The organism is Nonomuraea rhodomycinica, assembly GCF_013363995.1.
In the GTDB taxonomy this organism is placed as follows: Bacteria; Actinomycetota; Actinomycetes; order Streptosporangiales; family Streptosporangiaceae; genus Nonomuraea; species Nonomuraea rhodomycinica.
Genome location: NZ_JABWGO010000001.1, coordinates 1,242,545 through 1,297,524, shown reverse-complemented (window position 1 = coordinate 1,297,524; position 54,980 = coordinate 1,242,545). Strand labels below are relative to the sequence as shown.

The window sequence follows — 54,980 nt, the reverse complement described above, 5'->3', positions numbered from 1 at the left end:
TGTGCAGGGCCAGCTGGGTGCGCCAGGCACGCTGCTCGGCGGGGGAAAGCCAGCGGGGCGCGCTCATGATCTCCAATCTAGCGCACGCTGAGTGATGCCATCCCGGTGACCGCCGAGGGCCTCCCGGACAACGTTCTCCCGTTCATCGGACGAGGGGCATCCGGCGGCAGGGCGCGTCGGTGACGACGGCCACCACGACGTCCCCCTCGGCCGTCCATTCGAGCACGTGGCGCCCCGTCCAGTCGACGTCGGCGGCGCGCATCCGGTCCAGCGCCAGCTCGCCCCGCTTGATCAGCGCCTCCTTGCGGGCCCACAGGCGGATCAGCGCGTCGTTGCCGGTGACGCGCCGGCGCTCGGCGGGGGTCAGCGCGATCTCCGCCAGCGTCGCGTCGAACGGGCCCGCCGGCACGCGCTCGGCGTCCACGCCGACCCGGCCGTCGCCCGCCGCCGCGCAGACGTAGCCGCGCGTGTGGCTGAGGCTGACGCCGAGCGAGGGCGCCTGCTCGATCGACGGCCGGCCGTGGCCGGGGCCGTGGACGTCGCAGTGCTGCACCAGCGTCAGCTCCTCCGGGCGGGCGCCGAGAGCGGCGGCCGCGCACTGCCGTACGAGGAGATGGGCGGCGACGAACGCGGCGCGGTCGACCTCGAAGGCGAACCGCGCGGCCCGCTCCCTCTCGACGGGGGTGAGCCAGTCCTCGGGGGCGCGCACCTGGTCGGGGCGTCCCCCCATCGCCACGGGGCCGATCGTCACCCTCGCGATCCTACGACCCCCGCGGGAACGGCGGTCCCGCGCGCATGACCAGGATTTCACCGGTGGGCGGCACCCGGCTGATCCCGGGAAAATTAGGATGGGGATGTCCGCCCAGCTCCGGGGGACGGCCGGGGGTGCGCCATGGTTCGGCTGATCAGGCGTGAGCTGGAGGCGTTGCGCGAGCGCTGCGCCGGGCGCGTGATCACGGAGCAGGACGTCCTCTACGACTCCGCCCGCGCCGTCTGGAACGGCGCCGTCGACCGCCGGCCCGCCGCGATCGTCCGCTGCGCCGGCCCCGGCGACGTGTCGGCGGCCGTCAGGTTCGCCCGCGAGGAGGAACTGGAGATCTCGGTACGCGGCGGCGGCCACAACTTCGGCGGCTCCGCCGTGACCTCCGGCGGCCTCATGCTCGACCTCAGCGCGCTGCGCCGCGTCCGCGTCGATCCCGGCACCCGCCGCGCCGTCTGCGAGGGCGGCGCCACCTGGGCCGACCTCGACGCCGCCACGCAGGCGTACGGCCTGGCGACACCCGGCGGCACGGTCAGCCACACCGGCGTCGGCGGGCTGACGCTGGGCGGCGGGTTCGGCTGGCTGACCCGCACGCACGGGCTCACCGCCGACAACCTGATGTCGGCCGACGTGGTGCTGGCGGGAGGGCAGTACGTCCACGCCTCGCCCGGCGACCACCCCGACCTGTTCTGGGCCCTGCGGGGCGGGGGCGGCAACTTCGGCGTGGTCACGGGCTTCACCTTCCGGCTGCACCCGGTGGGGCCGGAGGTCCACGTCGCGCTGCTGTTCTGGGAGATCGAGCGCGGGACGGAGGCGCTGGCGGCGGCCGAGGAGACGATCGCCGGGCTGCCCCGGCGCGCCGGGGTGCTGACGGCGTGCGGCCTGACGGCTCCTCCGCTGCCGTTCGTGCCGCCGGAGCACCGGGGGCGGCTCGGCCACGCCCTGCTGATCGCCGGCTTCGGCTCGGCGGAGGAGCACGCGGCCACCGCCGCGCGGGCGGCTCGGGCGCTGCCGCCGCTGTTCGCGTTCGCCGAGGCCATGCCGTACACGCGGCTGCAGAAGCTCCTGGACGACAGCGCCCCCTGGGGCGTCCACGCCTACGAGAAGGCCCTGGACGTGACCGGGATCGGCCCCGAGGCGGCGGCCACGCTGAACGAGCACGCGGCGCGCAAGACGTCGCCGATGTCGTTCGTCCCGTCGTTCCGGCTCGACGGCGCGTTCTCCGACATGAACGACGGCGCCACCGCCTACGGCGGGTCGCGCGCGCCGCACCACACGCTGTCGTTCATGGCGCTGACGCCGTCGCCCGAGGCGCTGCCGGCCGAGCGGGCGTGGTCGCGGGCCGCCTGGCAGGCGATGCTCCCGCACGCCACGGGCGCCGGGTCGTACGTGAACTTCCAGGTGGAGGCGGACGCGGACCGGGTGCGCCGCGCGTACGGGCGGGACAAGTACGCCCGGCTGGCGGCGGTGAAGGCGGTCTACGACCCCGGCAACGTCTTCCACCTCAACGCCAACATCCGCCCGTCCTGATCCTCGCGCTGCTCAGAGCACCGTGCGGTAGGTCGTCTGGAACGTGCCGTCGTCGCCGAGGATGTGGACGGCCAGGGACGGCGGGACGTCGAGGTCCACCAGGTCCGCCTCCCACGGCAACCGCAGGCTGTTGACCACCCCCGGCGCCGAGCGCAGCGGGCGGCCGCCCAGGGTGGAGGCGACCGCCGCGTGGCAGTGGCCGAACAGGACAGCGGCGACGTTGGGACGCCCGGCCACCAGGGCGGCGAGGCGCTCCGGGGCGCGCTGCCCGATGCCGTCCAGGTACGGGTGGTGCAGGACGATCGGCTGGTGGTGGAAGGCGACGAACACCGGCACGTCGCCGGGCGTCTCGTCCAGCGCGGCGGCCAGCCAGTCGAGGGTCTCGTCGGCCAGGTGGCCGCCGTCCTCGCCGGGGATGGTCGAGTCGCACAGCGCGAACACGGCCCTCGGGGTGCGGTGGAGCTGGTTGACCGGGCCGCCGCTCGGCGCCTCGCCCAGGAGCACGCGCCGGAACTCCGCCCGGTCGTCGTGGTTGCCCGGGCAGAAGAACGTGGGATGGCGCAGGTCGAGCAGCTTGCGCGCCTCCTCGTACTCGTCGGCCCGGCCGTGGTCGGCGACGTCGCCGGTGACCAGGACCGCGTCGAAGTCGTACGGCAGGCCGTCGAGGAACTCCGCGACCTTCCGCGTCCGCAGGCTGCTGCGCGGCTCCCCGTCGATGTGCGTGTCGCTGAGGTGGGCCACCACGATCATGGCTGTCGTCCTTCCGTCGTCTGGACGGGACCCTACCGACACACTGGCCCAGCACTAAGATCCGGTCACATGCCGGAACATTGGGCCAGTTGGGACCTCCACGTCGAGCTGGGAGGGCAGGGCGCGCGGCGGCGGCGCCTGGAGGACGCCCTGCGCGACGCCGTCAGGACGGGCCGGCTGTCCCCGGGCACGCGCCTGCCCTCCACCCGCGGCCTGGCCCACCAGCTCGGCCTGGCCCGGGGCACCGTCAGCGCCGCCTACGACCAGCTCGCCGAGGAGGGCTACCTGACGGTCCGCGCCGGATCGGGCACCACCGTCGCCGACCTCCCGCAGCCGGTCGCGCAGTCCGCGAGCCGGCCCGGCCCGCCCACTGCGCCCCGCCATGACCTGCGTCCCGGGCTGCCCGACGTCAGCGCCTTCCCCGCCCGCGCCTGGCTCGCCGCGACCCGCCGCGTCCTCGCCGCCGCCCGGCCGGACGTCTTCGGCGCCGGCGACCCGCAGGGCCACGTGGAGCTGCGCACCGCGCTCGCCGGCTACCTCGGCCGCACCCGCGGCGTGGTCGCCGGCCCGGACCGCGTCGTGGTCGTCTCCGGCTTCTACCAGGGGCTGAGCCTGCTCAGCGGCGTGCTCGCCGCTTCCGGAATCCGTACGGCCGCCGCGGAGGACCCGGGCCACAACCTCTTCCGCGACGCCGTGCGCCGCGCCGGGCTCACCGTCCTGCCCCTGCCGGTCGACCACCACGGCGCCCGGATCGACGCGCTCGGCCCCGACACGGGGGCGGTGCTCCTCACCCCCACCCACCAGTACCCGACCGGTGTGCCGCTGCACGCCCGGCGCCGCCAGGCGCTGACCGCCTGGGCCAGGGCCACCGGCGCGGTGATCGTCGAGGACGACTACGACGGCGAGTACCGTTACGACCGCCAGCCCGTCGGCGCCCTGCAGGGCACCGCCCCGGACCACGTCGTCTACTGCGGCACCGCCTCCAAGACCCTCGGCCCCGCCCTCCGCCTGGCCTGGATGGTCCTGCCGCCCCACCTCGTGCCGCCGGTGGTGCGCGCCAAGCAGGAGGCCGACCTGTACACCGAGACGCTGGGCCAGCTCGTCCTGGCCGACCTGATCACCGGCCACGCCTACGACCGGCACATCCGGGCCGCCCGGCTGCGCTACCGCAGGCGCCGCCACCTCCTGCTCGACCGCGTCGCGGCGCTCCCGGGCCTCACCGCGCACGGGGTGCCCGCCGGCCTGCACACCCTCGTCACCCTCGACCCGGGCGGCTGCACCGAGGAGGGGCTGCTGGCGGCCTGCGCCCGGCGCGGCGTCGCCCTGCGCGGCCTCACCGAACTCCACCACGACCCCGCGGGCCGCCCCCAGGGCGTCCTGGTCGGCTTCGGCGCCCCGGCCGAACGCGCCTACCCGGCGGCCCTCGACGCCCTGACCGCGGCCTTCGCCCAGACCCTCGGCGGGGCCCGCCCCGCCACGTGAGGCGGACCGGCCCCCGGCTCAGCGCAGCAGCGACGCCATCCAGGACTCGACGTCGTCCGCCCGGCGCGGCAGAGCGTCCGACATCAGGCGGGCGCCGTCCGCCGTGATCACCAGGTCGTCCTCGATGCGGACGCCCAGGCCGCGGAACTCCTCCGGCAGCGTGAGGTCGTCCGGCTGGAGGTACAGGCCCGGCTCGACGGTCAGCACCTGACCCTCCTCCAGCACCCCGTCCAGGTACGTCTCGGCCCGCGCCCGCGCGCAGTCGTGGACGTCCAGGCCCAGCATGTGGCCGCTGCTGCACAGCGTGTACCGCCGGTACAGCCCGGACTCCATGAGCGCGTCCACCGGGTCCTTCAGCAGCCCCCAGTCGCGCAGCCCCTCGGAGATGACGCGCATGGCCGCCAGGTGGAAGTCGCGGAAGCGGGCGCCCGGCCGGAGCGCCGCGATGGCGGCCTGCTGCGCCTCGTACACCAGGTCGTACACCTGCCGCTGGACCGTGCCGAAGCGGCCCGACAGCGGCAGCGTGCGCGTGACGTCGGCCGTGTACAGCGTGTCGGTCTCGACGCCCGCGTCGAGCAGCAGCAGGTCGCCGTCGCGCAGCCGCCCGTCGTTGCGGATCCAGTGGAGCACGCAGGCGTGGGCGCCGGAGGCCACGATGCTCTCGTAGCCCACCGCGTTGCCCTCCAGCCGCGAGCGCAACCCGAACACGCCCTCCAGGTACCGCTCGCCGCGCGGGTGGCCGAGCGCCGCCGGCAGGGCGCGCACCACGTCCTCGAAGCCGCGCGCCGTGGCGTCCACGGCCGCCTGCAGCTCGCCGACCTCCCACTCGTCCTTGACCAGCCGCATCTCGGCCAGGAACGACTCCAGCTCCGCGTCGCCCCCGCCGGACGGCACCAGCGCGTCGACGCGGGCGTCCACGCCGCGCAGCACCCGGGCCGGCCCCTTGAGGTCGAGGTCGCGGATGTGCGCGCACTCCATCTGGTACAGCGCCGACGCCTCCGCGAGGTCGGGCCGCCGTCCCACCCAGAACTCGCCGTAGCGCCGGTCGCGGTAGAACTCCTCGCCCTCCTCGCGCGGCGAGCGCGGCCGGAGGTACAGCGTGGCCTCGCCGGACGGCTCCACGACGAGCACGTCGTCCGGCTCGCCCGCGCCCGTCAGGTACGCGTACGCGCTGTGCGGCCGGAACCGGTGATCGCAGTCGTTGCTGCGCGTCCTGAGCGTCCCGGACGGCACGACCAGCCGCTCGCCCGGGAAGCGGGCCGCCAGCGCGGCGCGGCGCTTGGCCGCCCACGGCGCCACCGGCAGCGGCTCGACGCCGGCGCGCCGGGTGTCGGCCCACCCCGTGCGCATGAACGCGGCCAGCGCCTCGGTGACGGGCAGGTCGTGGCTTCCGGTGTTGAGCTGTTCGGTCATGGGTGAGGGTCCTGACGGCTGGTGCGGGCGGCCCTTCCCGGGCCTCGGTACGCAGGCAGCCTACGGGAACCCTTGACGGTGTCCCCACCGGGTTGCTTGCCTGGTAGACACCCGGCCGGACGGTTGGCAGCGGCGCCCGGCGGGTACCTGAGAGCCGAGGTGGTGCACATGCTCGTCAAGACGATCCTGCGCAACAAGGGCAGCCAGGTGACGACCGTGCCCCCTGAGGCGACGGTCCGCGAGCTCCTGGGGGCGCTGGCCGAGCACAACATCGGCGCCGTGGTGGTCTCCTCCGACGGCGCCACGATCACCGGGATCGTGTCCGAACGCGACATCGTGCGTCACCTGCACGACCGCGGCGCCGCCATCCTGGACCTGCCCGTCTCGTCGATCATGACGTCGGAGGTGCGGACCGTCGGCATGACCGACAACGTCGACGAGCTGCGCAAGACGATGACGACCCACCGCTTCCGGCACGCGCCGGTCCTGGACGAGGGACGGCTCGCGGGCATCGTGAGCATCGGCGACGTGGTCAAGAGCGCGATCGAGGAGCTGGAGACGGAGAAGGCGTCGCTGGTCGACTACCTTCACCGGTGACCGCCCGCCCGGCCGTTGACACGGGTGGGACGCTTGTCCGGTGATGTACGGACCTGACCGCCCGCCGGACTATCCGCGGGCCTCCAGCAGCCCTGTCGTCATCCTGCTGGTGTCGGGGCTGACCGGTCTGGTGGGGTTCCTCATCGGGTTCGTCGCGGGGTTCGGCGCGACGGAGACGGCCGCCGAGCCGCTGCCGCGCATGACGATGCGGATGGATCCGCCCGCCGAGCCGGCGACACCCCCGGCCACGGCCCCGGCGGGGGACGCGGCGCCGTCCATCGGCGCGCCGCCCGGCGGGGGGCCGTCCACCGGCGGGCCGTCCACCGGCGGGCCGCCTGTCGCGCAGTCGCCCGGAGCGCAGCCGCCTTTCGTGGCGTTGCCCTCCGGCCCGTCGACCGCCTTGTCCCCGTCAGGGGCGCCTCTGACCACTGGAGCGCCCGCCGCGCCGACCCCGTCCGGCCCCGTCGTGACCGCGCTCGCCGAGGGCCCCGCGGGCGCGCGCCGCACGCTCCTGGTCGGCGTGGACATCCAGCCGGGCACCTACCGGACCTCCGGCCCCGTCGAGGGCCAGCCCATGTGCTACTGGGCGCGCCTGCGGGGCACCGCGGCGCGGGCCGCCGACGTCATCGCGGCCGACATGCCGCGCGGCCCGGCCACCGTCGTCATCGCCCCGACGGACAAGGCGTTCCAGACCTACGGCTGCACCGGGTGGACCCGCGCCTGAGGCGAACCCGCCGCGCCGCGGCTGCTCGACCCGGGGCGGGGCGGCGTAGGAGGATGCACCCAGGCGACCCCGAGGAGGACGACATGCCGGTGCTGCGGAGTCTCATCGAGAGCGTGCGCGACGGGCGGATCGAGGTGATCGACCTCACCGCGCCCCTGTCCGAGGAGACGCCGATCCTCCGGCTGCCGGAGCCGTTCGGCAACACCATCCCGTTCCGGCTGGAGGAGATCAGCCGCTACGACGACCGCGGCCCCGGCTGGTACTGGAACGACATCCACACCGGCGAGCACACCGGCACACACTTCGACGCGCCGATCCACTGGGCCACGGCCCGCGACGGCGAGGACGTCTCCCAGGTGCCGCCCCGCAGCCTGCTCGCCCCCGCCGTCGTCCTCGACTTCTCCGCCGAGGCGGGCAAGGACCCCGACTTCCTGCTCCAGATCGCCCACGTCAAGGAGTGGGAACGGGCCAACGGCCCGCTGCCCGAGGGCGGCTGGCTGCTCTACCGCACCGGCTGGGACGCCCGCTCGGGCGAGCAGGCCGCGTTCCTCAACGCCGACGAGACCGGCCCCCACACGCCGGGCGTCTCGGTGGAGTGCGCGCGCTGGCTCGCCGAGCAGACCCCGATCCTGGGGATCGGCGTCGAGACCGTCGGCACCGACGCGGGCGCCGCCCACTCCTTCGACCCGGCGTTCCCCTGCCACTCGTTCCTGCTGGGCGCCGGCAAGTACGGGCTGACCCAGCTGCGCAACCTCGACCGGCTGCCGGTGACCGGCGCCGTGGTGATCGCGCCGCCGCTGCCCATCGTCGGCGGCTCCGGCAGCCCCGTCCGCGTCCTCGCCCTCGTCGAACACGAGACCGGGCTGTCCGGATGATCGTCGCCGAGGCGGTCGGGCGGACGCTCGCCACACTCGGCGCCGAGGCCGTCTTCGGCGTCGTCGGAAGCGGCAACTTCCACGTCACCAACGCCCTCGTGGCGCACGGCGCGCGCTTCGTCGCCACGCGGCACGAGGGCGGCGCGGCGACGGCGGCCGACGCCTACGCCCGTACCAGCGGCAAGGTCGGGATCGTGTCGGTCCACCAGGGGCCGGGCCTGACCAACGCGATGACGGGCGTCGCCGAGGCCGCCAAGAGCCGCACCCCGCTGGTCGTGCTCGCGGGCGAGGCCACCGACGCCCGCTCCAACTTCCACATCGACCAGGACGCCCTCGCGCGGGCCGTCGGCGCGGTGCCGCTGCGCGTCTCCGCCGGCGCGGACGCGGTCGAGCAGACGGTCACCGCCTTCCGGACCGCCTGGGACGAGCGGCGCACCGTCCTGCTCAACCTGCCGCTCGCCGCGCAGGCCGACGCCGTGCCGTGGCGGGGACCGCTGGGCGAGTTCCTGGACCAGATCGTCGCCGCCGGCCGGGCCGCGGTCGCGGCGCCGCACCCCGCGCACACCGTGCCCGACCCCCGCGACGTCGCGGAGCTGGCCGGGCTGCTCGCCACGGCGCGGCGGCCCGTGTTCGTCGCCGGGCGCGGCGCCCGGCACGCCCGCCGCGAGCTGGAGGAGCTGGCCGGCCTCACCGGCGCCCTGCTCGCCACCTCCGCGGTCGCGCGCGGCCTGTTCCGGGGCGATCCGTGGGACCTGGACGTCAGCGGCGGGTTCGCCACGCCCGTCGCCGCCGAGCTGATCCGCGGCGCCGACCTCCTCGTCGGCTGGGGCTGCGCCCTGAACATGTGGACCACCCGCCACGGCGCGCTCATCGGGCCGGACACGACGCTCGTCCAGGTCGACCTCGACGACGCCGCGATCGGCCTGCACCGCACCGTACGGCTGGGCGTCATCGGCGACACGGCGGCCACGGCCCGCGCGGTGATCGCCGCCGTCACCGCCGACGGGGCCCGGGAGCCCGACGGCGAGCGCGGCTACCGCTCGCCCGGGACGGCCGCGCGCATCGCGGCCGAGGGCCGCTGGCGCGCCGTGCCGTACACCGACGCGAGCGGCGGCGGCCGCATCGACCCCCGCACGCTCACCATCGCCCTGGACGACCTGCTGCCCGCCGAGCGCACCGTGGCCGTCGACTCGGGCAACTTCATGGGCTATCCGTCGATGTTCCTGGACGTGCCCGACGAGCGGGGCTTCTGCTTCACCCAGGCGTTCCAGTCGGTCGGGCTGGGGCTCGCCACCGCCGTCGGCGCGGCCGTCGCGCGGCCCGACCGGCTGACGGTCGCCGCCCTGGGCGACGGCGGGGCGTTCATGGGCGCGTCCGAGCTGGAGACCGTCGTGCGGCTCGGGCTGCGGATGGTGGTCGTGGTGTACGACGACGAGGCGTACGGGGCGGAGGTCCACCACTTCGGTCCGCACGGGCACCCGCTCGGGCTGGTGACGTTCCCGCCGGCCGACCTGGCGGCGATCGGGCGGGGGTACGGGTTCGACGCGGTCACCGTGACGGCGCCGGGCGACCTGGCGGGCGTCTCGGAATGGCTGGAGGGGGCTCGCGAGCGGCCTCTGCTGGTGCACGCCCTGGTGACCCGGGACCGGGCGTCGTGGTGGCTGGAGGAGGCGTTCAGGGGGCACTGAGGCGAGTCGCGGGCGGCTGCGGCCAGGTGCGGGAAGCCGACGTCAGCTTCCCGCAGCTCGCTCACGTCAGCTTTCTGAAACCGCGGGCCTCCTCGGCCGCCTCCAGGACCGCCTCCAGCGGGAGGTCCGCGCTCGCGGCCACCGCCGCGGCGATCGCCCCCTCCACGAACGGCACGTCGGCCAGCACGACCCGGCCCGGCTCCTCCACCAGGCGGGCCGTCAGCACCGAGCTGCCCAGGTCGGCGATCAGCACCAGGCCGTCGCCCTGGTCGGCGGCGCGCATCGCCCGCTCCACGAGGTCCACGCTGGTGCCCAGGCCGCCGTCCTCGGTGCCCCCGGCCGCCGTCACGGGAACCGTCTCCCCGGCGATGCCCCGCGCCAGCGCGGCCGTCTCCTCCGCCAGCCCGGCGCTGTGCGCCACCAGCACCACCCCGACCATCAGCCGGCCGCCGTCCGTGAGGCGGCGGTGGTCAGGGCGGCCACGATCAGCGCCGACGACGCCGCGCCCGGGTCCTCGTGCCCCACGCTGCGCTCGCCCAGGTAGCTCGCCCGTCCCCGCCGCGCCGTCATCGGCACCGTCGCCCGCGCCCCGTCCGCCGCGGCCCGGGCCGCCCGCGCCAGCGCCTCGCCGGTCCCCAGGCCGTCCCGTACGGTCTGGGCCAGCGCGCGGGCCGCGGGGGCCAGCGCGTCGATCATCGTCTTGTCGCCCGCGGCGGCCTTGCCCAGCCGCTCCACCGCCACGACACCCGCCCCGAACGCCTCGGCGAACGCCGCCGGCGTCACCGCCGTGCCCGGCGCCTCGCCGCTGTCCAAGGCCTTGCCCATCTGCCGGAACGCCGAGCCGTACAGGGGGCCGGATGCGCCGCCCACGCGGCGGATCAGCGTCGCGCCCGCCGCCATGAGCGCCTGCGCGGGTGAGGCCGGCGGCGTCTCCCGCAACGCCCGCAGGACCTCGGAGAAGCCGCGGTCGAGGTTCGTGCCGTGATCGGCGTCGCCGATGGCGGCGTCCAGCTCGGTCAGCCGGTCCCGCTGCCGGGCGATCTCACCGGCCGCCTCCTCCAGCCAGGCCACGAAGAACGCGGTGTCCAGCCCGCCGCCGCCCCCGGCCACCGTCTCCGCGCCCATCGGGCCGTCCGCTCCCGAGCCCATCGGGCCGTCCGCTCCAGCGCCCATCGCGTCGTCCGCTCCTGTGCCCATCGCGTCGTCCGATGCCGCGTTCATCATCGACCCCAGCGCAGCGCCGGAGTCTCGACCGGCGCGTCCCACAGCCGCGTCAGCTCGTCGTCCAGCCGGCACACCGTCACCGAGAAGCCCTGCATGTCCAGACTCGTGACGTAGTTGCCGACCAGCGAGCGCGCCACCCGCGCCCCCTTGCCCCGCGCGTACGCCTCCACCTCGGCGAAGACCACGTACAGCTCCAGCAGCGGCGTGCCGCCCATGCCGTTCACCATGACCAGCAGGTCACCCTCCAGCGGCAGGTCGCCGTGGATGGCGTCCATGGCCACCGCGGCCAGCTCCCTGGCCGGGGCGAACGGCGCCCGGGTGCGGCCCGGCTCGCCGTGGATGCCGATGCCCAGCTCCACCTCGCCCGCCGGCAGGTCGAACGTCGGCCTTCCGGCCGCGGGCGTCGTGCAAGAGGTCAGCGCGATGCCGAACGACCGGCTGCGCCGCCCCGTCTCCTCCGCCACGCGCGCCACCTCGGCCAGCGGCGCGCCCTCCTCGGCCAGCGCCCCCGCGATCTTCTCGACGAACACCGTCGCCCCCGTGCCGCGCCGTCCCGCCGTGTACAGCGAGTCCTGGACGGCCACGTCGTCCTCGACCAGCACGCTCGCCACCGTGACGTCGTCGCACAGCTCGGCGGCCATCTCGAAGTTCAGCACGTCACCGGTGTAGTTCTTCACGACGTGCAGCACACCGGCGCCGCCGTCGACCGCCCGGGTCGCCTCCATGACCTGGTCGGGCACGGGGGAGGTGAACACCTCGCCCGGGCAGGCCGCGTCCAGCATGCCGTACCCGACGAAACCGGCGTGCAGCGGTTCGTGGCCCGAACCGCCGCCGGAGACCAGCCCGACCTTGCCCGGGCGCGGCCCCTCGGCGCGGAGCACCACGCGGTCGCGCACCCGCAGTCCCGGATGCGCCGCGGCCATGCCGGTCAAGGCGTCGTCGACCAGCGACTCGGCGGCGTTGATGAGCTTCTTCATGGTCTCGACTTCTGCCCGTTTTCAGCCCGTCGCAAGCGTCGTAGCGTGGTGTGGCGTGGAGCCTCCCAGCCTCGCCTACGATCCGTACGACCCGGACGTGAACGCCGACCCGTTCCCGGTCTACGCGCGGCTGCGCGCCGAGTCGCCGCTGTACCACAACCCGGAGCGCGGCTTCTGGGCGCTGTCCCGCCACGCCGACGTCTCCGCCGCGCTGGCCGACAGCGCCCGGTACTCCAGCGACCACGGTCCCATGCTCGACCGGGGCGCGTGGGGACCGGGGGCGCGTGCCTACCTGTCGTTCGTGGCCATGGACCCGCCCGACCACACCCGTATGCGGGCGATCGTCGCGCGCGGCTTCACGGCCCGCCGCGTCGCCGCCCTCGAACCGATGATCCGCGACATCGCCCGGGGGCACGTCGCGCGGGCTGTCGAGAAGGGCTCCTTCGACTTCGCGCAGGAGCTGTCGGCCCGGATCCCGCTCGACGTGATCTCCGAGCTGATGGGCGTGCCGCCGTCCGACCGGGCCGGCGTACGCCGCCACTCGGCGCCGCTGACCGGCCGCTCCGAGGACGGTGCACGGCTCACCGCCCGCTCCGGGGACGGAGCTCGGGGGCCGGGGGCGATGACGGAGGAGGCCGTGCGCGACCTGCTCTCCCTGGGCGGCTATTACGCCTCGATCGTGGCCGAGCGCCGGGCCGCGCCGCGCGACGACCTCGTCTCCGTGCTCGTCGCCGACGGCGGGCTGAGCGACGAGGAGATCGTGGCGTTCCTGACCCGCGACACCTCCAGGGCGATCAGCTTCGGCGCGGGCCGCCACCACTGCCTCGGCGCGCCGCTGGCCCGGCTGGAGGCGCGGGTCACGCTGGAGGAGCTCGTCCGGGCCGTGGATCCGGACTACGACGTGGACCCCGGCGGCATCGCCCGCACCGCCCACGCCAACGTCCAGGGGATGGTGCGGCTGCCCACCAGGGTGAAACCTAGGCTACCTTCGGCACATGGCTGAGATCGTGTACCCGCCGGTGATCGCCGCCGCGCGGACCCTCTTTCGCGTGCTCGACTACCGCTTCCACCTCGAGGGGACCGAGCACGTGCCACGGACCGGCGGAGCGGTGCTGGTGAGCAACCACATCAGCTACCTCGACTTCATCTTCGCGGGGTTCGCCGCGCTGCCGTCCAAGCGGCTGGTGCGCTTCATGGCCAAGCAGGACGTGTTCGAGCACCGGATCTCGGGGCCGCTCATGCGCGGCATGCACCACATCCCGGTCGACCGGGGCGCCGGGGCCGGTTCGTACGCGACGGCGCTGCGCAAGCTCAAGGCGGGCGAGGTGGTGGGCGTCTTCGCCGAGGCGACGATCAGCCGGTCGTTCACGGTGAAGGAGATCAAGAACGGGGCCATCCGCATGGCCCAGGCGACCAACGTGCCGCTCATCCCGGTGGCGCTGTGGGGCAGCCAGCGCCTGTGGACCAAGGGCCGGCCCAAGGCGCTGACGCAGCGGCACGTGCCCATCACGATCATCGTGGGGGAGCCGATGCACCCCAAGCGCGGCGAGGACGTCAACGCCCACACGGCCGACCTGCACGGCCGGCTCACGGCCCTGGTGGACCGGGCGCAGCGCACGTACCCGGAGATCCCGCAGGGCGTGTGGTGGCAGCCGGCGCACCTGGGCGGCACGGCGCCGACGCCGGAGGAGGCCGCCGCGATGGACGCCGCCGAGGCCGAGGCCCGCGCGAAGAAGGAGGCCTAGCGCACGCCCCGGCCGATTCAGGGGGCTGGGTTCGGGCGTGTTCAGGCGTGTTCAGGCGTAGAGGTACCAGCGATCGTTCTCGTAGGAGCAGCGGAAGGACGTCCACCAGCCCCACTGGATGCCCAGGTTGCCGCCGTTGTAGCAGTCTGACTGCAGGTAGTAGACGTACCGGATGCTCTCGGCCTGCGCCGGCGCGGCCGTCATGGACAGGAGCACGCCGGTGGCCACGGCGGCGGAGACGAGTAGGGCCCGTACCTTGCGCATCCGATTCCTCCCAGGGGCATCGCACGAGGGACGCGCCGCGGATGTCCGCGGACCGGCTCACGGGGTGGCGAGCGGTGATCGCACTATCGCACCCGCCACCCGCGCGCGACAGGCGCGCGACCCTCCGGGGGAGTGGGGCCGGTCCTGACCAGGGCCGACGGGGGGACGGCGGTGGCGGGGCGTGAAACGTTCATCGCACGATCACGATCGGGGGCCGGTGAGGCTCGCGACGTGCGAACCGTGGGAACCATGCGAACCGTGCGCGTCGGCCGGGGGCCGACCGACGTCCGGGCCGCTCGACGATACGCATCGACCGGCGCGCTCGACGGCCGGACCGCGGCAAGGTCCGCATCGGCCGGCGCCCGGTCTGGGACGCCGTCTATGAACACCGGTCTGGGAACGCTCGCCCGCCTGGATATGTCTGGATCTGCCCGGATCCGCCTGGGGCAGCCTAGATCGCGGCCTGGTAGCTGCTGGCGCGCATGCCCGCCAGCAGGCCCGCCGTCTGCTCCGGAGTGAAGCGGCGTACCGGGTCTGGATGCAGCAGCCCCTCGATGAGCGGCCGCAGGACTCCGGCGCGGCGGGGCGGCGGGTAACCGCCGCTGCGGGCCATGCCGAGCACGGTGGCCGCGTCCTGCCCCGGGTACGGCGGCTGCCCCTCCACCGCGCTGTACAGCGTCGCGCCGAACGACCACATGTCGGCCTCCTTGCTGGCCGGCCCGCCGTGCAGCCGCTCGGGCGCCATGAACGCGGGAGTGCCCCGCAGCCGGCGTGAGGTCGTCATCCGGATGTCGCCCTCCGCGGTGGCGATGCCGAAGTCGGTCAGCACCACGCGGTCGCCCGTCAGCATGACGTTCGCCGGCTTCACGTCACGGTGCAGCACGCCCGCCTGGTGGGCGGTGCGTAACGCGGCGAGCAGGTGCTGGCCGATCGCGGCCACGGACTGGGCGGGCAGCGTGCCGACCTGCGAGAGCAGCTGGTGGAGGGAGAGCCCGTCGAGGTACTCCATCACGATCCAGAGCTTGCCGCCCTCTTCGATGAGGTCGTGAACGGTGATGATGTTCGGGTGTGTGAGGCGGGCGGCCATCCTGGCCTCCCGGAGGACACGCCGGCGGACCATCTCGGCCTCGCCGGTCAGCGTCAGCTCCTTGAGCGCGACCTCACGATGGAGCAGCTGGTCGAATGCCCGCCAGACGACTCCCATACCGCCACGACCGGCCTCCTCGGTCAGGAGGTACCGTCCGCCGATCTCCCGCATGCCATCCCCTCGTTGCCCGAGGTAATCATGTCATCTCGCCACCGGTCATAGTGTGCCTAAACAGACGCGGATGTGCGGCGAACTGAATGATCGCTGGTCAACGGCATGGAAATTGGGCCGCGTGCGACACGCCACACCAGCCCCACGGCGGCCAGGGCGACGCCCGCGGCCCCCAGGAAGACCGCCGGCAGCCCGGCGATCTCGCCCAGCACGCCGCCGAGCGCGGCCCCCACGGGCATCCCGCCCATCCCGACCAACCGGTACGCGGAGTTCACCCGGCCCAGCAGCGTGGACGGGATGACCCGCTGGCGGATGGAGACCACGAGCACGTTCCCCGCGCCGCCGGCGACTCCCCACAGGACAGCAGTCGGGTAGAGCACCCACGCGACGGGCACCAGCACGGGCACCAGATAGAGCAGGGCGGACACCAGCCACGCGACGAGCAGGGTCCGGCCCTCACCGAGCATCCCGGTCAGCCGCTCGGCCACCAGCGACCCGGCCACGGAGCCCACGGCCAGCGCGGACATCATGAGGCCGTAGCCCTCGGGGGCGAGCCCCACCCGGGATCCCGGGCCGACGAGCCAGAGGACGAGGACACCGAAGTAGGCGGCGCTGGCGGTGTTGAGCATGCCGGCGGAGATCGCCAGGGTGCGCAGGAACCGGTGCGCCCAGAGGTAGCGCAGCGCCTCCCGGATGTCCCGCCCGAGGCCACCGGCGCGCGCGGGCTGCGCGCTCTTTCCGGTGCGTTCTCGAGCGCCTCCCCAAGTGTCTTCGGGCGTACCTTCGCGAGAACCTTCCTCGGTACCTTCGTGAGAACCTTCCTCGGTGCCTTCGCGAGAACTTTCCTTGGCGCCTTCCTGCGCACCCGCCTGAGCGCCTTCTCGCGCACCCTGCGAGGTGCCTTCACGGACGTCATCCTGGGCACCCTCCTGGGCACCTTCACGTACACCTTCCCGGGCGCTCTCGATGCTTTCGAGGGCGCCTTCCCGGGCGTAGTCCTCGGTGCTTTCGCGGGCGCCTTCCCTAGGGACGTCCTCAGCGCCTTCCCGGGCGAGTTGCGGAGCGCCGCCCGCGGCACCGTTCTCCGCGCTTTCCTCGGTGCTTGCCCGGGGCCTCGTCGGGCGCGGGGCGTAGTCCCCACGCATGCCGAGCAGCAACACCCCCGCCGCCCCGTACAGCAGCGCGGGCGCGCCCAGTACGGCGACCGGCAGCAGCGTGACCAGGAAGCCCGCCAGCGGCGACCCGAGGAACTCGTTCCCGATCATCTGGGCGCTCACCACGCGGCCGTTGGCGGCCGTGAGCCGGTTCGCCGGCACCGTCATGGGGAGCACCGACTGGGCGGAGGTGTCCGCGAAGACCTCCGACACCCCCGAGATCAGCAGGATCGTCAGCATCCCCCAGAGGTCCAGCGCCCCGGACAGGGCCAGTACCCCGCCCAGCACCAGCACCCCGGCACGGGCGGCGTTGGCGAGCACCATGATCCGCCGCCGGTCCGTGCGGTCGGCGATCGCCCCGGCGTGCAGGGCGAACAGTAACCACGGCAACGTGACCGCGGCTCCCACCAGCGAGACCTGCGTCGGCGATCGGGTCATCGAGACGGCCAGCAGCGGCGCGCCGACCTTCAGCACGCCGTCCGCCACGTTCGACAACGCCGTGGACGACCACAGGAACGTGAACGCGCGCCCGAGACTCGGCATGGTTCGCTCCGATAGTGTGTAAGGGAAAGTGTGCATAGATTTCTTTGCAAAGATAGGTGTGCACAGTGATGCGAAGCAAGAGCTATTCCGCGCGGACCCTCGACGCCAAGGCGCTGAAGTCGTTCGCCCATCCGTTGCGCCTGTGCCTGTACGAGCTGCTCGACGAGCACGGCCCCTCGACGGCGACCCGCCTGGCCGTGCTGCTGGGACAGAACACCGGCGCCACCAGCTACCACCTCAGGGAGCTGGCCAGGCACGGCATGATCGAGACGGCGCCGGAACTGGGCAAGGGCAAGGAGAAGTACTGGCGCATCGTGCCGGGCGGCTTCACGTACGGGGAGCCGTCACGGGACGACCCGGAGGCGGCGAGCGCGTTCTCGTTCCTGCTCGACGACCTGATCCGGCAGCGCGGCGCCGAGCTGGCGCGCTGGCGCGCGGAGGCCACGACGGCGCCCGAGGAATGGGTCCAGGCCAGCGGCTTCGGCCGCCGATCGCTCCGGCTCACGCCGCAGGAGGCGGAGGACATGAGGGACGAGGTCCTGGAGGTGCTGGACAGGTACCGCGTGATGGCGGATCAGAGGCAGGAACGCTCCGGGGGGAGGCCGGATCCGACGCTTGGCCACGTGGTGGTGCACTTCGACACGTTCCCGGTGGGGCTGTCCGATGCCGCGGACGACGACGTGGTGGTGGAGGAAGGCGCTGAAGGACCGGGAGGTTCGGACGAGGGCGCTTGATGGAGAGGGACTCCGTCATGGCACGCGTCGCGGCTCGTGGGCGGGTTCTGGGGGCGTCGTGGCTGGTGAGTGTGCTGCGGCGTATCTCCGATGCGGTGGTGGCTGAGCGCGCGGGATCCCGTTGGTCGCGTTCACTGGGGAAGGATCTCGCTGGTGAACGTGCTCTGCGGCGTGTCCCGCTGATAGGTGGCCTGTGCGGCGTATCCCGATGGGTGGGGCTGGTCCGGGGCTGGCCGATCTCGTTTCTCGTTGGTAGCGCGCCTGGACGGTGGCGCCTGGCATCGCGGTGGGGCGGAAGGTGGGGCGGATCTCGCCGTCGCGCATGCCGTCTGCCCCCCATCCCACCCCGAACGACCTCCGCGCGATGCGGAGGCAGCGGTGGCAGCGGACAGGGGGATGCCGGTCCCTGGAGGTGCTCCCCGTCCACCACGAACGCGACCCGCGGCGGCCACTCATCCATGTAGCTGGGGGTCTGTTGCGGTGTGTTCTGGCTGGTGGGCGGCGCGGGTGAGCATCTCCGGCTGGTGGGACCGCTTGGCGGAGTGTTCCGGCTGATGGGGGTCTGGACGGAATGTCTGTCGGGTTTGTCCGAGAGCTGCATGGGGCATCTCCGCTGAGCGGCGGCGCCGGGGGCTTGGTGTGCCGCGCGGGGGAGGGGGACCCATGCCAGTCGTCAACGTGAAGGTCATCGAGGGCGTGTTCAGTGACGCCCAGAAGGCCGAGATGGTGCAGAAGCTGACCGACGCGATGGTCGAGATCGAGGGCGAGAACATGCGCTCCCTGACCATGGTCATCGTCGAGGAGGTCAAGAGCGGTGACTGGGGCATCGGTGGGAAACCGATGTCGACCGAGGACGTGAAGGCGGCGGCCGCGGGCATGTAGCGCGGCTCATCCGACCCGGCGATCCGGGCGACCCGCCATGCGGGTCGGGCTGACCGGCGATGTCCCGCGCCCGCGCGGCGATGCCAGGAGCAGTAGGACCGGACGGTCGCAGAGATTCGCTGACGCCGCCCATCCGTCAGCGAATCTCGGATGCTCTGTCGGTGCCGGCGCGTACCGTGTGCTGATCAGCAAGGCCTCGACCATCGGAGAGGCGCCTGGTGACCATCCCCCGCCCCTCGGCAAGCACGACGGCAGGAGCATCGGCGCGAGCGGCCTACCGCGCCAGCCTGACCGCCACGCGAACGCGGCGATGGGCAACGCGGGTCACCCTGGCCCTGCTCGCCGGCATCGCGGCAGGGTGGCTGCTCACCCTTGGAGCTGGCCGGCGACACGGTGCTGCACGACCGCGCACTGCCCGGCACCCGGGCTGATGTCGATCATCTGGTGATCGGCCCGGCTGGTGTGTTCGTGATCGACTCCAAGAAGTGGCATCGCCGCACCACCATCAGGCCGTCAGGCGGCAAGTTGTGGGTCGGTCGCACGCCGATCGACAAGATCGTGCGTCCCGTGCTCTTCGAGGCGCGAACGGTGAGCGAGGTTTTACGGCGCGCGACAGGACGGCGCGTTGAGGTCGTCACGGTGATCGCTTGAGGTGGTCGACGGTGCGCCGGTACGCGTCTTGCTCGGCCTGGATGAGGACGACGTCGTCGGCGGGGTCGGCTGCGGCCAGGCGCTCGCGCAGTAACTCGGTGTCGGCGGTGTCGTCCAGGTCCAGCAGTCCGCAGGTCGAACGAGAGGTCAGTAGGCGAGTTCCCCGATGCCGCCGTCGACGCGCAGGACGGTGCCGGCGGTGTAGGCGGACTCGTCCGAGGCGAGGTAGACGGCCGCCTTCGCCAGTTCGGTGGCGGTGCCGATGCGATGCAGGGGGACGGTCTGCCGGAGCTCGTCGTAGATGGCGGCCTGGCGCTCGGGGCCGAGTGAGGCGAACGTGCCGGTGATGGTCGGCCCCGGGCTCAGCCCGTTGACCCGGATGCCCCGGTCCTTCAGCTCATAGGTCAGCCCCCGGGAGAAGGACAGCAGGCCCGCCTTGGCGGCACCGTAGACCGCCGCGTTCTCGTGCCCGATGTAGGCGGAGACGGAGCCGACGACGATGACGGAGGCCTGCCGTGACAAGAGCGGCAGCAATGCTTTGATCAGGAAGAACGGTCCTTTGAGATTGGTGGCGACGAGCCTGTCGAACGCCTCCTCGCTCCATTGCTCGATCGGGAGATGGGTGACGTCGGCGGCGTTGCTCATCACGATGTCGAGCTTCGGCCACTCCCGCTGCAGCCGCGCCGCGAGCGCCGCCTGACCGGGCACGTCCCCGGCGTCGCTGACGATGGGCAGCAGCGGCCCGTCCAGCTGCCGGACGGCCTCGTCCAGCCGTTCCCGCGAGCGGCCAGTGATCGCGACGGCCGCTCCCTCGGCGAGGAACTGCCGGGCAGTCTCCAGCCCGATGCCGCTCGTCCCGCCCGTGATCAGTGCGTGCTTTCCGTTGAGACGACCCATGGGACTCCTTTCCTCACTCGCGCCGAGCGCGAGATGCCGGTGACGATGACGGGCCATCCCCGTCATCACGAGACACCCGGCGGAGGCCGGCTTCCTCACTGCGGACGCGGCCCTGGCCGGGCGTTCGGGGTCAGATGGCGGTACGGCCGCCATCGGCGGCCACGACGGCGCCGGTGACATAGCCGGCCTGGTCACCCGCGATGAAAGCGATCACCTGGGCGACCTCGGCGGGGTCGGCGGCGCGCTTGAGCGCGGTCGTCAGGCCCATGCCGCCGAGGTCCGGTCCCAGGGCCGCCAGCACCTTGGAGGTAGTCATGGGACCGGGCGCCACGGCGTTGACGCGCACGTTCGAGGCGGCGAACTCGGCCGCCCAGGCGCGGGTCAGGGACTCCAGCGCCGCCTTGGTGGCGCCGTAGACCGCCATCGCAGGCATGCCCAGGCCGGCCGCGGTGGAGCTGACGTTGACGATGCTGCCGCCCCCGCCGGCGGCCATCCTCGGCGCGAGCCGGGCGACCAGGATGAACGGCGCGCGCACGTTGACCGCGAAGGCGGCGTCGTAGCCGGCGAGGTCCTGCTCGGCGGTCGCGCCGAGCGGGACGACGGCCGCGTTGTTGACGAGGATGTCCACCGCCCCGGCGTCCTCGGCCAACCGCTGCACCGCCCGCGGGTCGGCCAGGTCGGCGGGGATGAAGCGCACGGTCCTGGCGGTGCCGGCCGCGCTGGTCCGTACGTCGTGGACGACCTGGGCGCCGCGGTCCGGGTCGGTGCCGGTGATGATCACGTTGGCCCCGCCTTTGGCGAGGATCCTCGCCACCGCGTGCCCGAGCCCGCCGATGGCACCCGATCCGGTGATCAGCGCCGTCTTGCCGGTGAAGTCCATGGAGTCCTGCCTCTCGTCCGTCAGGGCGCTCACGCGCCGCCGACTTCTATGCGGCCGTTCAATAAGTCGTTCGGCCGTCACCGTACGGCATTTCGTGCGAGCGGTCAAAAAGTCGTACCCTGGGGACATGGCACGGACAGGACGCCCCCGCGCATTCGACAAGGACCAGGCCCTGGAGCGCGCGCTCCTGCTGTTCTGGTCCCGGGGCTACGGAGAGACCTCCATCCAGGACCTGGTCGACGCGCTGGCCCTGGAGCGGGGCAGCCTGTACGGCGCCTTCGGCGACAAGCGGCAGTTCTACCTGGCCGCCGTCAAGCTGTACTGGGACACCTACGAGCGCGAACTGGTCGCGGCGCTGGAGACCGGGCCGGTGCTGCCGACGTTGCGCGAGGTGCTCGCCAACCCGACCCGGGCACAGGAGCACGCCTCAGACGCCGGCGTCCCGCAAGGGTGCATGATCGGCAACACCACCGCCGAACTGGTCCCGCAGGATGCCGAGGCCCGCGAGATCGTGGCCCGCTCGCACGCCCGCTTCACCCAGATCGTCGCCGACGCCCTGCGGCGCGCGCAGGCCGACGGCGAGGTCACCCGGGCCGCCACCCCCGAGGCCCAGGCGCAGCTCCTGCTGTTCATCGTCCAGGGCCTTTCCCTGGTCTCGCGCGCAGGCCTCGACACCTCCGCCGCACTCGCCGCCGTCGACGCACTGATCGACGCCCTCCACGCCTGATCCGCTCCGGATGGCGGCTGCGTTCCAGGAGCTGTCGCGACGCGCTGCCGCCGTTCACGGGCGGGCGCAGAGTCTCCCTGGGTAGGGGGAGCGGCTGAAGCAGTAGGGGACTCACCAGGGGATGACGTCGTCCAGCGAGACCGGGCCGCGGAAGACGCCTGTGTGTCCGTCGGCGGCGATGGTCGCGAGCAGGGTCGGCGCCCTGTCCGGCCGCGCGCTGCTCGACGTCCGCGACCAGGTCGACCAGGTGGCGGCGGTGCTGGTCGACCTGGCGGCTCAGACCCGTCGCGACGGTCGCGAGCTGAGCGAGGCTGACCTCGCCGAGGTTCTGCACGCGCGATCGCTCAGGTCTGTACGCCGCCCGACCACCGGCCAGCGATCCTCGGGTCCGCGAGGGCAGGGCCATCGTGGAGCAGCTGTACGCGAGCGCCGCCGAGGTCGGGCGGATGTGCTGCGCGCGCGACCTATCGTCGCTACGCGATCACCGGGAACTGGCCCTGCCTCACCGGCACCCTGTGACCTGCCTTGCGGCTCGCCGTAGCTGGGGAGCACTTAAGGTCATCAGCTCTGTCCACGGGTCGTCCGTCCGTTGGGCGCCCCTACGCGTGCAGGCGCGCGGAGCGGACGCGGACGTTGCCTGTGACGGCGCGCACGCCTTCACAGAGCGGGTAGCCGTACAGGCCGACCTCGGTCAGGGTGCGCAGGTCCATGCACACCCGCTGGAAGGCGTTCCCAGCCGAGCGCGACCATGTCGAGGTTGAACGTCGGCCCAGGCGGGCCCTGTTGGGGGGTGGTCGACCTCGACTGGCCCGCTTGGGTGGGCGGGCGGAGGAGCCCAGGGTAATCATCGGGCGGCGCGGTGACTGAAACGGCGCGGTGACCTAGGACGGCGTGGTCCCCGGGACGGCGCGATCACTAGGACGGCGCGGTCGCCGGAATGGCGCGATCACCCCAGGGCGGCGCCTTCACCGGGACAGTGCCGTCTGGGCGGCGACCAGGTGCGCGTACGGGCCGCCCATCGCCATCAGCTCGTCGTGGGTGCCGCGTTGCGCGATCCGCCCCGCCTCCATGACGAGGATCAGGTCGGCGTCCCTGATCGTGCTCAGCCGGTGCGCGATGACGATCCGGGTCTGGACGAGCCGCCCCAGGTTGGCCTCGATCGCGGCCTCCGTGGCGCTGTCGAGGTTGCTCGTGGCCTCGTCGAGCAGCAGCACCTTCGGCTGCGACAGGACGGCGCGGGCCAGGGCGAGTCGCTGTCGCTGGCCGCCGGACAGGCCGAGGCCGTCGGTCAGCATCGTCTCGTACCCCATCGGCATCTCCATGATCTCGTCATGGAGCGCGGCCAGCCGCGCCGCGGCGACCACCCGGTCCAGGGAGGCGCCGGGGTCGTTGAGCGAGATGTTGTCCCTGATCGTCCCGTTGAAGAGGGACGGTTCCTGGGTGACCACGCCGAACTGGCGGCGCAGGGTGCGCAGGTTCAGCTCGCCGGCCGGGACGCCGTCGTAGCGGATCTGCCCCTCCACCGGGCTGTGCAACGCCAGCAGCAGCCGCGCCAGCGTGCTCTTGCCCGACCCGGAGGCGCCGACCAGGGCGACCTTCTGTCCCGGCCGGATGGCGACCGAGACGTCCCGCACGGTCCACGGGCCGCGGGGGTCGTGCCGGAAGCTCACCCCGCGCAGCTCCACCGCGCCGCGCAGCCGCAGCACCTCGATGCCCGTGCTCGGCTCCGGCTCGGAGGCCAGGATGTCCGACAGCCGGTCGAAGTGCGCGCCGGCCTGCTGCAGGCTCTGCAGGCCGGTCATCAGCGAGCTCAGCGGGGTCAGCGCGCCGACCGCGACGGCGTTGAGCGCGATCAGCGTGCCGACCGTGAGCTGCCCGTCCAGTACGCGCCAGGCGCCCAGCCACATGAGTCCCAGCGGCGCCGCCATCCGGATGGCGGACAGCGCCGAGTCCAGGAAGCCTCTCGTCAGGCCGGTGCGCACATCGGCGTTGAGCTGCCGGGCGAAGTGGGCCGACCACTGCTCGACCGCCTGTCTCTCCGCGCCGGACGCCTTCAGCGTCTCGATGCCGGTGATCGTCTGGATCAGGCTGCCCTGCGACGCGGACAGCGCGTTGAGCTCCTGCTGGGTCAGCGCGGCGATCCGGTGGGTGGTCGCCAGCAGCAGGACGCTCTGGAGCAGCGCCACTCCGGTCAGCGCCACGCCGAAGACGGGATCGTACAGGTACACCAGGACGAGGTAGCCGAGGGCGAGCGGGCCGTCCAGCAGCGCCGCCACGATCTGGCCGGTGAGGATGTCGCCGAGCGCCGAGACGCTCGCGGCGCGGGTCATCAGGTCGCCCTTGCCGCGCCGCGTGAAGTACCGGTACGGGAGCGCCACCAGATGGCCGACCAAGCCTTCGGTGAGCTCCTGGTCGGCCCGGGCCCGTACCGCCACCAGCATCGCCGACCTGAGGTAGCCGATGACGAACTGGGCCGCCCCCGCGAGCAGCGCCGCGCCGCCCAGCAGCGACAGCACGCCGGCGGCCCGTGACGGGATGACGGTGTCGATCAGCAGCTCGGACAGCAGCGGCAGGCCCAGCCCCAGCAGTTGCAGCAGCAGCGAGGCGGCGATCACCTGCGCGAGCAGGCCGCGGCGGCGCCGGAAAAGGGTGCGGACGAACTCCCTGCGCCAGGCGCCGGCCATGGAGGACGTGCCGCGGCGGAACCCCGCGTCCGGTTCGAAGACCAGCAGCACGCCGGTGAACCCGGCGCCGAACTCCTCCGCGGTCAGCCGGCGGCGGCCCCGCGCCGGGTCGACGACGTCGACGCGGTCGGGCGCCCAGCGTTCGACCACCAGGAAGTGGCCGAACTCCCAGTGCGCGATCGCGGGCAGCGGAACGCGCGCCAGGTCCTCGGGCGCCAGGGAGAACGCCCGCGCCTTCAGGCCGTGGTCACGGGCGCCCTCCACGATGGCCTTGGCGTTCAGGCCGTCCCGCCCGACCTGGAGCCGTTCGGAGACCTCGTGCAGCGTGGTGCGCATGCCGTGGTGGCACAGCACCATGGCCAGGCAGGCCGCCCCGCACTCCGTGTCGTTGTTCTGCAGCAGGACGGGAGGCCGGCGCGGGATCACGGCGCCGCCTCCAGCGCCAGCGCGGCCAGCACGGCCGCGCCCGCGAGCAGGGCGGCCGCCAGCGTCCACAACACCAGGAACGAGGGGCCGCTGATCACCAGCGGCATCCGGGTACGGCCGGCGCGCGAGCCGGACCGGTGGCGCAGCGCCTCCTCGCGGTAGAGGGGGCGCGCCTGGGGGTCGCGGGGCCGGATGGGGGGCCTTCGGTGGCTCTGGGTCTGATGCCTTTCGGGGCTCAGGGGCTCACGGGGGAGAGATTCCTGGGCGGGGTCGGGCCGGCGGGCCGCGGGTGGGCGGGGGAGAGACCGTGGGTCGTGCCCCGGGGCGGTCATGACCAGTGCCATTCGACGGTGGCCGCGGCGCGGCGCTCGGCCAGCCAGGCGGCGAAGGCCGCACGTCCGGCCGCCTCCAGGGTCGCGGCGTCCGCGACGGCGGGTGTCCGCGACAGGACGGCCCCGGTCAGGAACCCGCCGCCGGGCGCCTTCTCGGGTCCGATCACCTGGCCGGGCGGCGCGCCGCGGAGGGCCTCGGGCAGGTCGCTCTCCCACCGGACGCCGACGGTCACGACGACGTCGCCGACCGGGCCACACCCGCCGACCGAGCCAGGAACATCGGCTGAGCCGAGACCACCGGCCGCGCCAGGACCACCGGCCGAGCCCAGGGCGCCGAACAGCTCCGCCACGTCCCCCACGACCACCTTCTCGCCGCCGGTCACCCAGACCGCCCTGACCCGGGCGAAGTCGCCCGGGTTGGCCGCCAGGTGGCCCGGCGCCAGCTCGGCCTCCTTCTCCTTCCGGAACCGGCGGCGGCGGGCGATCCCCTCGATGTACGCCTCGAACTGCTCCCCCGACATGCCGGCCGCCGCCATCCAGGCCAGGGTCGAGGCGCGGTCGCGCAGCCCCCGCCCGCGACGGAACGCGTCCGCCGTCGCCTGGAGGTCTGCCGCGCCGACCGGCGAGCCGTCGTCGCCCGCCGCGGCCAGGAGGCACTGGTCGACGATCTCCTGGTACGGCGAGGCGTCGCGCCCCGACAGCGAACGCAGCATGGTCAGCGCCTGGGGCACCGACACGTGCACGCCGTCCACGCTCACCAGGTGCCCCGCCGCCCAGTGCGTCGAGTGGTCGATCAGCCACGGCACGCCGTCCTCGGGCGGGGCGCTCAGCGCGATCGTGCCCCCGTCGGGATGGTCGAGGAGCAGGTCGTAGTCCACCACCGGGGATCCCGGGCGCTGGTCCACGACGAGCTGGGCGTGGGCGTCCGGATGCCGCGCGGCCCACGCGTCCGCCGCCCGCCGCGCGCCGGCGACGCCGGAGCGGCGGCGCGGCAGCGAGCGCAGCAGCTCCGCCCCGGACGCCAACGCCGCGCCGAAGGACTCCGGCGGCAGGTCCTCAGCGCGAGGTCGCGGGGTCTCGGGGGAATCGGTCACTGTTCCTCTCCGTCCATGAGCCAGTCGGCGATCGCGTCGCTGACCGGCAGCCCGGCCCACAGCTCGACGAACCCCCACGCGCCGTTGGAGTTCAGCTCCAGGAAGACGTACTCGCCGCCGGGCGTGACGATGAGGTCCAGGGCGGCGTAGGTGAGCCCGACGTCGGCGACGAGGCGCGCGCAGCGCCGCGCCACGTCGGCCGGCAACGCGTGCGGCGCGTACCTGACGCGGTCGTTGTCGTAGTGCCGCCAGTCGTCGCGGGCCGCCCTGGAGCCGGACGCGTCGATCTCCGCCGCCAGCACCCGCTCGCCCACCACGATCACCCGCAGCTCGACGGCCTTCGGGACGTACGGCTGCAGGACGACCGGCTCGTGCCGCACGCGGTGCCGGGAGGTGAGGTGGCGACGGGTGACCACGGTCGTGTACGCGCGGTGCTGGACGCCGTCGACCTCGAAGCGGTCGGAGGCGATCTGCTTGGCGACCAGCCGGCCGTGCGCCGCCTCGTAGGCCTCGGCCAGCGCGGCGGGGTCGTTGGTGTAGGTGGTGTCGGGCACGGTGAAGCCGAGCTCGACCGCCCGCGCCAGGTGGAAGACCTTGTTGTGGGCGCGCAGTTCGTCGGCGCGGCGCCCGGGCAGCCAGCGGGCGTCCAGCAGGCTCCACACGCCGTCCAGCATGACCTCGGCCTGGAGCCTGGCGTGCGCGCGGTGGCTCGGGTCGGTCACGGCGGCGGCGGCCCGCGGGCCGCTCGGCCGGCTGCGCCACACCGCGGTGATCCGCGACAGGTCGACGGTCCGCCCGCCGGTGTCCAGGACCAGGCGGCGCTCGCCGCCGGCGAACGTCGCGGTGACGCGGCTGCGGCCGGGGTAGTCGCCGTTGTCCCACCACAGCACCGGCGTGCCGCCGGCCGCGGGCTCGTCCGCGCCCACCAGGTGGGCGCCGCGCCGGCGCAGCGCGGCCAGCACTCTCTCGGCCGCCCCGTCCCCGCGCGCGCTCATGATCATTATCACTGCTCGGTCCCGTCTCGAACGGCGCGGCGGGACGCTCGTCGCGTCCCGCCGCGCCGTGGTCATCCGATGGCCGTCAGCGGGCTGCCGGCCGGCCGCTGGATCAGACGAGCCACCACTCGTAGGGCACGTCGTCGAGGGTCCAGGCGCTGACCTCCCACTGCGGCTTCGCCCCGCCGGCCACCTGGCCGAGCTCGGCGTCGGTCAGCTCCGCCCCCTCGAAGGGCAGATCGTCAATCGTGATCTTGGACATGTCGTTCCTCTCATCCGGCGGGGGCACACTGTCGCCCCCGGCCGCATGGAGGACCCTAGAAAAGGACACTTGTCGACGACTTGGGATTTACTGGTAGAGGCTTGCGGAAAAGTCCCAACCGAAAACTGGCCGGGCCAGTGGCCGTCAAGAAGGCGAACCAGCACGTTCCGTAATGACAACGCAAAGTGTTTGCTACAGTACGGTGCGTATCCACGCCCTCTCCCGTAAGGAGTCCGCGTGCCCGACGCCCCCGCCTTCCCCGACGCCGACCTGGAGCTCGTGCTCCGGCTCGACCTCGACGTCGTCCAGACCAGCGACATCGCCGCCGCGGTCAGGGCCCAGGAGTGCGCGCTGCCCGATCCGATGCTCGCCGACCCCTACGCGCACCTGTTCGTCGACGAGGCCACCGTGCGCAGGGCGCGGGCGCTCGACCTGATCGGCATGACCCGCGGCGCCGTGGCCATCCGGGGCAGGTTCGGCGACGAGGCACTGGCCGGGGCCGTGGCGCGCGGGGTGCGGCAGGTGGTCGTGCTCGGCGCCGGCTGCGACACCCGCGCCTGGCGCTGCGCCCTGCCCGCCGATCTCGTCCTGTTCGAGGTGGACGGCGACCCCCGGCGGCAGCGGGCCAAGGTGCGCATGCTGGCCGCCGCCGGGGCGCCGGCGCACCGCCACCACCGCGTGGTCACCGCCGACCTGACCCGCCGCTGGTGCGGGCGGCTGCTGGAGGCCGGGTTCGACCCGGGGGCGCCGACCCTGTGGCTGGCCGAGGGTCTGACCTACTTCTTCGGCGGCACGGCCCTGGACCGGTTGGCCGCCGACCTGTCGGCCGTGTCGGCGCCGGGCTCCGCGCTGGCGGCCGACGTCACGGGGCCCGGCTACTACACCGCCGGCTACGGCGACCGGTTCCTCACCTACATGCGTTCCCTCGGGGCGTTCGGCGGCCCCGTCGACCCGCGCGCCTGGCTGGGCCCGTACGGGTGGCGCGTCGAGACCTACGACAGCGGCATGCTGGCCGACGGCCGCTGCCCCTGGCTGCCCGGTCCCGTCCCGGAGCGGCTGCTGAGCTCGCAGCGCGGGTTCCTCTACGTCCACGCCCGCCTGGAGAAGTGACTGCGGGCTTCCCTCAGGAGCCCGGGCGGCCTTCGAGCTCGGCGAACACCGCCAGGGCCTCGGCGTCGGAGTGGACGTTCGTCACGTAGTCGGCCACCCACTCCCGGATCCCGGGGAAGCCGCTGTCCGCGACCAGCCGGCCCGCCGCCGCGCCGGCGTCGAACGGGGTGCGGCGCAGCGTCACCCCGCCGGTCTCGGAGTCCAGCAGCGCCCAGTGCGCCCCCGCCGTGCCGTACGGCATGCCGACCGAACCGGGGTTGACCACGAGCCTGCGGTCCACCAGGCGGAGGAACGGCATGTGGGTGTTGCCCAGCACCACCGTGTCGGCGGTGACCCCGTCCAGGACCTCGGCCCAGCGGCCGAGGGCGCTGTCGACGAGGATCATCTCGTCGTCCCGGCGCGGCGTGGCGTGGACGAACAGCGTCACGCCGAGCCGGCCGAGGTCGAGCACCTGCCGGTCGGGGAGCTCGGCCAGCAGCGCGACCTGGTCCTCGCGCAGCTGCTCGGCGGCCCACTGCGAGACGGGATACGGGCACGGCCCGCCCCGGACCGCCTCGACCAGCTCGCGGTCGGCGTTGCCGTTGAGCCAGAGCGCCCGATCGCCCAGCGACGCCAGCAGGTCAAGGGTCTCGACGGGTTGCGGGCCCGCGGCCAGGTCGCCGGTGAGGACCAGCAGGTCGGCCGCGGCCACGTCGGGCTCGGCGAGCACCGCTTCGAGGGCGGGCAGGACTCCGTGGATGTCGGACAGGACGGCTACGCGCATGCCCCTCACTATGGCCGGGCACCGAGGCCGCCGTGCGCCGCGTTCGCCAGCGGCGATCACCGTGCGCCGCGTTCGGGAGCGGCGATCTCCGTGCGCCGTGTTCGCGTGCGGCGATCAGCGGGGACCGCCCGCGACACACCGCGCCCCGGTGTCCGGCGCCGGTCGGCGCGGTTCCTAGGGTGCTGACATGGCGTTCTTCGTCGTCACCTTCCTCGGCCTCGTCGCCGGCGCGCTGCTGCACAGCCTGCTCGACCGCGCCCCGGCGCGGCGCACCGGGCCCCGCGTGGTCGAGCTGTGGCTGCTGTGGTTCGTGGCCGGCGGCGGGGTGCTGTCGATGCTCGGCGGCCTGTCCCACATCGGCCCGTACGCGCCCGAGGTCGCCGACAGCATCGGGTTCGCGCACAGCGCCTTCCAGTGGGAGGTCGGCTGGGCCGACATCGCCGTCGGCCTCATCGGCTTCCTGAGCATCTGGAACCGGGGGTCGTTCATGAACGCCGCCGTGATCGCCATGGCGGTGCTCTACTGGGGCGACGCCGCCGGCCACGTCATGCAGCTCGTCGCCCACGGCAACACGGCGCCGAACAACGTCTGGACCATCCCCACCGACATCCTGCAGCCGCTGGTCGCCGTCGTGCTGCTCGTCCTGCACCGCGGACACCAGCGGTCAGGACGAGCGGCCGCCGTTCAGTGACGCGCGCAGGCACTCGGCCGTCAGCGAGTTCTCGGCGGCCAGCAGCGCCCGCGGCGTGCCCTCGAACATGATCTGCCCGCCCGAGCTGCCGCCGCGCGGGCCGAGGTCGATGACCCAGTCGGCGTTCTTGACGACGTCGAGGTTGTGCTCGATGACGATGACCGAGTTGCCGGTGTCCACCAGGTGGTTGATCACCGCCATGAGGCTGTCGATGTCTGACATGTGCAGGCCGGTGGTCGGCTCGTCCATGACGTACACGGTGCCCTTCTTGCCCAGCTCGGTGGCCAGCTTGATGCGCTGGCACTCGCCGCCCGACAGGGTGTTGAGCGGCTGGCCGAGCTGCAGGTAGCCGAGCCCGACGTCCACGATCGAGCGCAGCGTCTCGGCGATCCGCGGCTCGCGGGCGAAGAAGTCGGCCGCCTCGGCCGCGCTCAGCCCCAGCACCTCGCTGATGTCGCGTCCGTGCAGCTTGTAGCTCAGGACCTCCTCGGTGAACCGCTTGCCCGAGCACACCTCGCACAGCGTGATCATCGGGTCCATGAACGCGAGGTCGGTGTAGATGACGCCCTCGCCCTGGCAGGCCGGGCACGCCCCGGAGGAGTTGAAGCTGAACAGCGACGCGCTGACCTTGTTGGCCCGGGCGAACAGCCGCCGGATCTCGTCCATGATCCCGGTGTAGGTCGCCGGGTTGGAGCGCCGGTTGGTGGTCACGGCCGACTGGTCGATGATGACCGCCGAGGGGTGCTGCTCGCGGAAGACCTTGTGGATCAGCGTGCTCTTGCCGGAGCCGGCCACGCCGGTGACGACCGTCAGCACGCCGGTCGGGATGTCCACGGTGACGTTCTTGAGGTTGTGCATCGTGGCGTTGGCGACGGTCAGGTGCCCGGTGGGCCGCCGGAAGTCCTCCTTGACGGGCAGCAGCTTGCGCATGCAGGCCCCGGTGAGCGTGTCGGCCCGGTACAGGCCCTCGACGTCGCCCTGGTAGACGATCTCGCCGCCGTGGCGCCCGGCCTTCGGCCCGAGGTCGATCACGTGGTCGGCGATCTCGATGACGTCGCGGTCGTGCTCGACCACCAGCACGGTGTTGCCCTTGTCGCGGAGCTGGCGCATGAGGCTGGTCAGCTTGTAGACGTCGTGCGGGTGCAGGCCGATCGTCGGCTCGTCGAAGATGTACGCGACCTCGACCAGGGAACTGTTGAGGTGGCGGATCATCTTGATGCGCTGCGACTCGCCGCCCGACAGCGTCGAGGTCTCGCGGCTGAGGGTGAGGTAGTCGAGCCCGAGGTCGACCATGTGGCCGAGCCGTTCGAGCAGGTTGTCGCGCAGCGTCGTCACCCGGGTCGAGGTGACCTCCCGGACGGCCTGCATGAGGTCGCCGATCTCCAGGGCGGAGAACTCGGCGATGTTGCGGCCGTTGATCTGGCAGGCCAGCACCTCCTTGTTGAGCCGCTGGCCGTTGCAGGTGCGGCAGGCCGACACCGACACGACGCGCTCCAGCGCGGTGCGGTTCTTGGCGCTCATCTCCTCGGGGCTCTTGCGGATGTAGAGCCGGTCGAACTTGGGGACGAGGCCCTCGTACTTGGAATTGATCTGGCCGCCCTGCCATTCGAGCGGGACGGACCCCTCGGCGCCGTAGAGCAGCGCCTCCCATTCCTGCTTGGTGTAATCCCGGAGTTTCTTGTCGTTGTCGAACAGGCCGGAATTGGCGTACAACTTCCAGAACCATCCGCCGACCGCGAACGCCGGATGGTCGATGGCGCCCTCGTTGAGCGAACGCGACTTGTCGAGGAGTTTGTCCAGGTCGAGCTGGACCCGCCGGCCCAGGCCCTCGCAGTCCATGCACATGCCGGCGGGGTCGTTGAAGGAGAAGGAGTTGGAGTAGCCGACGTAGGGCTCGCCGGCGCGGGAGAACAGCAGCCGCAGCAGTGCGTACAGGTCGGTGATGGTGCCGACCGTGGAGCGGGAGTTCCCGCCGATCCGCTTCTGGTTGATGATGATCGCGGTGGACAGGCCCTCGATGGTGTCCGCGTCCGGCTGCCCGTACTTGGGCAGCCGGTTGCGGACGAACGCGGTGAACGTCTCGTTGAGCTGCCGCTGCGACTCGGCCGCGATGGTGTCGAAGACCAGCGACGATTTCCCGGACCCGGACACACCGGTGAAAACGGTGATCTCGTGTTTCGGCACCTCGACCGACAGGTTCTTCAGGTTGTTCTCGCGGGCTCCGAGAATCGTGATGTACTTCGGCTGCATATCGTTCCCCGCCTTTGGATCCGAGTTATCTGGCCTCCGTGTTCACGCTAGAGGAGAACCCGGTCACTTTCTGACCGCATATTTCACCGGGGCCGTAACCAGGCGGGCAGCTCGGTCAGCCGCGCGGTCTGCGAGCCCTTGCGGCCCCAGCGCAGGTCGTCGAACGGCACGGCCAGCCGCGCGTGCGGGAAGTCGTCCCGCAGCACCTGGATCATGACCCGCGACTCGAGCTGCGCGAGCTGCTCGCCGATGCAGTAGTGGGCCCCGTCGCCGAAGGTCAGCCGGCGGCTCGCCGGGTCCTCGCGGTGCGCGTTGATGCCCTCGATGTCGATGAGCACCGGCGCGCCGGGCGGCAGCACCGCCCCGCCGAGCACCACCTCCTGCGCGGCGAAGCGCCACAGCGTGTACGGCACCGGCGGGTGCTCGCGCAGCATCTCCTCCACGAACTCGCCCGCGTCGGCGTCCGGCGCGAGGTGCCCGGCCAGCGTCTCGGCCAGCAGGAACCCGAGGAACGAGCCCGTCGTGTCGTGCCCGGCGAAGATCAGCCCCATGATCATGTAGACGAGCTTGTCCGGCGGCAGCTCGCCGAACTCGGCCAGGCCCCGCTCGTACAGCACCCTGGTCATGGTGTCGGCCGTGCCCTCCATGGCCGACCCGACCGCCTGGGAGAGCAGCTCCTCCAGCGACGAGGTGTCGTACTCCGCGTCGCTCGCGGTGCCCAGCGCGAGCTGCTTCATCGCGCTGACGGCCTTCCTGGCCATGATCGGGTCGGTCACCGGCACCCCGAGCAGGTCGGAGATCACCAGCAGCGGGAAGTTGTAGGCGAACCCGTCGATCAGCTCGGCCGGCTGCCCGGAGGCGTCCGAGGCGTCGGCCAGGTCGGTGAACAGGTTGCGGGCGATGGTGGTGACGCGGTCCGTGGACGCGGCCAGCCGGCGCGGGTTGAAGGCGGGGGCGTGCACGCGGCGCAGCCGCCGGTGGTCCTCGCCGTCCACCGCGATCAGCGTGTACGGCCGGTACTCGGGCTCGGGGTTGTCGAGCCCGTCCTCGATGCCGTGCCACGCCTCCGGCGCCAGCCCCGGGTCCTTGACGAAGCGCGGGTCGGCCAGCACCGACTTGGCCAGCGTGTAGTCCGTGACCACCCACACCGGGCCGCCCGCGGGCGCCTGCGCCCGCACCAGCGGCCCGCCGGCCCGCAGCTCGTCGTGCACCTGCGGCTTCTCCCGCATCGACTGCATCGGGCACTCGAACGGGTTGACCTCGACCACGGGCTCGGCGCTCATGACACCACCGAGAAGCCCGCGCCGTGCGGGTCGAGCAGGTCGGCCCGGCGTCCCAGCGGCGTGTCGGCGGGCGCGTTCTCCACGGAGCCGCCCAGCTCGACGGCCTTGCGCGCCGTCGCGTCGCAGTCCTCCACGCCGAACGTGACCGCCCAGTACGGCCGCACCGCCCCGGTCTCGCCCAGCTTGCGCACGCCGCCCACGGTCTTCCCGCCGACCTGCCAGACAGGAGTGCCGTCGCCGGGCGCGGTGGTCAGGCCCAGCGTGTCGCGGTAGAACGCGGCCGAGCCCTCCACGTCCGTGGTGACCAGCTCCACCCAGCGCACCGAGCCCGGCTGCCCGATCAGCTCGGCGCCCTTCATGGCCATCGGCTCCCACACGGCGAACGCGGCGCCGGCCGGGTCGGCGTAGACGGCCATCTTGCCCAGGCCCATGACCTCCATCGGGGTCATGATGGTCTCCCCGCCGGCCTTCGGCGCCCGCTCGTTCAGCGCCTCGGCGTCGTCGGTGGTGAAGTAGACGGTCCAGATGGCCGGCATGCCGTGCTGCTGGTCCGGGCCGTACGGGCGGTGGTACGGGGTGTCGATCTGGTGGTAGGCGACCGCCGCGACGAGCTTGCCGTCGCGGTGGAAGGTCGTGTAGCCGCCGGCCTCGGGCTCGCTGATCTCGGTCGCCGTCCAGCCCAGCAGCCCGGTGTAGAAGGCCACCGAGGCCGCCACGTCCGGCGAGCCCAGGTCGAACCAGGACGGCGAGCCGGGAGCGTAAGTGGTCACGTTGATTCCCTTTCACTGATGGCGGCGGCGCTGGCGTCCCAGAGCCGCGCGGCGAGCGCGGGATCGGCCGTCGGCCCCTTGACGGGGTGCGGCCGTCTGTCCATGTAGTAGCCGCCGGGCTCGATCCGCTCGGCCGGGGCCGTGGCCAGCCACAGCAGCGTGTCCGCGGCCCGGTCGGCGGTGCGCAGCAGCGGGTTGAAGCGGAAGTACCAGGACGCGATCGTGCCCCGGCCGATGAGCGTGCGGACCTGCCCCGGATGGAAGCTGGCGGCTAGCACGTCGGGCCAGCGCCGCGCCGCCTCGGCGGCGAACAGGATGCCGGCCTGCTTGGACGTGCCGTACGCCCGTCCCGCGCCGTAGCGGCCGCGCTCGGCCCTGAGGTCGTCCGGGTCCAGCCGGCCCGTGGTGTACGCGTCGGAGGAGGTGACGACGATCCGCCCGCCGGACAGCCGCTCGCGCAGCAGGTGGGCCAGCAGGAAGCCGGACAGGTGGTTGACCTGGATCGTGCTCTCGTACCCGTCGGCGGTGAGCGTGCGCGTCCGGAACATCCCGCCCGCGTTGCTGGCCAGCACGTCCACGTGCTCGAAGCGGCCCCGCAGGTCCTCGCCGGCGGCGCGCACGTCGTCGAAGCGGGCGAAGTCGGCCCCCACCCCGTACGGCTTGGCCTGGCCGACCTCGGTCAGCTCGCTGAGGACGTCCTTGAGCCTGGCCGGGTCGCGGCCGACGGCGACCACCTCGGCGCCGCGCCGGGCGAAGCCGACGGCGGCCGAGCGCCCGATCCCCGAGGTGGCGCCCGTGACCACCACCGTGCGGCCGGCCATGTCCCGGGGGGTCACGCCCGTTCCAGCTCGCCGACGAACTCGACGAGCTCCTTGGGCGTGGTGATGTCGCCGAGCTCGCTGTCGGGCAGCTTGCGCCCGCACGCGCGCTCCACGTGGTGGACGATCTCCAGCAGCGCCAGCGAGTCGTAGCCGAGATCCTCGAAGGTCCTGGTCTCGAAGCCGTCGACCAGCTCGATCGTGTCGTCGTCGCCCGCGACCTGCCGCATGATCTGCTTCAGCTCGCCGAGACTGAACTGGGTCATCTTCCCGCCTCTTCGTCGTCGGCTGTTGCGTTCCGGGTGCTCCGGGGACGGCGCCCCGGTCGCGATCAGCTTGGCGACCCCCCGTGCAGTCGCGCTGGAACGGCGATGGACTATCGCTTGTCAGGCGCCCCTCTAGCCGCGGACGGGATCGTGGGCCCGCACGACCGACTCGCGGAGGGCAGGCCGAGGTGGACGCACAGCACGTTGACGCTCAGTACGCGCAGGCGCAGCACTTCTACGCGCGCCAGATGCAGCTCCTGGACGCGGGATCGACCGACGAGTGGGCCGCCACGTTCACCGAGGACGGCGTCTTCGAGGTCGGCGACAGCGCGGTCCACGGATCGCAGGACATCGCCAGGGCGGCGCGCAAGGTCGCCGACGAGTTCGCCGCCGCCGGCGTCCAGCGCCGGCACTGGATCGGGATGCTGACCGTGACCCCCGGCGACGACGGCGAGCTCACCGCCCGCAGCTACGCCCTGGTCCTGGAGATCCCGACCGGCGGCGAGGTGGTGGTCAGGCGCAGCACCGTGTGCACCGACCGGCTCGTCAGCTCGGACGGGCAGTGGCGGGTCAAGCACCGCAGGGTCACCCGGGACGGGCTGGACCCGGCATGAGCGGCGCCCCGCCCACCTACGCCATCCGGTCGCGGCCCAACGGGCGGCTGACCGCCCGCATCGCGCGCTCCATGCTGGCCGGCGACGGGCTGGAGGCGTTCTGGTCCTGGTACACCGAGCGCGCCGCGCGCAGCGCCCACCGCGTGACGCGCATCCCGCTGGAGGAGCTGACCGGCTGGAGCACCGACCCGGAGACGGGCGACATCGGTCATGACAGCGGCAAGTTCTTCAGCGTCACCGGCATCGACGTGCACATCCCGGGCGCCCCGGTGCCGCGCTGGAGCCAGCCCATCATCGTGCAGCCCGAGGTCGGCATCCTCGGCATCCTCGTCAAGGAGTTCGACGGGGTGCTGCACTGCCTCATGCAGGCCAAGTTCGAGCCGGGCAACGCCAACGGGCTGCAGCTGTCGCCGACGGTCCAGGCCACCAAGAGCAACTTCTCGCGGGTCCACCGCGGCAAGGCGGTGCCGTACCTGGAGTTCTTCCGCGACAGCGCGCGGCACGGGGTGCTGGCCGACGTGCTCCAGTCGGAGCAGGGCGCCTGGTTCTACCAGAAGCGCAACCGCAACATGATCGTCGAGGTGGACGGCGACGTCCCCGTGGGCGAGAACTTCATCTGGCTCACCTTCGGCCAGCTCCACCGGCTGCTGGGCGTGGAGAACCTGGTCAACATGGACACCCGCACGGTCCTGTCGTGCCTGCCGTTCACCAGCCAGGACAGCCATCCGCTGATCGTCGTCCCCCAGGACGACTTCCACCAGGCGCTGGTGCGCTCGTGCAGCGCCGTCGAGGGCAGCCTGCACTCCATGCCCGAGATCCTGAGCTGGATCACCGGCATCAGGGCCCAGTCGGAGGTGGTCACCCGCGTCACGCCGCTGGCCCGGGTGCCCCGCTGGCACCGCGAGGGCGGGGCCATCGCGCACGAGGACGGCCTGTTCTTCCGGGTGATCGGCGTGGACGTGGCCGGCGGCTCGCGCGAGGTGGCCTCGTGGAGCCAGCCCATGATCGAGCCGTCCGGCAACGGCATCGTGGCGTTCGTCGCGCGCCGGATCGACGGCGTCCTGCACGTGCTCGTGCACGCCCGCGTCGAGCCGGGCTACGTCAACGTGATGGAGCTCGCGCCGACCGTGCAGTGCACCCCCGGCAACCTGGGGGCGCTGCCGCCGGAGGCGCGCCCCCGCTACCTCGACGTCGTACTGAACGCCCCGGCGGAGCTGGTCAGGTACTCGGTGGCGCTGTCGGAGGAGGGCGGCCGCTTCTACAACGCGGTCAACACGTACGCGGTGGTCGAGGCCGACGTCGACGTGGAGGACGGCGCCGACTACCGGTGGATGACCCTGCACCAGCTCGCCGAGCTGCTCAAGCACAGCAACTACCTCAACGTGCAGGCCCGCAGCCTGGTGGCCTGCCTGCACAGCCTGTCCTCGTGAAGGTGAGATGCCGATGCGTGTCCTGTTCACCACGTTCGCCGCGCCGTCGCACTTCTACGCCCAGGTCACCGTGGCCTCGGCGCTGCGCACCGCCGGCCACGAGGTCGTCGTCGCCAGCCAGCCGGACCTGGCCGAGACCATCGCGGCGGCCGGCCTGACCGCGGTGCCCGTCGGGCCGCCGCTGGAGATCGAGCCGGAGACGCAGAAGGCCACCTCCAGCTTCGCCGACGACCGCAACCTCGGCGGCCTGGCCATGAGCAACTCCCGCTACGACCCGTTCCCGTGGGAGCACGCGATCGGCATGTTCAGCGCGATGACCGCGTTCGTGTTCCAGAACGTGTGCGCCGAGCCGATGGTGGACGACCTCGTGGCGCTGGCCCGCGACTGGGGGCCGGACCTGGTGATCTGGGACCCGCTGACGCTGGCCGGCCCGGTGGCCGCCCGGGTCGTCGGCGCCGCCCACGCGCGGCTGCTGTTCGGGCCCGACCAGATGGGACGCAACCGGACCCGCTTCCGCGCGATGCTCGACCAGCGGCCCCCCGAGCTGCGCGACGACCCGCTGGCCGAATGGCTCGACTGGACGCTGGGCCGCCACGGCGAGCGGGTCCGCGAGCGCGACGAGGAGCTGGTGCTCGGGCAGTGGACGATCGACCCGACGCCCGTCTCCCTGCGCATCCCGCTCGACCTGCACTACGTGGGCGTGCGCTACGTGCCCTACAACGGCCGCTCGATCCTGCCCGGCTGGCTGCGGGAGCCCGCGCCGTACCCGCGGCGGATCTGCCTGACGCTGGGCGTGTCGCTGGGCGAGGTCGAGGACGGCGGCACGGTCGCCGCCGGCGACCTGATCGCCGCGGTGGACGGGCTGGACGCCGAGGTGGTCGCCCTGCTGCCCGCCGACCTGCGCGCCCGGCTCGGCACGCTGCCGGCCAACGTGCGGGCCGTCGACTTCGTGCCGCTCAACGCGCTGCTGCCGTCGTGCGACGCGATCGTCCACCACGGCGGCTCGGGCACGTTCATGACGGCCCTCGCCCACGGCGTCCCGCAGCTCCTCGTGCCCGACATGATGTGGGACTCCATGGAGAAGGCCACCGGGCTGGCCAGGAACGGCGCCGGCACCTACATCGAGGAGCACGACAAGCTGTCGCCCGACCAGCTGCGCGAGCGCGTCGTCGGCCTGCTCGACGACCCGTCCTACGCCGCCGCGGCGGCGCGGATGCGGGCCGAGGTGGTCGGCATGCCCAGTCCCAACGAGATCGTGCCGGTCCTCGAACGGCTCACCATGCTGCACAAGGAGGGGAAGGCCGGATGACCAGGACGGCGATCGTCACCGGAGGCGGGTCGGGCATCGGCCGGGCCACCGCCCACGCCTACGCCGAGCGGGGCTGGGGGGTGCTCGTCGTGGGCCGCGACGCCGGCGCGCTCAAGGACACCGCGGCCGGCCACGACGGCATCGAGCCGTTCGCCGCGGACCTCACCGAGCACGGCGCGCCCGAGGCCGTGGCCGAGGCCGCGCGCCGGCGTTTCGGCCGCGTGGACGTGCTGGTCAACAACGCCGGGGCGGGCGTCTTCGGCCCGCTCGGCGGGCTCGACCGGGCCCAGGTGGGGGCGCAGGTGGCGATCAACCTGGTCGCGCCGGTCATGCTCACCCAGGCCGTGCTGGACGACCTGGCCGCCGCCGGGGGAGTGGTGGTCAACGTCAGCTCCGCCGGCTCCCTCGGGCTGCGCTCCTGGCCGCACAACGCGGTGTACGGGGCCACGAAGGCGGCCCTGGACCTGCTGACCCGGTCCTGGGCCGTCGAGCTCGGCCCGCGCGGGATCCGCGTGGTCGGCCTGGCGCCCGGCGTCGTCGACACGGCCGCCGGGGTCCGGGCCGGGATGTCCGAGGAGGACTACGCCGGGTTCCTGGAGGCCATGCGCGGGCGGGTGCCCGTGGGCCGGGTCGGGAGGCCCGAGGAGATCGCCTGGTGGATCGTCCAGATCACCTCACCGGAGGCCGCGTACGCCAGCGGCACGGTGTTCGCCGTCGACGGCGCCCTGTCCGTGACGTGACGAAGGGTCCGTGACGTGACGAAGGGTCCGTGACGTGACGAAGGGCCGCGTCCCCTGCGAGGGGACGCGGCCCGCCCGCGTGCCGCTGTCAGACGCGCGCGGAGCGGCGGCCCTCGGCGTACTCCTTGGCCGCCTTCAGCGTCGTCATGCTGTTGCGGCTCAGCGCCTCGCGCGCGAACGCGTGCGCGTCGGCCATCGTGGCGCCCTCGCCCAGCACGCTCGTGATCGCCTCCGGGGCGATCGCCACCGTGTGCCGGGAGGTGACCGCGGCGCCGCCGCCCTCCGGCCGCACCGTCCAGCGGCCCGTGTGCACCGACAGCAGCTTCGGCGTCCGCAGCTGCTTGTAGACGATCAGGTGCTCGGGGAAGCAGACCCGCACCGAGGCCGTGGTGTGCGTCGAACCGTCGGCCGTGCGGGTGTCCATCTCCATGAGCTGCACGTCGGGCGTCTCCGACTCGACCACAATCCGGGCCACGTGCGGCAGCCGCTCCGGCCACAGGTCGGCGCGGAAGAGGAAGTCGTAGACGTCGGCCGCCGCGCCGTCCACCCGTACCGTGTCCTCGAACGTCGCCAGCCGGCTCACCCCGCCGGAGTCCTCGACGGCGGCCCGCAGCGACGCCAGCTCCGCCTCGCTGTTGCGGTCGACGGCCTTGGCGATGAAGTCCACGCCGTCCTCGTCCACCGCGCTGAAGTCGTGCGTCAGCCGGACCCGGGTGGTGGCGGCGTCGACCGGCTCGACGATCCACTCGCCGCCCATGGCGGCCACGGGATGCGCGGGCACCTCCTGCCGGAAGCGGATGCGCAGCCGCTCCGGGTCCAGCTCGCGCCGCGAGGTCCACGTCTTGGGCCTGCCGTTGGCGGTGGCCCAGATGCGGATGCGCTCCTCCCGGCCGTTCTCCTCGATCCGCTCGACGTGGACGGAGGGCGGGAAGACCGCCGGCCACGCGGTCGCGTCGGCGAGGACCGCGTAGACGGCCCGCGGGTCCGCCGACAGGGTGATCTGGTGCTCGGTCTCGTGCGTGGGTGAGGTCGCCACGGGTGCTCCTGTCAGGAAGGGGGCTCAGAAGGTGCCGAGTCCGCCGCAGACGTTGATCGCCTGCGCGGTGATGGACGCCGCCGTGTCCGAGACGAGGTAGCTCACCATCCCGGCGACCTCCTCCGGCGTGGAGTAGCGGCCCAGCGGGATCTTGTCCTGGAACTTGGCCAGCACCTCGTCCTCGGTGACGCCCCAGAAGGCCGCGTACCGCTGCCGCACGCCCTGCGCCATCGGCGTCTCGACGTAGCCCGGGCAGACGGCGTTGACCGTGATGCCGGTCTTGGCCAGCTCCAGGGCCAGCGCCTTGGTCAGGCCGACGACCCCGTGCTTGGAGGCGGAGTACGGCGCGCCGAGCACGACGCCCTGCTTGCCGGCGGTCGAGGCGATGTTGATGATCCGCCCGCGCCCCCGCTCCAGCATCCCGCCCGTCGTCAGCACCGCCTTGATCATCCGGAACGGCGCGGTGAGGTTGGTGTCCAGGATGTCCTGCCACAGCTCGTCGGGGATCTCCGCGGTCACGCCCCCGCCGCCGCGGCCGGCGTTGTTGACCAGCACGTCGATCGGGCCGTACCGGTCGACGGCGGCCCGGACCAGCTCCTGGACCGCGGCGGCGTCGCGCACGTCGCACACCCGCCCGTCGGCCTCGGCCCCGGACTCGCGCAGCCCCTTGACGGTCAGCTCGACGGCGTCCTGCGTGCGCGCGCACAGGAACACGCGCATCCCGGCGCCTCCCAGGGACCGCGCCACGGCCAGCCCGATGCCGCTGGTGCCACCGGTGACGAGGGCGACCCGGCCTTCCTCGGACATGGGGTTCTCCTTTCGGTCGGCGCAAGGGTCACACCGGCGGCTCGAATGGCGCTAGACGACCTGAGTTCGAGCGGGCCGCGAGAACCGTGCCGCAGCGTCGTGCTGAGAGCTGTCGAGCGACTCGGCGGCCTACGACCGAGGAGTACGGATGCCGCACACGGAGTTCGGGGGAGCCGTCACGTTCGTGAACCGGTTCCTCCTGCACGGCCCGGCCGAGGAGTTCGAGCGCGTCTTCGCCGCCACCTCGGAGTTCATGGGATCCAGGCCCGGCTTCCTGTGGCACATGCTGCTGCGTCCGCTGGAGACCGGGCAGGACCGTCACTACGTCAACGTCGCCGCCTGGGAGGACGAGGCCGCCTTCCGCGCCGCCGTCCAGCACCCGGACTTCGCCCCGCACGCCGGCGCGCTGCGGGCGCTCAGCACCAGCGAGCCCACCCTGTACGAGACGCGGCAGACGCGGGCCGCGGAGACGGGACGGTCATGAGCAGGCGGGTGGTCGTCACCGGGCTCGGCGTGATCGCCCCCGGCGGCATCGGGGTCAAGCCGTTCTGGGACCTGCTGATGTCCGGCGCCACCGCCACGCGCCGGATCACCGCGTTCGACCCCGCGCCGTTCCGCTCCCAGATGGCCGCCGAGGCCGACTTCGACCCCGGCCAGGCGGGCCTGCCGGACGGCGCCGCAGAGAGGCTGGACCGGGCGGCCCAGTTCGCGCTGGCCGCCTGCGGCGAGGCCATGGCCGACAGCGGCCTGCGGGTCGAGGAGTCCGCCGCCCACCGGGTCGGCGTGGCCCTCGGCAGCGCCGTCGGCTGCACGCAGAAGCTGGAGGCGGAGTACGTGGCCATCAGCGGCCGGGGCGCCACCTGGGAGGTGGACCACACCCAGGCCTCGCCGTACCTGTACGACTACTTCGTGCCCAGCTCGATGGCGGCCGAGGTGGCCTGGGCGGTCGGCGCGCAGGGCCCGGTGTCGATGGTGTCGGCCGGGTGCACCTCGGGCATCGACGCCATCGGCTACGCCTGCGAGCTGATCCGCGAAGGCAGCGCCGACGTCATGGTCACGGGCGGCACCGACGCGCCGATCGCGCCCATCACCGTGGCCTGCTTCGACGCCATCAAGGCCACCTCCAGCTACAACGACACGCCGGGCAGCGCCTCGCGGCCCTTCGACCGCACCCGCAACGGCTTCGTGCTCGGCGAGGGCGCGGCCGTGCTCGTGCTGGAGGAGGCCGAGGCCGCCCGGCGGCGCGGGGCCCAGGTGTACGCCGAGATCACCGGCTACGCCTCGCGCGGGAACGCGTACCACATGACCGGCCTGCGCTCCGACGGCGCCGAGATGGCTGCGGCGATCACCGCGGCGCTGGACGAGGCGCGCTGCGACCCGTCCGAGATCGGCTACGTCAACGCGCACGGCACGGCCACCAAGCAGAACGACCGGCACGAGACCGCGGCGATCAAGACCGCGCTCGGGGAGCACGCCCACCGGGTGCCCATCAGCTCGATCAAGTCGATGATCGGCCACTCGCTGGGCGCCATCGGCTCCATCGAGGTGGCGGCCGCCGCCCTCGCCGTGACGAGGGGCGCGATCCCGCCCACGGCCAACCTGCACGAGCCCGACCCCGAGCTGGACCTGGACTACGTGCCGCTGGTCGCGCGCGAGCAGCGCGTGGACGTCGCGCTGACCGTGGGCAGCGGCTTCGGCGGCTTCCAGAGCGCCATGCTGCTGCGCCGTTTCGAAGGGTGAACGCATGCATGACACGGACGTCGTGGTCACCGGGGCCGGCGTGGTAGCCCCCGTCGGCCTGACCCCCGAGGAGTACTGGGCGGCGCTGCTGAGCGGGCGCAACGGCATCCGCCCGCTGCGCCGCTTCGACCCCGCCCGGCTGCCCTCGCCGCTGGCCGGCGAGGTCGAGGGCTTCGAGCCCCGCGACCATCTGCCGGCCCGGATCCTGCCGCAGACCGACCTCATGACGCAGTACGCGCTCTACGCCGCGGACCGGGCCATCGCCGAGTCCGGGTTCGAGCCGAGCTCGCCGCTGGACGTGGGCGTGATCACCGCCAGCGCCTCGGGCGGCTTCGACTTCGGGCAGCGGGAGCTGCAGCACCTGTGGCACGACGGGCCCGACCACGTCAGCGCGTTCATGTCGTTCGCGTGGTTCTACGCGGTCAACACCGGCCAGATCTCCATCCGGCACGACCTGCGCGGACCGGTCGGCGTCATGGTGACCGAGCAGGCCGGCGGGCTCGACGCGATCGCGCACGCCCGCCGCAAGGTGGCGCGCGGGACGCCGATGATGGTGACCGGCGGGATGGACTCGTCGCTGTGCCCGTACGGGCTGGCCGCGCTGACCCGCTGGGGGCGGCTCAGCACGGCCCGCGACCCCTCCGCCGCGTACCTGCCCTTCGACCGCCGGGCCGGCGGGCACGTGCCGGGCGAGGGCGGCGCCATCCTCACGCTGGAGGAGGGCGGGGCGGCCCGCGCGCGGGGCGCCCGGGTGTACGGGCGGATCGCCGGCTACGGGGCGAGCTTCGACCCGCCGCCCGGCTCCGGACGGCCGCCGGCGCTGATCAGGGCCGTCGAGGCGGCGCTGGCCGACGCCGGGATCGCCGCCGCGGACGTGGCCCTGGTGATCGCCGACGCCGCCGCCGACCCCGGTCTCGACGCGGAGGAGGCCCGGACGCTCGCGGCCGTCTTCGGGCCGCGCGGGGTGCCGGTGACGGCCCCCAAGACGCTGACCGGCCGGCTCTACTCGGGGGCCGCCCCGCTGGACGTGGTGACGGCGCTGCTGGCGCTGCGCGACGGCGTGGCCCCGGCGACGGCGAACGTCCGCGACGTGGACCCGGAGCTGCCCGTGGACCTCGTGCTCGGCGACCCGCGGCCCATCACCGGGGACGCGGCGCTGGTGGTGGCGCGCGGGGCGGGCGGCTTCAACAGCGCGATGGTCGTGCGCCGATGACGCGCGGCGACTCCGAGCCGCCCGCGCACCCGGCGCGGGAGAGCGGCGGGCCGGTCGCCCGGCATGGCGGCCGGGCGGCGGAGAGCGGCGGGCCGGGCGCGCGGCATGGCGGCCGGGCGGCGGAGAGCGGCGGGCCGGGCGGGCGGCATGGCGGCCGGTCGGTGGAGACCGGTGGGCCGGCCGCGCGGAGTGAGGCGCGGGCGGCGGGGACCGGGGGGCTGTTCATCGCCGGGTGCGCGGCCTGGTTGCCGCCCGCCGTGCCCACGGAGCGGGCGCTGGCGGCGGGCGAGTGCGACCCGCCGCTCGCCGCGGCCACCGGCATGCTCGCGGTGGCCGTCGCCGACAAGGAGAGCGGCCCCGAGATGGCCGCCCGCGCGGCCCGGACGGCCCTGGCCCGCGCCGGCGCCGGCCCGGCGGACATCGACCTGGTCCTGCACGCCGGCCTCTACTTCCAGGGCCACCACCTGTGGGCGCCCGCCTCGTACGTGCAGCGCGCCGCGGTGGGCAACGCCTGCCCCGCCATGGAGGTCCGGCAGGTCTCCAACGGCGGGATGGCCGCGCTCGAACTGGCCACCGCCTACCTGGCCGCCTCCCCGGCCCGTACGGGGGCGCTGATCACGACCGGCGACCGGATGAACCCGCCCGGGTTCGACCGGTGGCGCAGCGACCCGGGCACCGTCTACGCCGACGGCGGCACGGCGCTCGTGCTGTCGCGCACGAGCGGCTTCGCCCGGATCCGCAGCCTCGTGACGGTCTCCGACCCCGAGCTGGAGGGCATGCACCGGGGCGGCGACGCGTTCGGCGCGCCGTCGCTGGAGGAGCTGCCCACGGTGGACCTCGACCTGCACAAGCGCTCCTACGTGCGCGAGGTGGGGCGGGCGGCGACGGCCGCCAAGGTGAGCGCCGGGCAGGAGGCCGCGCTGACCGGGGCCCTGGTGGAGGCGGGCGTGGCCCTGGAGGACGTCAAGGGCTTCGCGCTGCCGCACATGGGCCTGCGCCGGCTCAGGGCGGGCTTCTTCGGCCCGTACGGGATCGACCCGGAGCGCACCACCTGGCCGTGGAGCCGGCACGTCGGCCACCTGGGCGCCGGCGACCCGATCGCCGGGTTCGACCACCTGGTCGCCACCGGCGCGGTCGGGCCGGGCGAGCTGTGCCTGCTCGCCAGCGTGGGCGCGGGCTTCACGTGGTCGTGCGCGGTCGTGGAGCTGCTGAGCCGCCCGGCGTGGGCGGCCGACAAGGGCTGAGCCGCCCGGGCACGGGCGGGGGAGAGGGGCGAGACGTGACCGTCACCATGGTGATGTTCCCGGGGCAGGGGTCGCAGCACCCGCGGATGGCGTGGGGCCTGTACGGCAGCGAGCCGCGCTTCACCGCCGCCCTCGACGAGGTGCTGGCCGCCTTCGACGACGGCGACGCGATGCGCCGCGACTGGCTCAGCGACGACCCGCGGGTCCCGCTCGACCACGTCACCCGGTCGCAGCCGCTGCTGTTCGCGCTGGACTACGCGCTCGGCCGCACGCTGATGGACTACGGGGTGCGGCCGTGGGTCATGCTCGGCCACAGTATCGGCGAGATGGCCGCCTCGGTGCTGGGCGGCGTGTTCACCCTGCGTGACGGCGCGCGCCTGGTGCAGGAGCGGATCCGGCTGCTGGCCGAGGCGCCTCCGGGCGGCATGCTCGCGGTCTCGGCCTCGGCCGCCTCTCTGGAGGAGGCGCTGACCGACGAGGTCGTGGTCGCCGCGGTCAACGCGCCCCGGCAGACGATCCTGGCCGGGCCGTCCGGCCCGCTCGCCGAGGTGGCGGAGCGGCTGCGGCGCGACGGGTTCGTCTGCGCCCCCGTGCCCGCGATGACCGCCTTCCACAGCCCCATGCTGGCGGGCGTGGCCTCCGCCGCCGTCGACGGCTTCGCCGCCACGCCGGTGCGCGCGCCGCGCATCCCGCTGCGCTCCTGCTACACGGCCGCGCCGCTGACCCGGGAGACGGCCGCCGACCCCGACTACTGGGCCGGTCACCCGGTGCGGCCGGTGCTGTTCTGGCCCGCGCTGGACGCGGTCCTGTCCGCCCGTGACGACGTCGTGTGCGTCGAGGCGGGGCCGGGGCAGGGGCTGAGCACCATCGCCCGGCGGCACCGCGCGGTGCGCGCCGGGCGGGGCGAGGTCGTGGCGCTGCTGCCCGCGCGGGCCGGCGGCCCCGAGGCGGACCGCGCCGCCTTCGACGCGGCCCTGGAACGGCTGTCCGCCCTGTCCTCGACCGCCCTGTCCGCGACCGGTCCGACCGCGGGCGGCCCGACCGCGACCGGCCCGACCGCGGGCCGCTCGACCGCGGGCGGGCCGGGCCCGGGTGATCTAGCCGCGGGCGACGCGGGCGGTGACGAAGCGGACCGGGACCTCGATGACCACCGGCCCGCTCCCGCCCCGTAGCCGGTCGAGCCCCTCGATCAGCCGCTCGCGCAGGTCCTCGCGCTGCGGCGCGGGCAGGTTCTGCCACAGCAGCCGCATCCCCTGGGTGTGCGACCACTCCACCCACCGCTCGGGGGACTCGGCGGTCATCCGCACCGGCTCGTCCAGCACCCGCACCTCGCGGTAGCCGGCCCGCTCCAGCGTCGCCGTCAGGTCCCCGGCGTCCTCCAGCCAGCTGTTGAAACGCCGCACCAGCGCCTCCGGCCGCCATTCGGCGGGCAGGTGCTCCAGCAGCGAGGAGGGAATGAGCGGAGTGAACTCCGGCGGCAGGAACGGGAAAGTCCCGGCCCGGAAAACCGGGCTCGTAAATGCGATCCGCCCGCCGTCGGCGAGGAATTCCGTATAGCGGGAAAGTGCTCCCGGGGCGTCCGGCAGAAAAATGATGCTGTAACCGCCGAGCAGCACGTCGAAAGCGCCAGCGGGAAGTTCCGGATTTTCCGCGTCCATCACCCGCGCCTCGACCTGGGAAAGGCCTCGGGCGGCGATCTCCTTGCCGACCTCCTCCACCATGGCCGGGGCCAGGTCGATGCCCAGCGCGCGCCCTCGCGGCCCCACCAGCTCCGCCGCGGGAAAGAGGCTGGCGCCCCGGCCGCAGCCGACATCCAACACCCTCTCACCTGCGGTGGGAGCCGCCAGCTCCACGAGCCGGCGGCCCATCGGGGTGAAGAACTCCACCCCCATCCGGTCGTAGCGCGCGGCGGAGTCGTCGAAGACCCCCGCGACCTGTCGCTTGTACGCCGAGCTGTCCACAAGCCCTCCCTTCTGCGCAATCACCAGTATTCGAGCGCCTCTGGAGAACCGGTCGAGAATCGGTGCACAGCCGCTTTTCCCGCTTGTCCCGCGCGCGTACCGCGGCGAACAATCGACGCGGAGACACACCCATTCAGGGAGCGCCGATGAGCAAGCAGATCGAAATCGTCCGCCGCATGGTGGCGGCGTACAACAGCGGCGAAACCGGAGACGTCGAGGAGTTCATTCATCCGGAATATCTCAACCCCGGCGCGCTGGAGCACAACCCCGACGGGCGCGGCCCCGAGGCGTTCGCGGGCGCGGTCAAGTGGCTGAAGTACGCCTTCTCCGAGGACGCCCACCTGGAGGAGATCGGCTACGAGGAGAACGGCGAGTGGGTGCGCGCCCACCTCGTGCTCTACGGCCGCCACGTCGGCAACCTCGTCGGGATGCCGCCCACCGGCCGCAGGTTCGCCGGTGAGCAGATCCACCTGATCCGGATCGTGGACGGCAAGATCCGCGACCACCGCGACTGGCCCGACTACCTCGGCACCTACCGGCAGCTCGACATGCCGTGGCCCGCGGACGGCGGCTGGCGTCCCTGATGGCCGAATCACGCGACGACGACCCGCTGTGGGGCCTGATCCGGCTCGGCAGCCTGCACACCCCGATGGCGGTGCGCGTGGCGGCCACCCTCCGCCTGGTCGACCACATCAAGGACGGCGCGACCGGCCCCCGCGAGCTGGCGGAGCGTACCGGGACGAACCCGGACGCGCTGGCCCGGCTGATCCGCCACCTCGTCGCGGTGGGCGTGCTGGCCGAGCCGGAGCCCGGCCGCCTGGCGCCGACCGCGATGGGCGAGGTGCTCGCCGACGACCACCCCGCCGCCCAGCGCGCCTGGCACGACCTCGGCGAGATCGTGGCCCGGGCCGACGTCGGCTTCACCCGGCTGCTGGACGCCGTGCGCACCGGCCGGCCCACGTACGCCGACGTCTACGGCCGGCCCTTCTACGACGACCTGGCCGCCGAGCCGCGCCTGCGCGAGTCGTTCGAGTCGCTGATGGCCTGCGACCAGCACGTGGCCTACGACGCGCCCACCGCCGCCTACGACTGGAGCGGCGTGCGCCACGTGTGCGACGTCGGCGGCGGCACGGGCGGCTTCGTCGCGGCCGTCGCGCGGGCCGCGCCGCACGTGACCGCCACGATCCTGGAGCTGCCCGGCACCGCGCGGGTGGCCCGCGAGCACCTGGCGGCCGAGGGCCTGGCCGACCGCTGCGACGTGGTCGAGGGCGACTTCTTCGCGCCGCTGCCGTGCAAGGCCGACGTCATGCTGCTGTCGTTCGTGCTGCTCAACTGGCCGGACGAGGACGCCGCGCGGATCCTCGCCCGCTGCGCCGACTCCCTCGAACCCGGCGGCCGGATCCTCGTCTACGAGCGCGACGACCTGGCCGAGAACGCCGGCAACGAGCGGTTCACCGAGCTGGACCTGCGCATGCTGGTCTTCCTGGGCGGGCGGCTGCGCACCCGTGACGAGTGGGCGGGGCTGGCCGCCCGCGCCGGGCTGGCCGTGGAGTCGGTGCGCCGGCTGCCCAACCCGACGATCCCCTTCGACCTGTCCCTGATCGTGCTCGCCCCGGCCGAGGAGGTCTCGTGACGACCCGTGTCATCGCCAACGGCGAGGTGTCCCTGTGGAGCGAGGACTTCGGCGACCCCGCGGCCCCGCCGCTGCTGCTGATCGCCGGCGGCAACCTGTCGGCCAAGTCGTGGCCCGACGCGTTCGTGGCGCTGCTCGCCGAGAAGGGCCACCACGTCATCCGCTACGACCACCGCGACACCGGCCGCTCGACCGCGACCGGCTTCCAGGCCTTCCAGGAGCGGCCGTACGGCTTCGACGAGCTGGTCTCCGACGCGCTGGCCGTGCTCGACGGCTGGGAGGTGCCGGCCGCGCACGTCGTCGGCATGTCGCTCGGCCACACCATCGGCCAGCTCCTCGCCATCGACCACCCCGACCGGCTGCTGAGCCTGACCCTCATGCTCGGCGGGGCGCTCGACGTCGACTTCGACGCCAACATCGAACGCGCCATGAGCGGCGCGCCCTCCGCCGACGGGCTGCCGCTGCCCACCCGGCGCTTCCTGGACGTCATCACGCTGATGTCGGAGCCGGTGGACGGGCCGGAGGCCGAGCTGGAGCGGCGGGTGGAGAAGTGGCGGCTGCTCAACGGCGAGGACCTGCCGTTCGACGCCGACGAGTTCCGCCGCGGCGAGCTGCGCGCCGTCGCGCACGCGGGCACCTTCCAGGAGCCGATCAACCACCACATGATCCCCCAGCCGCCGGTCTCGCGGGGCGCGGAGCTGGCCGGGGTACGCGTGCCCACGCTGGCGATCCAGGCGATGCGCGACCCCGCCGCGCCGCCGCCGCACGCCCGGCACGTCGCCGACCTCATCCCCGGGGCGCGGGTCGTGGAGCTGGCCGAGATGGGGCACGCGCTCGCCTCGGCCGTCCACGAGCCGCTGGCCGCCGCCATCAGCTCGCACACCCTCCGCACGCCCCACCGCGTCACCACCTGAGGAGCACCACGATGCCGACCACGCCGCAGACCCTGCCGCCCACCTCCGTGACCCCCAGCGAGCTCGGCCGTCACCTGCTCACGATCCGCGGCTTCCACTTCGTCCTGGGCGCGCTCGGCGACCCGTACGCCCGGCTGCTGCGGGGCGAGGGCGACGACAGCGCGGCGCTCGGCGACGAGATCAGGCGGGCGGGCCCCCTGTTCCGCAGCCACCTCGGCACGTGCGTCACGGCGAGCGGTGAGGCGGCCGCCGCGCTGCTGCGCGACCCGCGCCTCGACACCCGCCACCCGGGCGGCGACCGCGCGCACCTGGGCGAGAACCTGTGGGAGACCTGGCGCACCTGCCACGTCACGCCCATGGACGACGCCCTGCTGACGCTGCCGCTGGCCGACTACCGGCGGCTCGACCGGGTCAACCGGCCCGTGCTGGGGCCGGTGACGGCCGGGGCGTGGCGGGACGACGTCCGGCGCGCGGCCGGGCGGGTCGCCGACCGCGCCGGAGAGACGTTCGACCTGGTCGCCGACCTGGTCAGGCCGGCGGTGGCCGCCTCCCTGTCCCGGGTCCTCGGCCTGTCCGGCCCCGCCGGTCCGCACGCGGGCCCACGTGTCTCCGGCCCCTTCGACTTCGACGCGGGCTCGGGCGCGAACGGCCTGAGGAGGCAGGGGCCGCGTACGGAGACGAGCGACCTGAGGACAGAGGGACCGCGTACGCAGGCGAGCGACCTGAGGCGAGAGGAGGGCGAGGGCGTTCTGCTCGGAGAGGGGCCGGGAGCCGGGGACCCGGGACCCGCCGAGCGGGAGCTGGCGGAGCTGCTGCCTCGGCTGGGCGTCGCCCTGGACGCCGTGCTGTGCCCGCCGCGGCTGCCCGTGGTCCGCGACCTGGAGGAGGCCGTGGCCCGCGCCCGCGTCCTCGTCCACGACCTCGTGACGGCCCGCGCGGCCGAGCCCGGCGACGACGCCGTCAGCGCCATGCTGGCCACCGGTCTCGGCGAGGCGGACGTGGCGGCGGTCTGCCTGCTCCACCTGGTGGCCGGGGCCGAGATCGCGGCCGCCACCGCCGCCGACGCGATCGTGGCGCTGCTCGACCACCCCGGCCAGTGGGCGGCCGTGTGCCGCTCACCCGAGCTGGCCGCGGACGCCGTCGAGGAGACTCTGCGCTGGTCGCCGCCGGTGCGCCTGGTCAGCAGGACCGCCCAGGAGCCGCTGGCCATGCACGGCCAGGACATCGACGCCGACGCCCACGTCGTGATCGTCGTGGACGCCGCCAACCGCGACCTGGCCGGCGTCGCCGACCCGGACCGCTTCGACCTCGCCCACGCGGGCGCCCCGAGCCTCTCCCTGACCGGAGGCGGGCCCGAGGAACTCGTCGCGCCGCTCGCCCGCGTGGTCGCCACCGAGATCGTCCGCGCCGCCGCCGATCGGTGGCCGGGCCTGCGCGCGGACGGAGCCGTCGTGCGCCGCATGCGCTCGCCCGTCGTGCGGGCCGTGGTCAGGCTTCCCCTGTGCCGTTAGGAGACCCGGGTCCTTCGCGGGACCCGGGGCGTGAGGAGATTCGACGATGCGCGTGCTGGTCACGTCTTTCGCCATGGACGCCCACTTCAACGGCATGGTGCCGCTGGCCTGGGCGTTACGCACCGCGGGGCACGAGGTCCGGGTGGCCAGCCAGCCCGCGCTGACCCCCAGCATCGCCCGGGCCGGGCTCACCGCCGTGCCCGTCGGCGACGACCACCAGGTGGAACGGGTGATGGCCGCCGCCGCCCCCGGCGTCTTCGCCCTGCACCAGAACCCCGACTACCTGGAGGGCCGCCCCGAGCTGCTCGACCTGGACTTCCTGGAGTCGTCCACCACGATGCTGACGGCGATGTTCTACGCCCAGATCAACAACGACACCATGGTCGACGAGATGGTGGCCTTCTCCCGCTGGTGGCGGCCCGACCTCGTGATCTGGGAGCCGTTCACCTTCGCCGGGGCCGTGGCCGCGCACGTCACCGGCGCCGCGCACGCCCGCCTGCTGTGGGGGCCCGACCTGTTCCTCCAGGTGTACCAGCGTTTCCAGCGGCTGCTCGCGCCGCTGCCCGCCGAGCTGCGCGACGACGCGGTGCGCGACTGGCTCACCTGGACGCTCGGCCGGCACGGCGCCGAGTTCAGCCCGGAGGTCGTCACCGGCCACTGGACCATCGACCAGATGCCGGCCAGCGTCCGCTTCGAGCTGGACCAGCCGCTGGTGCCGATGCGCTACATCCCGTACAACGGCCCGCTGCCCGCCGTCGTGCCCCTCTGGTCGCGGACCGACCCCGACCGGCCCCGGGTGTGCGTCACCGGGGGCATGACCGAACGCACGACCGGCTTCTCCGGCCTGGACGCCGTCGCCGAGCTGCTGGAGGCGATCGCCGAGCTGGACGTCGAGGTGATCGCCACCGTCAAGACCGGCGAGCGGATGCGCCCGCTGCCGGGCAACGTCCGCGTGGTCGACAGCGTGCCGCTGCACGTGGTGCTGCCGAGCTGCGACGCGGTCGTCCACCACGGCGGCGCCGGCACGTGGGCCAGCGCGGCGCTCTACGGCGTGCCGCAGCTCGCGCTCGCCTGGCAGTGGGACGACGTGTTCCGCGCGCTGCGCCTGGAGAAGCTGGGCGCCGGCAGGTACCTGCCGCCCGGCCCCGCCCGCCAGGCGAGCGCGGTCCGCGACGGCCTGGCCCATCTGCTGGAGGACTCGTCGTTCCGGGCCGGCGCGGCCAAGATCAGGGAGGAGATGCTCGACTGCCCCACCCCCAACGAGGTCGTGCCGGCGCTGGAGGACCTGACCGCGGCGCACCGCGGCGCGCCCTCGGGCATCCCCGCCGGTACGGCGTCAGCGCGCCGATGAGCCGCGCGTACCGCGACCGGGCGGTCGGCGAGGAGGAGTTCCGCCGCGCGCTGTCCGGCCACGCGGCGGGGGTGGTCGTCGTCACCGCCTCGGTCGGGGGAGTGCCCGTCGGGGTGACGGCCACCTCCTTCTCCTCGGTCAGCCTGCGTCCGCCGCTGGTGGCCTTCTACCTCGGCCGTACGTCCTCGACCTGGCCGTGGCTGCGCGAGGCGGACCGCTTCGCCGTCAACATCCTGGCCGGGGACCAGGGGGACACCGCGGCCCGCTTCGCCCGCACCCACGTCGACCGGTTCTCGCCGCCCACCCGGTGGAGCCCGGACGAGTTCGGCACGCCGCTGCTGGACGGCGTCACGGCCCACCTGACCTGCTCGCCCTACCGCACCGCGGACATCGGCGACCACGTGCTGGTCGTCGGCCTGGTGACCGGCACGCGCATCGACGAGCAGGGCCGCCCCCTGCTCTACCACCAGGGGCGCTTCGGGCGGTTCGTCCCGGAACACGAGCCGGTCCACGGGACGGCGCGCGGGGAACCGCAGTAACCCCGGCGCCGCCCCGCGCGCTCAGCCTCCCCGGTCCTGGCCGCGCGTCGGCATCCCCCTGGCGCCGACCCGCGTGCCCGGCATCCCGTCCAGCGCGGCCCTTGTGCCCCGCATCCCGTCCAGCGCGGCCCGCCCGCACGGAGGATCGGGCGCGGCCCGCCGGTTCAGTAGATCCAGCCGGACTTGCGGGCGATGCGGATCGCGTCGATGCGGTTGCGCGCCTTCAGCTTGCTCACCACGACCGTCAGGTAGTTGCGCACGGTCCCCGGCGACAGGAAGAGCGCGCTCGCGATCTCCCGGATCTCGTCCCCCTCCGCCGCGAGCTGGAGCACCTCCAGCTCGCGGTCGGTGAGCGGGCACCCGGTCGAGCCCCACGCGACCAGCGCCAGGTCGGCGTCGAAGACGCGGTACCCCGCCGCCACCCGCCGGATGGCGTCGGCGAGGCGCTCGGGCGGCGAGGTCTTCAGCATGAGTCCCCCCACGCCGGCCGACAGCGCCTGGCGCACCGTGGCCGGCCGGGCGAGGCTGCTGAGCAGCAGGGTGTCGCAGCCGGGCAGCGTCTCCTTCAGCTCCACGGCCGCCGCGAACCGGTCCTTCCAGCACAGGTCGGCGTCGATCACCGCGACGTGGGGCGCGCCGGTCCGCGCGGTGGCCAGGATCTGCCTCCCGTCGGACACGGCGCCCACGACCTCGATGTCCGCCTCCTGCCGCAGCAGCGCCACCAGCGCGCCGCGCACCATGTCCAGGTCCTCGGCGATGACGACGCGGATCGTCCCGTTGCCCGGCTCGGTGGCCGACACCCGAGCGGAGAACGCCGCCTTCACTGGGGAAGGTTGTCGTGACGGAACCGGGGGCGGACCGACCTGGCCAGCGTCCGCAGGGTCGCGGCCAGTACGGACCTGGTCTGCTCCGGCTCGATGACCTCGTCCACCGACAGCCGCTCGGCCGGCAGGTGCGGGGCCATCACCTCGCGCTCGTAGCCCGCCACCAGGTCGGGGCGCACCCCGGGGTCATCGCGCAACTCCCGCCGGTAGACGATGTCGACCGCTCCTTCCGCACCCATGACTGCCATCTGCGCCCTCGGCCAGCAGAACACGGCGTCCGCCCCCAACGACTTGGAATTCATGACGATGTACGCGCCGCCGAACGCCTTGCGCAGCACCACGGTCAGCCGCGGCACGGTCGCCTCGGAGAACGCGTAAAGCAGTTTCGCACCCTTGCGTATCACTCCATTTGTTTCCTGTTTCGTTCCGGGAAGAAAACCCGGGGTGTCCACCAGGGTCACCAGAGGCAATCCGAACGCGTCGCACAGCCGGACGAAACGCGCCCCTTTCTCGGACGCGGAGATGTCCAGGACGCCCGCGAGCGCCAGCGGCTGATTGGCCACCACGCCCACCGGGCGGCCCTCGATCCGCGCGAAACCGATGACCAGGTTCCGC

At 73.5% G+C, this 54,980-nt stretch carries 56 protein-coding genes (2 of these 56 running past the window's edge); 29 read left to right on the top strand and 27 right to left on the bottom strand.

Annotated features, from left to right (window positions below; genetic code table 11):
* On the bottom strand, window positions 1–67 hold the beginning of the coding sequence (locus tag HT134_RS06040; protein ID WP_175599194.1) for a MarR family winged helix-turn-helix transcriptional regulator. The gene continues 392 nt to the left of window position 1, outside the view; 67 of the gene's 459 nt are visible here — the first part of the coding sequence; its start codon is at window positions 65–67; its stop codon lies off the left edge, out of view.
* 75 nt (window positions 68–142) lie between these two features.
* The gene (locus HT134_RS06035) at window positions 143–751 is read right to left on the bottom strand and encodes a 4'-phosphopantetheinyl transferase family protein (protein ID WP_312887989.1); all 609 of its coding nucleotides are present in this window, start codon (window positions 749–751) and stop codon (window positions 143–145) included.
* Between the two features lie 141 nt (window positions 752–892).
* Between HT134_RS06035 and HT134_RS06030 the strand changes: the two genes are divergently transcribed.
* Window positions 893–2,290, top strand: coding sequence for an FAD-binding oxidoreductase (locus tag HT134_RS06030; RefSeq protein WP_175599193.1), 1,398 nt, complete (start codon window positions 893–895; stop codon window positions 2,288–2,290).
* A gap of 12 nt (window positions 2,291–2,302) precedes the next feature.
* On the opposite strand, the gene HT134_RS06025 is transcribed toward HT134_RS06030, so the two are convergent.
* A complete protein-coding gene (locus HT134_RS06025) occupies window positions 2,303–3,040 on the bottom strand; it encodes a metallophosphoesterase (RefSeq protein WP_175599192.1) in 738 nt (245 codons plus the stop codon).
* Window positions 3,041–3,109: 69 nt separating this feature from the next.
* Between HT134_RS06025 and pdxR the strand changes: the two genes are divergently transcribed.
* On the top strand, window positions 3,110–4,522 hold the full coding sequence (gene pdxR / locus HT134_RS06020; protein WP_175599191.1) for a MocR-like pyridoxine biosynthesis transcription factor PdxR: 1,413 nt from the start codon (window positions 3,110–3,112) through the stop codon (window positions 4,520–4,522).
* 18 nt (window positions 4,523–4,540) lie between these two features.
* Here the strand turns inward: pdxR and HT134_RS06015 are convergent, their stop codons facing one another.
* Window positions 4,541–5,935 (bottom strand): aminopeptidase P family protein, encoded by a 1,395-nt coding sequence (locus HT134_RS06015; protein ID WP_175599190.1) that lies wholly within the window; start codon window positions 5,933–5,935, stop codon window positions 4,541–4,543.
* A gap of 168 nt (window positions 5,936–6,103) precedes the next feature.
* On the opposite strand from HT134_RS06015, the gene HT134_RS06010 reads away from it, so the two are divergent.
* From HT134_RS06010 to HT134_RS05995, 4 genes are read left to right on the top strand one after another with little or no spacing between them, the layout of a single operon-like run.
* A complete protein-coding gene (locus HT134_RS06010) occupies window positions 6,104–6,532 on the top strand; it encodes a CBS domain-containing protein (RefSeq protein WP_175599189.1) in 429 nt (142 codons plus the stop codon).
* A gap of 40 nt (window positions 6,533–6,572) precedes the next feature.
* Window positions 6,573–7,256 (top strand): Rv1352/Rv1906c domain-containing protein, encoded by a 684-nt coding sequence (locus HT134_RS06005; protein ID WP_175599188.1) that lies wholly within the window; start codon window positions 6,573–6,575, stop codon window positions 7,254–7,256.
* Window positions 7,257–7,309: 53 nt separating this feature from the next.
* Window positions 7,310–8,131, top strand: coding sequence for a cyclase family protein (locus HT134_RS06000; RefSeq protein ID WP_246363551.1), 822 nt, complete (start codon window positions 7,310–7,312; stop codon window positions 8,129–8,131).
* Complete coding sequence (locus HT134_RS05995; RefSeq protein WP_175599187.1) at window positions 8,128–9,819, top strand: thiamine pyrophosphate-binding protein; 1,692 nt, start codon at window positions 8,128–8,130, stop codon at window positions 9,817–9,819. The genes HT134_RS06000 and HT134_RS05995 overlap by 4 nt, the downstream gene beginning before the upstream one ends.
* A 61-nt stretch (window positions 9,820–9,880) precedes the next feature.
* Here the strand turns inward: HT134_RS05995 and HT134_RS05990 are convergent, their stop codons facing one another.
* Genes HT134_RS05990 through dhaK form a run of 3 tightly spaced genes read right to left on the bottom strand, consistent with a single transcriptional unit; the run spans window position 9,881 to window position 12,020 of the window.
* Entirely contained in the window at window positions 9,881–10,258 is a 378-nt protein-coding gene (locus HT134_RS05990) for a PTS-dependent dihydroxyacetone kinase phosphotransferase subunit DhaM (RefSeq protein WP_175599186.1), read from the bottom strand.
* The gene (gene dhaL, locus HT134_RS05985; protein ID WP_246363550.1) at window positions 10,258–11,043 is read right to left on the bottom strand and encodes a dihydroxyacetone kinase subunit DhaL; all 786 of its coding nucleotides are present in this window, start codon (window positions 11,041–11,043) and stop codon (window positions 10,258–10,260) included. Before dhaL ends, HT134_RS05990 begins: the two co-directional genes overlap by 1 nt.
* The gene (dhaK, locus tag HT134_RS05980; protein WP_175599185.1) at window positions 11,040–12,020 is read right to left on the bottom strand and encodes a dihydroxyacetone kinase subunit DhaK; all 981 of its coding nucleotides are present in this window, start codon (window positions 12,018–12,020) and stop codon (window positions 11,040–11,042) included. Before dhaK ends, dhaL begins: the two co-directional genes overlap by 4 nt.
* 55 nt (window positions 12,021–12,075) lie before the next feature.
* On the opposite strand from dhaK, the gene HT134_RS05975 reads away from it, so the two are divergent.
* Both HT134_RS05975 and HT134_RS05970 read left to right on the top strand, forming a co-directional pair.
* Window positions 12,076–13,023 (top strand): cytochrome P450 family protein, encoded by a 948-nt coding sequence (locus tag HT134_RS05975; RefSeq protein WP_175599184.1) that lies wholly within the window; start codon window positions 12,076–12,078, stop codon window positions 13,021–13,023.
* Window positions 13,016–13,765, top strand: coding sequence for a lysophospholipid acyltransferase family protein (locus tag HT134_RS05970; protein WP_175599183.1), 750 nt, complete (start codon window positions 13,016–13,018; stop codon window positions 13,763–13,765). The genes HT134_RS05975 and HT134_RS05970 overlap by 8 nt, the downstream gene beginning before the upstream one ends.
* 51 nt (window positions 13,766–13,816) lie before the next feature.
* Here HT134_RS05970 and HT134_RS05965 read toward each other — a convergent pair whose 3' ends face one another.
* From HT134_RS05965 to HT134_RS05955, 3 genes are all read right to left on the bottom strand, one after another.
* Window positions 13,817–14,029 (bottom strand): hypothetical protein, encoded by a 213-nt coding sequence (locus HT134_RS05965; protein ID WP_175599182.1) that lies wholly within the window; start codon window positions 14,027–14,029, stop codon window positions 13,817–13,819.
* Between the two features lie 451 nt (window positions 14,030–14,480).
* Window positions 14,481–15,287, bottom strand: coding sequence for a serine/threonine-protein kinase (locus HT134_RS05960; protein WP_175599181.1), 807 nt, complete (start codon window positions 15,285–15,287; stop codon window positions 14,481–14,483).
* Window positions 15,288–15,343: 56 nt separating this feature from the next.
* On the bottom strand, window positions 15,344–16,984 hold the full coding sequence (locus tag HT134_RS05955; protein WP_246363549.1) for an MFS transporter: 1,641 nt from the start codon (window positions 16,982–16,984) through the stop codon (window positions 15,344–15,346).
* A 68-nt stretch (window positions 16,985–17,052) separates the two neighbouring features.
* Here HT134_RS05955 and HT134_RS05945 point away from each other — a divergent pair, with 68 nt between their 5' ends.
* The 3 genes from HT134_RS05945 (at window position 17,053) to HT134_RS05935 (ending at window position 19,251) form a co-directional block, all read left to right on the top strand.
* A complete protein-coding gene (locus HT134_RS05945; RefSeq protein WP_246364176.1) occupies window positions 17,053–17,718 on the top strand; it encodes an ArsR/SmtB family transcription factor in 666 nt (221 codons plus the stop codon).
* 663 nt (window positions 17,719–18,381) lie between these two features.
* Window positions 18,382–18,600, top strand: a complete 219-nt coding sequence (locus tag HT134_RS05940; protein ID WP_175599179.1) for a tautomerase family protein — start codon at window positions 18,382–18,384, stop codon at window positions 18,598–18,600.
* A 372-nt stretch (window positions 18,601–18,972) separates the two neighbouring features.
* On the top strand, window positions 18,973–19,251 hold the full coding sequence (locus tag HT134_RS05935; protein ID WP_175599178.1) for a nuclease-related domain-containing protein: 279 nt from the start codon (window positions 18,973–18,975) through the stop codon (window positions 19,249–19,251).
* Between the two features lie 147 nt (window positions 19,252–19,398).
* Here HT134_RS05935 and HT134_RS05930 read toward each other — a convergent pair whose 3' ends face one another.
* Window positions 19,399–20,148 (bottom strand): SDR family oxidoreductase, encoded by a 750-nt coding sequence (locus tag HT134_RS05930; protein ID WP_175599177.1) that lies wholly within the window; start codon window positions 20,146–20,148, stop codon window positions 19,399–19,401.
* Window positions 20,149–20,278: 130 nt separating this feature from the next.
* On the bottom strand, window positions 20,279–21,061 hold the full coding sequence (locus tag HT134_RS05925) for an SDR family NAD(P)-dependent oxidoreductase (RefSeq protein ID WP_217707205.1): 783 nt from the start codon (window positions 21,059–21,061) through the stop codon (window positions 20,279–20,281).
* Between the two features lie 94 nt (window positions 21,062–21,155).
* On the opposite strand from HT134_RS05925, the gene HT134_RS05920 reads away from it, so the two are divergent.
* Window positions 21,156–21,755: a TetR/AcrR family transcriptional regulator gene (locus HT134_RS05920; RefSeq protein ID WP_175599176.1), complete on the top strand. Its 600-nt coding sequence runs from the start codon at window positions 21,156–21,158 to the stop codon at window positions 21,753–21,755.
* A gap of 965 nt (window positions 21,756–22,720) precedes the next feature.
* On the opposite strand, the gene HT134_RS05915 is transcribed toward HT134_RS05920, so the two are convergent.
* From HT134_RS05915 to HT134_RS05900, 4 genes are all read right to left on the bottom strand, one after another.
* On the bottom strand, window positions 22,721–24,865 hold the full coding sequence (locus HT134_RS05915) for a peptidase domain-containing ABC transporter (protein WP_312887988.1): 2,145 nt from the start codon (window positions 24,863–24,865) through the stop codon (window positions 22,721–22,723).
* A gap of 328 nt (window positions 24,866–25,193) precedes the next feature.
* Entirely contained in the window at window positions 25,194–26,291 is a 1,098-nt protein-coding gene (locus HT134_RS05910) for a TIGR04500 family putative peptide maturation system protein (protein ID WP_175599175.1), read from the bottom strand.
* Window positions 26,288–27,286, bottom strand: a complete 999-nt coding sequence (locus tag HT134_RS05905; RefSeq protein WP_175599174.1) for an MvdC/MvdD family ATP grasp protein — start codon at window positions 27,284–27,286, stop codon at window positions 26,288–26,290. Before HT134_RS05905 ends, HT134_RS05910 begins: the two co-directional genes overlap by 4 nt.
* Window positions 27,287–27,398: 112 nt before the next feature.
* Window positions 27,399–27,548 (bottom strand): putative ATP-grasp target RiPP, encoded by a 150-nt coding sequence (locus HT134_RS05900; RefSeq protein ID WP_175599173.1) that lies wholly within the window; start codon window positions 27,546–27,548, stop codon window positions 27,399–27,401.
* Between the two features lie 237 nt (window positions 27,549–27,785).
* Here HT134_RS05900 and HT134_RS05895 point away from each other — a divergent pair, with 237 nt between their 5' ends.
* Complete coding sequence (locus HT134_RS05895) at window positions 27,786–28,658, top strand: SAM-dependent methyltransferase (RefSeq protein WP_175599172.1); 873 nt, start codon at window positions 27,786–27,788, stop codon at window positions 28,656–28,658.
* 13 nt (window positions 28,659–28,671) lie between these two features.
* On the opposite strand, the gene HT134_RS05890 is transcribed toward HT134_RS05895, so the two are convergent.
* Window positions 28,672–29,421 (bottom strand): metallophosphoesterase family protein, encoded by a 750-nt coding sequence (locus tag HT134_RS05890; protein WP_175599171.1) that lies wholly within the window; start codon window positions 29,419–29,421, stop codon window positions 28,672–28,674.
* Window positions 29,422–29,608: 187 nt separating this feature from the next.
* Between HT134_RS05890 and HT134_RS05885 the strand changes: the two genes are divergently transcribed.
* A complete protein-coding gene (locus tag HT134_RS05885) occupies window positions 29,609–30,112 on the top strand; it encodes a DUF6790 family protein (RefSeq protein WP_175599170.1) in 504 nt (167 codons plus the stop codon).
* Here HT134_RS05885 and HT134_RS05880 read toward each other — a convergent pair.
* The 5 genes from HT134_RS05880 to HT134_RS05860 all read right to left on the bottom strand — a co-directional run bounded on the left by HT134_RS05880 (window position 30,086) and on the right by HT134_RS05860 (window position 35,499).
* On the bottom strand, window positions 30,086–32,362 hold the full coding sequence (locus HT134_RS05880; RefSeq protein WP_175599169.1) for an ATP-binding cassette domain-containing protein: 2,277 nt from the start codon (window positions 32,360–32,362) through the stop codon (window positions 30,086–30,088). The genes HT134_RS05885 and HT134_RS05880 overlap by 27 nt on opposite strands.
* 83 nt (window positions 32,363–32,445) lie before the next feature.
* On the bottom strand, window positions 32,446–33,645 hold the full coding sequence (locus HT134_RS05875; protein WP_175599168.1) for a cytochrome P450: 1,200 nt from the start codon (window positions 33,643–33,645) through the stop codon (window positions 32,446–32,448).
* Window positions 33,642–34,415 carry a VOC family protein gene (locus tag HT134_RS05870; protein WP_175599167.1) on the bottom strand — a complete coding sequence of 258 codons (774 nt, stop codon included), beginning with the start codon at window positions 34,413–34,415 and terminating at the stop codon, window positions 33,642–33,644. The genes HT134_RS05875 and HT134_RS05870 overlap by 4 nt, the downstream gene beginning before the upstream one ends.
* The gene (locus HT134_RS05865) at window positions 34,412–35,251 is read right to left on the bottom strand and encodes an SDR family NAD(P)-dependent oxidoreductase (RefSeq protein WP_217707204.1); all 840 of its coding nucleotides are present in this window, start codon (window positions 35,249–35,251) and stop codon (window positions 34,412–34,414) included. Before HT134_RS05865 ends, HT134_RS05870 begins: the two co-directional genes overlap by 4 nt.
* The gene (locus tag HT134_RS05860) at window positions 35,248–35,499 is read right to left on the bottom strand and encodes an acyl carrier protein (RefSeq protein WP_175599166.1); all 252 of its coding nucleotides are present in this window, start codon (window positions 35,497–35,499) and stop codon (window positions 35,248–35,250) included. The genes HT134_RS05865 and HT134_RS05860 overlap by 4 nt, the downstream gene beginning before the upstream one ends.
* 188 nt (window positions 35,500–35,687) lie before the next feature.
* On the opposite strand from HT134_RS05860, the gene HT134_RS05855 reads away from it, so the two are divergent.
* The 4 genes from HT134_RS05855 to HT134_RS05840 are packed head-to-tail and all read left to right on the top strand — an operon-like array spanning window position 35,688 to window position 39,592.
* A complete protein-coding gene (locus HT134_RS05855) occupies window positions 35,688–36,113 on the top strand; it encodes a nuclear transport factor 2 family protein (protein ID WP_217707203.1) in 426 nt (141 codons plus the stop codon).
* Window positions 36,110–37,543, top strand: coding sequence for an NDP-hexose 2,3-dehydratase family protein (locus HT134_RS05850; RefSeq protein WP_175599165.1), 1,434 nt, complete (start codon window positions 36,110–36,112; stop codon window positions 37,541–37,543). The genes HT134_RS05855 and HT134_RS05850 overlap by 4 nt, the downstream gene beginning before the upstream one ends.
* 7 nt (window positions 37,544–37,550) lie before the next feature.
* Window positions 37,551–38,852: an activator-dependent family glycosyltransferase gene (locus HT134_RS05845; RefSeq protein WP_246363548.1), complete on the top strand. Its 1,302-nt coding sequence runs from the start codon at window positions 37,551–37,553 to the stop codon at window positions 38,850–38,852.
* On the top strand, window positions 38,849–39,592 hold the full coding sequence (locus HT134_RS05840) for an SDR family NAD(P)-dependent oxidoreductase (RefSeq protein ID WP_175599164.1): 744 nt from the start codon (window positions 38,849–38,851) through the stop codon (window positions 39,590–39,592). The genes HT134_RS05845 and HT134_RS05840 overlap by 4 nt, the downstream gene beginning before the upstream one ends.
* Before the next feature lie 88 nt (window positions 39,593–39,680).
* Here HT134_RS05840 and HT134_RS05835 read toward each other — a convergent pair whose 3' ends face one another.
* Both HT134_RS05835 and HT134_RS05830 read right to left on the bottom strand, forming a co-directional pair.
* Window positions 39,681–40,628 (bottom strand): aromatase/cyclase, encoded by a 948-nt coding sequence (locus HT134_RS05835; protein ID WP_175599163.1) that lies wholly within the window; start codon window positions 40,626–40,628, stop codon window positions 39,681–39,683.
* Between the two features lie 24 nt (window positions 40,629–40,652).
* Complete coding sequence (locus HT134_RS05830; protein WP_175599162.1) at window positions 40,653–41,435, bottom strand: SDR family NAD(P)-dependent oxidoreductase; 783 nt, start codon at window positions 41,433–41,435, stop codon at window positions 40,653–40,655.
* Between the two features lie 148 nt (window positions 41,436–41,583).
* Here HT134_RS05830 and HT134_RS05825 point away from each other — a divergent pair, with 148 nt between their 5' ends.
* Genes HT134_RS05825 through HT134_RS05805 form a run of 5 tightly spaced genes read left to right on the top strand, consistent with a single transcriptional unit; the run spans window position 41,584 to window position 46,804 of the window.
* Window positions 41,584–41,919, top strand: a complete 336-nt coding sequence (locus HT134_RS05825) for an antibiotic biosynthesis monooxygenase family protein (RefSeq protein ID WP_175599161.1) — start codon at window positions 41,584–41,586, stop codon at window positions 41,917–41,919.
* Window positions 41,916–43,175 (top strand): beta-ketoacyl-[acyl-carrier-protein] synthase family protein, encoded by a 1,260-nt coding sequence (locus tag HT134_RS05820; RefSeq protein ID WP_175599160.1) that lies wholly within the window; start codon window positions 41,916–41,918, stop codon window positions 43,173–43,175. Before HT134_RS05825 ends, HT134_RS05820 begins: the two co-directional genes overlap by 4 nt.
* Window positions 43,176–43,179: 4 nt before the next feature.
* A complete protein-coding gene (locus HT134_RS05815) occupies window positions 43,180–44,388 on the top strand; it encodes a ketosynthase chain-length factor (protein ID WP_175599159.1) in 1,209 nt (402 codons plus the stop codon).
* On the top strand, window positions 44,385–45,632 hold the full coding sequence (locus HT134_RS05810; RefSeq protein ID WP_175599158.1) for a ketoacyl-ACP synthase III family protein: 1,248 nt from the start codon (window positions 44,385–44,387) through the stop codon (window positions 45,630–45,632). Before HT134_RS05815 ends, HT134_RS05810 begins: the two co-directional genes overlap by 4 nt.
* 35 nt (window positions 45,633–45,667) lie before the next feature.
* Window positions 45,668–46,804: an acyltransferase domain-containing protein gene (locus HT134_RS05805; protein WP_217707202.1), complete on the top strand. Its 1,137-nt coding sequence runs from the start codon at window positions 45,668–45,670 to the stop codon at window positions 46,802–46,804.
* Here the strand turns inward: HT134_RS05805 and HT134_RS05800 are convergent.
* A complete protein-coding gene (locus HT134_RS05800; RefSeq protein ID WP_175599157.1) occupies window positions 46,730–47,593 on the bottom strand; it encodes a class I SAM-dependent methyltransferase in 864 nt (287 codons plus the stop codon). The two genes, HT134_RS05805 and HT134_RS05800, sit on opposite strands and share 75 nt — an antisense overlap.
* A 146-nt stretch (window positions 47,594–47,739) precedes the next feature.
* Here HT134_RS05800 and HT134_RS05795 point away from each other — a divergent pair, with 146 nt between their 5' ends.
* Genes HT134_RS05795 through HT134_RS05770 form a run of 6 tightly spaced genes read left to right on the top strand, consistent with a single transcriptional unit; the run spans window position 47,740 to window position 53,541 of the window.
* The gene (locus HT134_RS05795; protein ID WP_175599156.1) at window positions 47,740–48,177 is read left to right on the top strand and encodes an ester cyclase; all 438 of its coding nucleotides are present in this window, start codon (window positions 47,740–47,742) and stop codon (window positions 48,175–48,177) included.
* A complete protein-coding gene (locus HT134_RS05790; RefSeq protein ID WP_175599155.1) occupies window positions 48,177–49,226 on the top strand; it encodes a methyltransferase in 1,050 nt (349 codons plus the stop codon). Before HT134_RS05795 ends, HT134_RS05790 begins: the two co-directional genes overlap by 1 nt.
* Entirely contained in the window at window positions 49,223–50,140 is a 918-nt protein-coding gene (locus tag HT134_RS05785) for an alpha/beta fold hydrolase (RefSeq protein ID WP_175599154.1), read from the top strand. Before HT134_RS05790 ends, HT134_RS05785 begins: the two co-directional genes overlap by 4 nt.
* An 11-nt stretch (window positions 50,141–50,151) precedes the next feature.
* Window positions 50,152–51,651 carry a cytochrome P450 family protein gene (locus HT134_RS05780; RefSeq protein ID WP_175599153.1) on the top strand — a complete coding sequence of 500 codons (1,500 nt, stop codon included), beginning with the start codon at window positions 50,152–50,154 and terminating at the stop codon, window positions 51,649–51,651.
* Window positions 51,652–51,697: 46 nt separating this feature from the next.
* A complete protein-coding gene (locus tag HT134_RS05775; protein ID WP_175599152.1) occupies window positions 51,698–53,002 on the top strand; it encodes an activator-dependent family glycosyltransferase in 1,305 nt (434 codons plus the stop codon).
* Window positions 52,999–53,541: a flavin reductase family protein gene (locus HT134_RS05770; RefSeq protein ID WP_175599151.1), complete on the top strand. Its 543-nt coding sequence runs from the start codon at window positions 52,999–53,001 to the stop codon at window positions 53,539–53,541. Before HT134_RS05775 ends, HT134_RS05770 begins: the two co-directional genes overlap by 4 nt.
* Before the next feature lie 164 nt (window positions 53,542–53,705).
* On the opposite strand, the gene HT134_RS05765 is transcribed toward HT134_RS05770, so the two are convergent.
* Together HT134_RS05765 and HT134_RS05760 are read right to left on the bottom strand one after the other, a co-directional pair.
* The gene (locus HT134_RS05765; protein WP_312887987.1) at window positions 53,706–54,365 is read right to left on the bottom strand and encodes a response regulator transcription factor; all 660 of its coding nucleotides are present in this window, start codon (window positions 54,363–54,365) and stop codon (window positions 53,706–53,708) included.
* Window positions 54,362–54,980, bottom strand: partial view of an acyl-CoA carboxylase subunit beta gene (locus tag HT134_RS05760; RefSeq protein ID WP_312888076.1) — the end only. It continues 815 nt past the right edge of the window; 619 of the gene's 1,434 nt are visible here — the last part of the coding sequence; its start codon lies beyond the right edge, outside the window — the gene reads right to left on this strand; it ends in the stop codon at window positions 54,362–54,364. Before HT134_RS05760 ends, HT134_RS05765 begins: the two co-directional genes overlap by 4 nt.

Excerpts from the sequence above, each read along its gene's own strand:
- HT134_RS06000 (WP_246363551.1), top strand. The coding sequence starts at position 7,310 with ATGCACCCAGGCGACCCCGAGGAGGACGACATGCCGGTGCTGCGGAGT.
- HT134_RS06025 (WP_175599192.1), bottom strand. The coding sequence starts at position 3,040 with ATGATCGTGGTGGCCCACCTCAGCGACACGCACATCGACGGGGAGCCG.
- HT134_RS05885 (WP_175599170.1), top strand. The coding sequence starts at position 29,609 with ATGGCGTTCTTCGTCGTCACCTTCCTCGGCCTCGTCGCCGGCGCGCTG.
- HT134_RS06010 (WP_175599189.1), top strand. The coding sequence starts at position 6,104 with ATGCTCGTCAAGACGATCCTGCGCAACAAGGGCAGCCAGGTGACGACC.
- HT134_RS05905 (WP_175599174.1), bottom strand. The coding sequence starts at position 27,286 with ATGAGCGCGCGCGGGGACGGGGCGGCCGAGAGAGTGCTGGCCGCGCTG.
- HT134_RS05825 (WP_175599161.1), top strand. The coding sequence starts at position 41,584 with ATGCCGCACACGGAGTTCGGGGGAGCCGTCACGTTCGTGAACCGGTTC.
- HT134_RS05990 (WP_175599186.1), bottom strand. The coding sequence starts at position 10,258 with ATGGTCGGGGTGGTGCTGGTGGCGCACAGCGCCGGGCTGGCGGAGGAG.
- pdxR (WP_175599191.1), top strand. The coding sequence starts at position 3,110 with ATGCCGGAACATTGGGCCAGTTGGGACCTCCACGTCGAGCTGGGAGGG.
- HT134_RS05845 (WP_246363548.1), top strand. The coding sequence starts at position 37,551 with ATGCCGATGCGTGTCCTGTTCACCACGTTCGCCGCGCCGTCGCACTTC.
- HT134_RS05790 (WP_175599155.1), top strand. The coding sequence starts at position 48,177 with ATGGCCGAATCACGCGACGACGACCCGCTGTGGGGCCTGATCCGGCTC.
- HT134_RS05995 (WP_175599187.1), top strand. The coding sequence starts at position 8,128 with ATGATCGTCGCCGAGGCGGTCGGGCGGACGCTCGCCACACTCGGCGCC.
- HT134_RS05780 (WP_175599153.1), top strand. The coding sequence starts at position 50,152 with ATGCCGACCACGCCGCAGACCCTGCCGCCCACCTCCGTGACCCCCAGC.
- dhaK (WP_175599185.1), bottom strand. The coding sequence starts at position 12,020 with ATGAAGAAGCTCATCAACGCCGCCGAGTCGCTGGTCGACGACGCCTTG.
- HT134_RS05875 (WP_175599168.1), bottom strand. The coding sequence starts at position 33,645 with ATGAGCGCCGAGCCCGTGGTCGAGGTCAACCCGTTCGAGTGCCCGATG.
- HT134_RS05815 (WP_175599159.1), top strand. The coding sequence starts at position 43,180 with ATGCATGACACGGACGTCGTGGTCACCGGGGCCGGCGTGGTAGCCCCC.
- HT134_RS05955 (WP_246363549.1), bottom strand. The coding sequence starts at position 16,984 with ATGCCGAGTCTCGGGCGCGCGTTCACGTTCCTGTGGTCGTCCACGGCG.
- HT134_RS05880 (WP_175599169.1), bottom strand. The coding sequence starts at position 32,362 with ATGCAGCCGAAGTACATCACGATTCTCGGAGCCCGCGAGAACAACCTG.
- HT134_RS05965 (WP_175599182.1), bottom strand. The coding sequence starts at position 14,029 with ATGCGCAAGGTACGGGCCCTACTCGTCTCCGCCGCCGTGGCCACCGGC.
- HT134_RS06015 (WP_175599190.1), bottom strand. The coding sequence starts at position 5,935 with ATGACCGAACAGCTCAACACCGGAAGCCACGACCTGCCCGTCACCGAG.
- HT134_RS05900 (WP_175599173.1), bottom strand. The coding sequence starts at position 27,548 with ATGTCCAAGATCACGATTGACGATCTGCCCTTCGAGGGGGCGGAGCTG.
- HT134_RS05795 (WP_175599156.1), top strand. The coding sequence starts at position 47,740 with ATGAGCAAGCAGATCGAAATCGTCCGCCGCATGGTGGCGGCGTACAAC.
- HT134_RS05945 (WP_246364176.1), top strand. The coding sequence starts at position 17,053 with ATGCGAAGCAAGAGCTATTCCGCGCGGACCCTCGACGCCAAGGCGCTG.
- HT134_RS05830 (WP_175599162.1), bottom strand. The coding sequence starts at position 41,435 with ATGTCCGAGGAAGGCCGGGTCGCCCTCGTCACCGGTGGCACCAGCGGC.
- HT134_RS05820 (WP_175599160.1), top strand. The coding sequence starts at position 41,916 with ATGAGCAGGCGGGTGGTCGTCACCGGGCTCGGCGTGATCGCCCCCGGC.
- HT134_RS05850 (WP_175599165.1), top strand. The coding sequence starts at position 36,110 with ATGAGCGGCGCCCCGCCCACCTACGCCATCCGGTCGCGGCCCAACGGG.
- HT134_RS05940 (WP_175599179.1), top strand. The coding sequence starts at position 18,382 with ATGCCAGTCGTCAACGTGAAGGTCATCGAGGGCGTGTTCAGTGACGCC.
- HT134_RS05775 (WP_175599152.1), top strand. The coding sequence starts at position 51,698 with ATGCGCGTGCTGGTCACGTCTTTCGCCATGGACGCCCACTTCAACGGC.
- HT134_RS05970 (WP_175599183.1), top strand. The coding sequence starts at position 13,016 with ATGGCTGAGATCGTGTACCCGCCGGTGATCGCCGCCGCGCGGACCCTC.
- HT134_RS05840 (WP_175599164.1), top strand. The coding sequence starts at position 38,849 with ATGACCAGGACGGCGATCGTCACCGGAGGCGGGTCGGGCATCGGCCGG.
- HT134_RS05890 (WP_175599171.1), bottom strand. The coding sequence starts at position 29,421 with ATGCGCGTAGCCGTCCTGTCCGACATCCACGGAGTCCTGCCCGCCCTC.
- HT134_RS06030 (WP_175599193.1), top strand. The coding sequence starts at position 893 with ATGGTTCGGCTGATCAGGCGTGAGCTGGAGGCGTTGCGCGAGCGCTGC.
- dhaL (WP_246363550.1), bottom strand. The coding sequence starts at position 11,043 with ATGATGAACGCGGCATCGGACGACGCGATGGGCACAGGAGCGGACGAC.
- HT134_RS05860 (WP_175599166.1), bottom strand. The coding sequence starts at position 35,499 with ATGACCCAGTTCAGTCTCGGCGAGCTGAAGCAGATCATGCGGCAGGTC.
- HT134_RS05930 (WP_175599177.1), bottom strand. The coding sequence starts at position 20,148 with ATGGGTCGTCTCAACGGAAAGCACGCACTGATCACGGGCGGGACGAGC.
- HT134_RS05770 (WP_175599151.1), top strand. The coding sequence starts at position 52,999 with ATGAGCCGCGCGTACCGCGACCGGGCGGTCGGCGAGGAGGAGTTCCGC.
- HT134_RS05960 (WP_175599181.1), bottom strand. The coding sequence starts at position 15,287 with ATGCGGGAGATCGGCGGACGGTACCTCCTGACCGAGGAGGCCGGTCGT.
- HT134_RS05920 (WP_175599176.1), top strand. The coding sequence starts at position 21,156 with ATGGCACGGACAGGACGCCCCCGCGCATTCGACAAGGACCAGGCCCTG.
- HT134_RS05810 (WP_175599158.1), top strand. The coding sequence starts at position 44,385 with ATGACGCGCGGCGACTCCGAGCCGCCCGCGCACCCGGCGCGGGAGAGC.